We start from the raw sequence: 50,751 nt of genomic DNA on the forward strand, positions 1-50,751 counted from the left end.
GCGTCCGCCAGGTCGGCCACGCTCTCGGGCCGGCGCACCGCCGCCACCACGCGGTCGCCCGCCGCGAGCGCCGCCTCCGCCAGCGCGCGTCCGAAACCCCGGGACGCGCCGGTGATGATCCAGGTCTTTGTCGTCATGCCGGCGACGCTACGGCTTCGAGCGCGCTCGAACGCAAACCGGCTACTTGGGGTCGCGCGACCGGAAAGCCATGACGTAGAAAACCGTTGAGGCGACGAGGAAGCAGACGGTGGGGACCATCAGGATGAGACCCAACAGCGGATCGACGTCCAGAACCTGGGGAAGCAGCATCGTCGTCAGCGAGGCGGACAGGAAGATCTGCGCCCAGGAGAACGGCTTCCAATAAGCCCATTTACCTGCCGGAACCCAGCGCGGGAGCCCTCGGTTGATCAGTGTGAAGATGCCGAGCAAGAACGGAAAAGCACACGTCGTGAGAGCGATCAGCGCCATGTCGTGCGTGACCGTCTCTAAGGACTCAAGCATGTGACCCGCTCTCCACCACGCGTCGCTCCGTGACGTCGATGTAGTCGCGGAGGGACTGGCGGGAGCGGGCGAGCGTGTCGATGTGCTCGTCCAGGCCGTGCAGGCGGGCCCGCAGCGTGTCCAGGAGCTCGGGGCAGGGCTCCAGGTCAGGGGCCGCGCCGGTGGCGCAGGGGAGCAGGTACGCGATCTCCTGGGTCGACAGCCCGGCTTCGAGCAGCCTGCGGATCTGGGTCACGGTCAGGACGGCGTCTTCGCCGTACTCGCGGTAGCCGTTGGTGCCGCGCTCGGGTTCGAGCAGGCCCTGGGCCTCGTAGTAACGCAGCTGATGCGTGTGGACTCCGGTCTGCCGGCTCAACTCCCCGATCAGCACGCTCGTTCCCCCCTTGACCTTCATATCGGTATGAACGTTAAGGATTCTGCCATGAGCACCAACAACGCCAACCACACTCCCGTGACGGTCATCGGCCTCGGGCTGATGGGCCAGGCGCTGGCCGGAGCGTTCCTGCGCGCGGGGCACCCTACGACCGTGTGGAACCGTACGGCGGCCAGGGCCGACCAGCTGGTGGCCCAGGGCGCGAAGCTCGCCGGCTCGGTCGGCGAGGCCGTCGCGGCCGCGCCGCTCGTGGTCGTCTGCGTCACGGACTACGACGCCGTGCACGGGCTGCTCGACACGCTGGACGCCGTTCTCGACGGCCGGGTCCTGGTCAACCTGGGTTCGGGCACGTCACAGGGCGCCCGTGAGACCGCCGAGTGGGCGGCGCGGCAGGGCGGCGCCTACCTCGACGGCGCGATCATGGCCGTCCCCGCGGAGATCGGGGCGGACGCCGTCATCACCTACAGCGGGCCGCGGTCGGCCTTCGAGCAGTACGAACCCGCCCTGAGGAGCCTCGGTTCGGGAACGACGTACCTCGGCGACGACCACACCCTGTCGGCGCTGCACGAGATGGCCGTGCTGAGCCTGATGTGGAACATCCTGAACGGGTTCCTGCAGGGCGCCGCCCTGCTCGGCGCGGCGGGGGTGCGAGCCGGAGCGTACGCCCCGCTCGCCGGCAAGGGGATCGAGATCGTGAACGGCTGGCTGGCGGACTACGCGGAGCAGGTCGACACCGGCGCGTACCCGGCCCTGGACTCCACCATCGACACCCACCTGGCCGCGATGGACCACCTCATCCACGAAAGCGAGTCCCTCGGCGTCAGCGCCGAGCTGCCGAGGTTCATCAAGGCCCTGACCGACCGGGCCGTGGCCGACGGGCGCGGCGGCGACGGCTACGCGGCGATGGTCGAGCAGTTCCGCAAGCCGTCATGACCGCCACACCGTTCGACCCGCGCACGCTGCTCGCGGAAAGCCGGCTGGGCGTCCTCGCGACGATCAAGTCGGACGGCCGCCCGCAGCTCTCCCCGGTCATGCCCTTCTACGACCGGAGGGCCGAGATCGTCTACGTCTCGATGACCGAGGGGCGGGCCAAGACGGCGAACCTGCGCCGGGACCCGCGGGCCGCGCTGGAGGTCACCAGCCCTGACGGCTGGTCATGGGCCACCGCCGAGGGCACGGTGACGCTCACGGGGCCGGGCTCCGACCCCCACGGTCCCGAGGTCGAGGCGCTGGTGGACTACTACCGCCGCGCCGCGGGGGAGCATCCGGACTGGGAGGAGTACCGGTCGGTGATGGTGTCCGACCGCAGGGTGCTCATGACGATGAGGGTCGAGCACGTGTACGGCGAAAGAGTCCGCTGATCGCCGGGCGTTTCGCCTTTTCCATGACCTCCCACGTAATCGCCACGGTACAGGTGCCGGCGGCATTGTCTATCTCGCAAGCGGCCACCACACCAGGAGAGCGACATGACCGCCGTCAAGGCACCCGAGTCCGCCGTCCCCCGGACGGCGGACCCCGGCCAGGGGACTTTGCTGGTCCTCCTGTCCGGCCTCTTCATCACCACCCTCGACTTCTTCATCGTCAACGTGGCGATCCCCGCCATCCAGCGGGACCTGCACGCCACCCCTTCGCAGATCCAGTTCGTGGTGGCGGGGTTCGGCGTCGCGCTGGCCGCCGGGCTGATCACCGCCGGCCGGCTGGGGGACCTGTACGGGCGGCGCCGGATGTTCGCCGTCGGCCTGGCCGTCTTCACGGTGGCGTCGGCGCTCTGCGGGGCGGCGCCCACGGCCGGGATCCTGATCGGCGCCAGGATCGGCCAGGGCCTCGGCGCGGCGCTGCTGATGCCGCAGGTCCTGGCCATCATCAACACCACCTTCACCGGTGAGCACCGGGCCAAGGCGTTCAACGCCTACGGCGTCACGATGGGCTTCGGCGGCGTGTTCGGGCAGCTCATCGGCGGCGTGCTGATCAACGCGGACCTGGCCGGGCTGGGCTGGCGCACCATCTTCCTGATCAACGTGCCGGTTGGCGCGCTCGCCATCGCCCTGGTCCCGCGCCTGGTGCCCGAATCCCGCCTTCCGGGCGGCCCGAAGCTGGACCTGGCCGGTACGGCGCTCGTCTCGCTCGGCCTGGTCGCCATCGTCTACCCCCTCGTCCAGGGCCGCGAGCAGGGCTGGCCCGCGTGGACCTGGCTGTGCCTGGCGGCGGCGGTCGCCCTGCTGGCCTCGTTCGCGCTGCACCAGCGGCGGGCAGCCGCCCCGCTGGTGGACCCCGGGCTGTTCCGGCACCGCTCGTTCTCCGCGGGCACCGTGGTCAGCCTGCTGCACTCGATGACGATGGGCTCGTTCTTCCTGATCCTGGCGCTCTACCTCCAGCAGGGCCGCGAACTGGACGCGCTGGGATCCGGGCTCATCTTCCTTCCGCTGGGCCTCGGCTACTTCGCGTCCTCGACGCGGGCCGTCCGGCTCGCGGCCAGGCTCGGCCGCCAGGTCGTCGCGCTCGGGGCGCTGACCATGGCCCTCGGGTACGGCCTCCTCGCCCTGACCGCCACCGCCCTGGGCGAGCACGGTCCCATCGCCTGGATCATCCCCGGGCTCGTGGTCGCCGGCGCCGGAATGGGGCTGGTCATGGCCCCGCTGCCCGCACTCGTCCTGAACGGCGTGGACCCCAGGCACGCGGCCGCCGCCTCCGGCGTGCTGAGCACCGCGCAGCAGGCGGGCGGCGCGATCGGCGTGGCCGTGGTCGGCGTGGTCTTCTACGGCACTCTGGCCGGCTACCCGCATGCCTTCGCCATGGGTCTGCTCCTCCTCATCGCGCTGGACGTGGCGGTCGCCGCCCTGGTCCAGGCCCTGCCCCGGCTGCGTGCCCGCACCGAAGGGGCAGAATGAGCCGGTGACCAGTCCCATCGAGGCGCCCGCGCTCGTCCTGATCCCGTTGCGCCCGGAGCACGCCGACGAGATGGCCGTCGTGCTGTCGGACCCGGACCTGCACACGTTCACCGGCGGTGCCCCGCTCACCGCGCCGGAGCTGCACGCCCGCTACGAGCGGCTGGTCGCCGGGCCGCCCGGCTGGCGCAACTGGGTGATCCGGTCGCGGAAGGAAGAGCGGCTGGTCGGGTACGTGCAGGCCACGATCGACGGCCGGACCGCCGAGATCGCCTGGGTGATCGGCACACCATGGCAGGGCCGCGGCCTGGCCACCGCGTCCGCCCGGGCCCTGGTCGACCAGCTCGTACGGGATGGGATCGACACGATCGTGGCGCACATCCACCCCGATCACGCCGCCTCGGCCGCCGTCGCCACGGCGGCCGGCCTGCGTCCCACCGACCGGTGGAACGAGGGGGAGGTCCGCTGGGAACGTACCGTCTGATCCGTAAAGATCCCCTACCCTTGGGGGAACTTGATCTCAAAGGTCTGACGTCGGGGTGTTGAATCGTGGTCACGCACGAAGAGATGGTCGAGGCTTTCGGTGACGAGGGCCTGCTGCTGATGGACGTCGAGCAGTGCCGCGAGAAGGGGCTCTCGGAGGAGGACGTCCGGATCCTGTCCGAGGTCGGGCTGCCGGTGCGCGCGGACCAGGCGTTCACCACCTTCTTCGCGGACGAACCGCGGGTGGGCTCCCTCGTCGTGTTCAGGACGCCGGGCGGGGACCTCAACGTCCTCACGCTCGGCGGCACGTCGGGGGACACGGGCATGCGCTACTTCCTCGACATCCGCAGCGGCGTCGTCGGCCTGCTCTCGATGGACGAGACGCCGCAGGCGGAGAAGATCAACAGCTCTCTCGCGAACTTCGTCGAGTTCCTCTACCGGCTCAGGCTGCGCCAGCAGGCGTTGAACGGCGAGTCCCCGGAGGCCGGCAAGGACTACACGGAGAAGCTGTGGCTCTCCCTCAAGGAGCTGGACCCGGACGCCTTCGGCGAGGCCGAGGCCTGGTGGTCGATGGTGATGGACACCCTGATGAGCCGGAACCTCATCTCCGAGACCCGCGCGTTCCTCGAACAGCGCCGCGCCGAGGTCTCCGACACCGTGTCCAAGCTGATCGAGTTCGAGGAGGCCGTCGCGCCGCGCGGCACGCAGCGCGAGGGCTTCGACCGGGCGCTCAGCCGGTTGGAGCATGAGGGCTGGCAGATCGTCGACGCCGAGCGCTTCGCGTCCGACACCGCGACCAGCGGCCTGCTGAGCCCGTGCGCCGACCACTTCACCCCGGACGGGACGCTGGCCGACGACGTGCCGCTCGCGTGGCGGGGCGGGCTGCCCTCCAACATCCAGGCGGCGTTCGCCCGTGAGGGGCTCGTGGTCTCCGTTCCCGGGCAGGCGGGTCAGGAAGACGACTACGACGCGCTGCTGGAGATGGACGACGACGAGCTGGCCAAGCACAGCGACGCCCTGATGGACTCGCTCATCGCCTCGGTCCACGGCCTGAACAAGCCGGAGGAAGGGGTCGTGACCTGCCTGGCCGCCGACCGGTCGTCCGACCTGTGCCGGATCTCGGCGGCCTTCGACCGGCTGGCCGCGCACGGCTACCTCGCCGAGCCCGACCTCTGGCCGACCGCCTCCGGCGCCTGGCAGCAGGTCCACGAGGCGGCCTCCGCTGCCGGGCAGCCGCCCAGGGCCGTCTTCTGGACGACGCAGTCGCACACGGCGAGCTTCGACGCGTACGGCGATCTGGTGGACGAGCTCGTCCTGCAGTGGACCGGCGATCGCGACCTGATCGCGCAGGCGCTGGCCGGCACGGGGCTCGAGGTGGAGGTTCCCGAGCACGAGAGCACCGCGTTCCTCCTGCGCCCGGCCCCGGAGGGGCGTTTCGAAGTTTCTTGATGTGAGCCGTCGCGCGCTGCGGGGCTCTGTACCGTGCTGCCGGTGAAGATCCAGGAGATGGGAACGCGGCCGTGGCTGGCCGCCGGCGCGGCGATGATCACGGTGCTCGCGGGGGTGGCCGGCCCGGCTCGGGCCGGGGAGGACTACGGGCAGTACTCCCGGTTCGCCGACCGCAGCGCCGGACAGTACTGGTCCGACGGGCAGGCGGCCGGGCAGTGGACCTGGAAGCCCCTGTCTTCCACGACCTCGGAGATCAGCTGGGGCGACCCGAAGAAGTGGCCGCCGGACTACGCGGAGAAGTTCGTGCGCGACGGCGACTGGCTGACGCTGGACGGGTGGCGGGGGAACGGCACGTACTACACCGTCAGGGTGACCAAGGAGCAGATCGGCGACGCCAAGTGCGGCGACCTGCGTACGTTCGCCACGTCGGGCCCGCAGCACTACGTGAAGTGGGACATTCCCTCGCAGGGCTACTGCCTCAAGGCGTGGGGGACCATCACCGAGAAGTCGTCGGGGAAGGTCATCGACTTCGGTCACACCCAGATCTGGTCGCCGCCCGCACCCTGCTCGAACCAGTACCTGAGCGGGAAGACCTGCATCAAGCAGTGGGAATCCTGGTGGGACAACAAGGACGCCCCGGGCAAGCCGATCACCAGGAAGCTGGACCGCGACCAGTACATCGCCCGTGGCCTTGGCATGGCGTTCAAGATCCAGCAGTATTTCCCGAAGGACTGGAAGTCGGAGGCACGTTCCTACTGGACCTGGTGATCCATGATCGTATGGCTGAACGGGACGTTCGGCGCGGGTAAGACGAGCACCGCGAGGGAGCTCGTCCCGCTCGTCCCAGGTGCTCGCTGTTTCGATCCCGAGCAGGTCGGCTTCATGCTGCGGACCGTCTCCGACCTCCCGCGCGTCGGTGACTTCCAGCACTGGACGCCGTGGCGGGGCCTCGTCGTGGAGACCGCGGCGCGGCTGCTCGACTACGTGGGCGGGGCGCTCGTGATGCCGCAGACCGTCCTGGTCGAGGAGTACTGGCGGGAGATCAGCGCCGGCCTGCGGGAGGCCGGCATCCCCGTGCACCACTTCGTGCTCCACACCGACCAGGAGACCCTGACCCGCCGGATCGAGGCCGCCGACGACGTGTCGGCCCGGAAATGGCGGCTGGAGCACCTGCCGGCGTACGCGGACGCCTTCCCCTGGCTCAGCCGCGAAAGCCAGGTCGTCGACACGACCGAGCAGCCGCCCGCCGAGGTGGCCAGGAGCATCGCGAACCGGCTCGGCTGAGGGAGTTCATCCACAGGTGTGTGCCCAGGCCGGTGGACAGCCGGCCGGAGGCGGTCGCGGGCTGTGGTATGGCGGCGCCAAGCCCTGATTCTCCAGCATTCCGGCCCTTCCGGAGCGTTCGGGGCAGGTGCTTCCGCCGCCCCTGGTGAGGGCCTGTACGGGCCTGGTTATCCACAGGAGGAGCCGGTTATCCACAACCGGCGGCCCTCGCGTACGAACAGCAGGGCGAAGGCGGGAAGGGCCGCCAGAGCGCTCATCAGGATCACCGCCCCCGCCAGGTTGCCCGCCACCAGCAGCGGGGTGACCACGGCGGCCCCGACGGGCGGGGTCGCCTGCATCATCGTGCGGAAGACACTGAAGACCCGGCCGCGCTGGGACGGCGGGATGCGCTCCATGCGCAGCGACTGCGCCCAGACGGTCATGGGGGCGCTGAACATGCCGATGACCAGGAAGCCCGCGGCCACCGGGATCCAGCCGGGCGACCCCAGCGCCGCCAGGAACCCTGCCGCCGCCACCAGCTCCACCACGGCGATCGCGACCAGCCTGTCGATCCGCGGCCGCCAGGCCCCGGCCACGAACCCGCCCACGAGCTCACCGGCCGACAGGGCGGCCATGAGGAGCGAGAGGGCGGCGCCGTCGCCCGGAAGCTGCTCCTTGGCCAGCCACGGGGCGACCACCATGGTCATCGCGCCTTCGGCGATGTTGAAGGCCATGAAGGCGAGCGTGGTGCCGACGAGGACCCTGTCGCGGAAGACCGTCACGCGTTCGGCCTGGGGCGCCGGCTTCGCGTGCGGGCGCAGGGGGCGGCGGATCAGGGCCACGGCCACGGCGAAGCAGGCGTAGGTGGCGGCGTCCAGGGCCAGGAGGTTCGCCGGGCCGAGGGTGCTCAGGAGCGGGGCGGCCAGGGTGAAGCCGATGATGCCGGACAGGGAGTAGCTCACGGATTCGAGCGCGTTGGCGGCGTCGCGTTCTCGCGGGGCGACCAGGTCGGGGATGGCGGCCGGGACCGCCGCCATGGGGACCATCTTCAGCAGGCCGTAGAGGGCGGCGACGAGGAAGGGGAGCCAGGCCGGCACGGTCGCGACCGCCGCCGCGAAGGGGATGGACCCGACGGCGACACCGCGCAGCACGCTGTCGGCGATCAGCGCTGCCCGCTTGTCGAACCGATCGAGCAACGGCCCCGCGACCAGGCCGCCGACCACGACGGGAGCGGTGTAACAGACGGCCAGGAAGCCCAGCTTCGCCGTTCCGCCGGGCTGGGCCAGGACGAGCCAGGACAGGGCCACGAACGTCATGCTGTCGCCCACCACCGAGACGGACGCGCCGAGCCAGAGGCTGCGGAAGTCACGCCTGTTCTTGAGGAGGGACAAATAGGTCGACACGAAGGTTCCTCAGGGGGTGTGGGTGCGTGGCGCGCTCAGGTGCTGCATCGCGTACGAGCGCCAGGGCCGCCAGCGGTGCGCGTCCCCGGCCGCCAGCCCGAGGCGGTGCAGTCCCTCCTGCACGGCCGGGTCGGAGGGGAGGAAGACGTCGGGGTCGCCGAAGGCTCGCATGCGGATCCGTGCCACGGCCTCCACGTCCATGCCCGGCAGGGCCAGGAGCTCGCGTTCGGCCTGGTCGCGATCGGCTTCGGGACCGAGGTGGAGGGTCCCGGCGGTCAACGCGCGGGCCAGGGCGGTGACCGGGGCGGGCGCGTCGGAGCTCGCCAGGGCCTCCATGCGGGGGAAGGCATGAGTGACGCCGGCCGCTGGATGGGGGAGTCGGGTGCCGTAGGTGCGGACCAGGCGGGCGAGCCGGGATCGGCCGGTGGGGGTCTCCTCGTTCAGGATCGCGCGGATCGCCATCTCGGCCGCGTCCACCTGGCCGGGCACGCGCCTGCCGGGAGTCCGCGCCACCACGGCGGCGAGGCGCGGGTCGCGGGTCAGGTGGTCGGTGATGTCGCGAGGGTCGGCGTCCAGGTCCAGGAGGTGGCGGCAGCGCCGTACCGCTGCCGCCAGATCCTTCAGGACCTCCAGGTGGAGCTCGCAGGAGACGTACGTGCGCGCGGGGCGGAGCGTGACGAGGCCGAGGCCGTGCGGGAGGGTCAGCGAGCGGCGGTAGCAGCGGGCGGTGACGTCCTCCAGGCCGGGGATCGCGCGGGTGGCGAGGTAGGAGAACAGGGCCGGCAGGTCCAGGGGCGGGCGGTAGGTGAGGCGTAGCCGTATCGCGCCTGGTGGGAGGCGGGCGGAGGGAGTGCCCCGCAGGGCGGTGGGGGTCGTGCCGTAGACCTTGCGTACGGTGTCGTTGAACTGGCGGATCGAGGAGAAGCCGGCGGTGAACGCTATCTCGCTCGCGGGCAGGTCCGTGGTCTCCAGGAGCGTTCTGGCGGTGGCCGCGCGCTGGGCCCGGGCCAGGGCCTGCGGGCCCGCGCCCAGGTCGGCGGTGAGCTGGCGGTGCAGCTGGCGCTCGCTGTAGCCGAGCCGGGACGCCAGGCCGGCGACGCCTTCGCGGTCCACGAGGCCGTCGGCGATGAGCCGCATGGCGCGGCCCACCACGTCCGCCCGGACGTTCCACTCGGGGGAGCCGGGGACGGTGTCCGGGCGGCAGCGCTTGCAGGCGCGGAAGCCCGCCTCCAGGGCGGCCGCGGAGGAGGGGTAGAAGCGGACGTTCTCGCGCTTGGGAAGGGCGGCCGGACAGCTCGGGCGGCAGAAGACGCGGGTGGTCACGACGGCGACGAAGAACCGGCCGTCGAATCGGCCGTCGCGGCTTCTGAGCACGGAATACGCGTCTTCGTCGGTGAGCACGCGGACCACTCTTCCGGTTCCGCCGCCGCGCCCACTAGTGGAAATCGGACATCAAGCAGCTCAGCCCAGGTCGCGGTCGCGGAGGCGGATCAGGGCGGTGGAGACGAGCAGCGCGGTCAGCGTGAGGATCACCGCCGCCGGAGCCGCGGTGAACGGCTCGCCCGACACCGTGTTGGGCGTGTAGTGGAACGGCTCCACGCGGCTCCAGCCCCACAGCCCGATCAGCGGTCCGACCAGGTCGCCCACCACGGTGACCGCACCCCAGACCGTCCACGAGAACGCGACCGACACCCGCGGCAGCACCCCCACGGCGAAGGCGGCGAACGCTCCGACGAGCCAGGCGGCCGGTACGTGTTCCAGCGCTGCAGCCAGGACCCGGCCCACCGCCGGATCCCCCATGACCAGCGAATAGATCAGCCCCGTGACGAACCCCCCGAGGGCCAGCAGCGCCAGGGTGCCGAGCGCGGCCACGGCCAGGTGCGCCGCCGCCCAGCGCAGCCGGCTCACCGCGGTGGACAGCAGGGCCTCGGCATGGCCGGAGGACTCCTCGTGGTGCAGCCGGAGCGTGGCGAGCACCGGGTAGAGCGCGACCGTGTACGCCAGCAGGAGCACGATGATCCACAGGTACGCGTCCACCGGATCCCCCGACGGACCCCCGTACCGGTGCAGGAAGGCGTCGAGGACCCGTCCGGGCTGGTCCGCGAGGCGGGGCGCGACGCCGCTGAGGCCGGCGAAGAGCGCGGCGGCGGCCGTCACGCCCGCGGCCCACTTGGCCAGCAGGCCGCGCTGGAGCCGCCAGGCCAGGCTGAACGGCCCCTTCAGGTACGGCCCCGCGGCCGGCCCAGGACGTACGGGGAGCAGGCCGGCGTCCAGGTCGCGACGGGCGGACAGCGCGTACGCGAGCGCCAGCAGGACCCCCGTCGCCACCAGCGACACGAGCAGCGGCCACCACCGGTCGGCCGCGTAGGCCCGCACCAGGTGGCTCCAGCCGAGCGGCGAGCTCCACGTCAGCCAGGTCGCGCCCGAGGCGTCACCGAGGTAGCGCAGCACGTAGGAGACGCCGAGCGCGAGCAGTCCGAGCGTGGTGGCGGTGCGCGCGGTCTGCGCGAGCTGGGAGGCCACCGCGCCGATCGCGGCGAAGACCCATCCCGCCGCCGTGATCGCGGCCCCGTACGCGAGCGACCCGGCCGCCTCCATGCCGATCGCGACGAGGACGCCCGCGGTGAGCGCCCCGGCGACCAGCGCGGCGACGGCCGCGGTGACGAGGGCCGCGGTGAGCGGCGCGGCCCTGCCGATCACGCCGGACAGCATCAGCTCCTGCCGCCCGGACTCCTCCTCCGCCCTGGTGTGCCTGATCACGATGGTCAGGGCCATCCAGGCGGTGAGCAGGAAGAGCAGGCCGCCGCTGCGCCAGGCCGCCATCGCGCCGACCGAGGGTTCGGCGACGGGGCCGCCGAGGCCGAGGAGGATCGGGTTTTCGGAGATCACCCGCGCGTACACGCGCAGCGCCTCCTGGGTGGTGAAGTAGCCGTCGATGTAGGAGACCAGGCCCGCGCCGAGCATGACGACGACGAGGATCCAGACGGCCGAGCGGAGGCGTTCGCGGCGGGCGGCCAGCCCGAGCAGCACGGTCATCGCGCGGCCCCCTGGTAGTGGCGCAGGAACAGGTCCTCCAGGCTCGGCGGGCTGCAGGTCAGGCCGCGTACGCCGATCGCGGACAGCCGGGCGAGCAGCCCGTCGAGCGCGTCGGAGTCGGCCTGGCACGTGAGGCGGCCGTTCTCGACCAGCACGTCGTGCACGCCGGGCAGGTCGCCCAACGGGCCGGGGGAGCCCGCCAGATCGGCGGTGATCGAGGAGCGGGTGAGGTGGCGCAGGCCGGAAAGGGTGCCCGACTCCACGGCTCGGCCCGCGCGGATGATCGTGACCCGGTCGCACAGGGCCTCGACCTCGGACAGGAGGTGGCTGGACAGCAGGACCGTGCGCCCCGCCCGCTGCTCCTCGACCACGCTGGTACGGAAGGCGGCCTCCATCAGCGGGTCGAGCCCCGCGGTCGGCTCATCGAGGATCAGCAGCTCGGCCCGGGAGGAGAAGGCGGAGACCAGCGCCACCTTCTGGCGGTTCCCCTTGGAGTAGGCGCGGGTCCTCTTGCGCGGGTCCAGCTCGAACCTGTCCATCAGCTCGGCGCGGCGCCGCTGGTCGAGCCCGCCCCTGGCCCGGCCGAGCAGGTCGATCACCTCGCCTCCGGTGAGCGCGGGCCACAGGGTCACGTCGCCCGGTACGTACGCCAGGCGCCGGTGCAGCTCGGTGGCCTGCCGCCACGGGTCGCCGCCGAGCAGCCTGACCGTGCCGGAGGTGGCCCGGATGAGGCCGAGGAGGATGCGGATGGTCGTGGACTTTCCCGCGCCGTTCGGGCCGAGGAAGCCGTGCACCTCGCCGGCGCGTACGGACAGGTCGAGCCCGTCGAGCGCGCGGGTCGCGCCGTACGACTTCGTCAGTGCGGCGACCGAGATCAAGTCGTCCATGGGGATTTCCTTGTGAGAAGGCATGGCGGGACGGCGGCGTGGCCGCAGAGAGCCCGCCGCGTCCGCTCTGGGTTTCAGTCGGAGGCCTGGTCGAGCACCTTGGCGAGGCCGGCGATGGCGGTCCTGGCCGACTCGATGCGCCTGGTCTGCGCCTCGTCGGTCCAGCCGAGCCGCAGGCCCTCCGCGGCCAGCTCGTCGAACGCGGTGAACGCGGCGAGCTTCTGCCGGATGACCTTGGACCAGGCGTCGTCCTCGATCTGGTAGTAGACGTTCCGCTCCCCTGGCTTGCGGAACCTGCGGATGAGCTTGATGGACGTCAGGAGGTGCATGTTCGTCGTCAGCGAGGCGCGGCTCGCGCCGATGGCGTCGGCGATGTCGCTCGCGGTCTGCGCCGGCGGGTCGCACGCCATGAGCCAGCCCAGGACGCGGCCGGTGATCGGCGCGAGTCCCCATTCCTCGGAGACGAACGCGGCCACCCGCTCGACCCATTCGAGCACCTGCTCGCGGTCAGGGCCGTCCTGCGTACTCATGCGGTCATCCTAACGTTCAGCTTTCTAGCCAGTAATTTCAGACTAGACTGAAACAACTGGCAATGGCAAGCCGATGTTTACTGGTTGCATGATTCTGGTTCTGGGTGCCACCGGCAGGACCGGGTGCCTCGTCGTCGCCGGGCTGCGGGACCGGGGCGTGCCGTTACGGGCGGCCTCCCGGTCGGCGTCGGTGCGCTTCGAGTGGGACGACGCGCGTACCTGGGGTCCCGTCGTCGAGGGCGTTTCCGTGATCTACCTGGTGACGCCCGAGGACCCTGTGTTCCCGGCCGGGCTGGTGGCCTCGTTCCTCGCGGTCGCGCGGGCGGCCGGAGTGCGGCGGGTCGTGCTGCTGTCCGGGCTGAGCGCGGGGTACGGGAGCGTGCCGATGGCCTCACGTGAGACGGCCGTGCGCGAGGCCGGGCCGGCATGGACGATCCTGCGGCCCGGCGCCTTCCAGCAGAACTTCGCGACCCTGGCCGGGAAAGAGGAGCTGCGGCTGCCGCTGGGGCCGGAGCCGTACACCGCGCCGATCGACGTCGCCGACATCGCCGACGTCGCGGTGGCCGTGCTCACCGGCGCGGGGCACGAGGGCCGGATCTACCCGCTGGCGGGGCCGCGCGCCCTGTCGTACCCCGAGCTCGTCGCGATCGTCTCGCGGGAGACGGGGCGCACCGTGGTGTACGTCGACGAGCCGGTCGAACGATGGACGGAACGGACGAAGGCCGCGGGCGCCTCGGAGGCGGCCATGAACTGGTCCTTGGAGACCTTCGACGCCATCCGCCGCGGGGAGTACGCCCGGCTCCACGACGGGGTCCAGCGGATCCTCGGGCGCCCGCCCCGGGAGTTCACCGTCCTCAGGCCATCCGCCTGAGTTGCTGCGCCCGGGCGCTCACCGCGCGTGGGTCATCCGCCTGAGCTGTTGGGCCCGCGCGCCCGCGTCGCCCGGCAGGTCCCGCTCGGCGAGCCCGTCCGCGATCCGCTCGCGGAACTCGACCGGCCGGTGGTCGTCGTACTTGAACTTGGCCCGCACCTCCACCACCTCCAGCCGCAGCCCCCGGATCGCCGAGAGCATCTTCCGGTACGGCCCCGCGTCCGCGGCCACCTCGCCGTGCCCGCCGCCGGGCTCGTGGTGGGCCAGCTGGCGGCGCAGGATCTCGGCCTTGCCCTCCCTGTCGTCCACGATCCGGGCCTGGCAGGTGAGCTGCACCGAGGCGTAATAGCTGGTCGGCACGCCGGTCTCCGGGGTGTCGGAGCGCCAGCCCGACGGGATGTAGGCGTAGTCGTCGTGCACGGTCACCACCACGGCCGGGTTGGCCTCCAGCGCGGGCCAGATCGGGTTCGGCCTGGCCAGGTGGAGCACGACCGCACTCCCGTCGAACAGGAAATGCGTCGGCACCACGACCGGCGGGCCGCCGTCCACGCCGTTCGCGGCGAGTTGCCCGAAGTCACGCGTACGCAGCCAGGCCCGCCATTCGTCGCCGTCGTGGGCCGCGTCCCAAGGATGAATGAGCACCTCATACCTCTTTGTATTAGTACATAATGGATTTTGTGTCAGAAAAGTACCCGATTGTGGGTGGGACTGCCAGCGAGCTTGCGGCCGGGGTCGAGGCCGCCGTGTCGGAGGGGCGGCTTTCACCAGGCGCGATGCTTCCGCCGGTGCGCGAGCTGGCCTCCCGGGCCGGGGTCAGCCCCAACACGGCGGCGGCCGCGTACCGGCTGCTGCGCGAGCGCGGAGTCATCGAGACCGCCGGGCGGCGCGGCACGCGGGTCAGGCCGCGCCCGGCCAGCACGTTCCGGGAGGAGATCCGCATCGAGGTGCCTCCTGGCGCGCGCGACCTGTCCACGGGCAACCCCGACCCGGCCCTGCTGCCGCCCCTGGGGGACGCCCTCGCCGCCGCGGCCCGCGCGCACGAGGAGCGGCCCGCCATGTACGGGACGGGTGACGACGAGGAGCTGATCGCCCTGGCCGGCGAGCGGCTGCGCGCGGACGGCGTACCGGCCGGCCCGCTGGCGATCACCTCGGGCACCCTCGACGCGGTCGAACGGGTGCTGGCCGCTCAGCTGCGCCCCGGCGACGCGGTGGCCCTGGAGGATCCGAGCTGGACGGCCCTGCTCGACCTGGTCGGCGTCATGGGGCTGCGTCCCGTGCCGATGCGGGTGGACGACGAAGGCCCCCTGCCCGACGAGCTCGGCCGGGCCCTGCGGACCGGGGTCCGAGCCGTCGTGATCACGGCCCGCGCCCAGAACCCGTTCGGCGCCGCCGTCTCCGCCGAACGTGCTGGGGCCCTGCGGGAGGTGCTGGCGGCGTACCCGGGGGTGCTGCTCATCGAGGACGACCACGGGGCCGGCTTCGTGGACCTTCCCCTGCACCCGCTGGCGGGGGTCACGCAGCGCTGGGTGCTCACGCGTTCGACGGCCAAGGCCTTCGGCCCCGATCTACGCGTCGCCCTGACCAGCGGCGACCCGGTCACGCTCGGCCGGCTGCGCGGCCGCCAGCGCCTGGCCGCCGGCTGGGTCAGTCACCTGCTGCAACGCGCCGTCGCCTACCTCTGGCGTACGGACGCGGTGGACACGGTGGCGGTGGCGGCCTCGTACGCGCGGCGCAGGGACGGCCTGGTGACGGCGCTGACCGGACGCGGCATCCCGGCGCACGGGCGCACCGGGCTCAACGTGTGGGTCCCCGTCCCGGACGAGGCCACCGCGATCACCCGCCTGCTCGCCCGCGGCTGGGCCGTCGCGCCCGGCGCCCGCAACCGCATCGCCACGCCGCCCGCCATCCGCCTCACCGTCTCGACCCTGGCTGCCGACGAGGTGGACCGGCTCGCGGACGACGTCACCGCCGCCCTGCGCCCGTCCTCGAGCGGCCGGTACGGCTAGGCCCGGGACGGATACCGGGCTTCCGCGAGGTCCTCGGCGAGGTCGTCCAGCGTGAGGTCGGCGTTCAACGTGGTGACGACCGCCTGCGTCAGGGGGCGGAGGGCATGGACGTGCCGTATCGCGTCGAGGTCCACGGGCATTTCGTAGTAGTCCTCGGCGAAGCGCTGGAACGCCTCCGGCGACGGATCCATGAGCAGCGCGAACAGGTGGGCCGACCCGTCGGGGTCGCGCTCGCCGTCCGGATAGTCGATCTCGCCCACCCGCCATGCGTCGTCGCCGGCCTCCCGCCACAGGCAGGCGGTCACGACGGGCATGCCGTCCTCGTCGCGGAACGCCGGCTCCTCCACGCAGCGGCGGAAGACATCAGGCACCGAGTCGAGCACACCCGGCTGGCCCAACCGGCGCCGAAGGAGTGGCGGCGGCTCTCCCAGTCCGGGCTCAGGATGGCCTCCAGCACGGCCATGGACCGGCAGAAGTCGCGGAGCACGGGGATCTCGGGAAGAAGCCGGGCAACGTCATGAGCATTCATGCGCCCCATCCAACCGGCAAAGAGGCCCTTAAATAAGAGGTGGCCAAATCTATAATTTTGGGCGTACATAAACTAGGCTCACCATCGGATTGGCCGAAGTGGGCTGCGGTTTTGATAAGTACTTGACGGCAAGTTGAAGAGCCGCAAAATTTCATCTCCGTAGAGATTGATGAAGAGAACTTTCAGGGATATCTTCATGATCGACCGCCCTCCCCCACGGGCGGTGAGGTGTCGAAATGCTGCCATGTCGCAAATCGACACCATTGGAACTGGGTGCCCGACCGTATCCCCCCACAGCACCTGTTCAGAGAGGTGAGCATGCCCACAATCGGCAGGCCGACCTGGCCGAGAGCCCTCAAACCCGCGATCACCGTCCTGTTGGTCACCGTCGCGGCAGCGCTGATTCCCCAGGCCGCCTCAGCGCAGGACGCCGGCGTCCTGGCTGTGTCTCACAAGAGTCCGTTCAACTGCGGAAAGACCTTCTACGCCAACAACTGGACCGGGACCCCCGCCCACAACCCGTCCGGTTCTATCGACTGGCAGGACTACGGGGGCGACGACATCAACGGCGAGACCGTGCGTGCCACCGCCGCGGGGACCGCGACCTTCAGCGACGCGGGAAGCACCAGCTACGGCAAGTGGATAGAGATCCGGCACAGCGACGGCACCAGGACCCGCTACGCCCACCTGGCGACCATGGTGAGGTCGGCCGGCAGCACGTTGACCGTCAGCCAGGGCACCGTGATCGGGACCGTCGGCTCGACGGGCGGCTCGAACGCGCCGCACCTGCACTACGAACAGCGGACCTCCACCGGTGCGATGGACACCAGCCCGACCGTGGACGGCGTGACCGTGTCCCTGGGCCAGAAGAAGGCCATCACGAGCACCAACGGCTGCGGCAGCAGCAACCCCTACACCCCCGAGGAGGTCTGCGGCAGCGGTTACTCGGTCATCGACTCGGCCGCTCTCACGGGTGGCCGCACGTACCTGCTCTACAACTCGGGTAACGGCTACAACTGCGTCGTGACGCTGAAGTCGACGAACCTCGGCTCGGCGTCGGCGGTGTCGGCCTTCCTGGAGCCGCAGAACGAAAGCAGGACGACCGACTCGGGCAGCTACGACTACTACGCGGGTCCCGTCAGGCGCGACGCGGCCGGGCAGTGCGTCAAGTGGGGCGGCTCGGTCGGCAGCAGCTCCTACACCAGTGGCTTCGAACACTGCGATTAAGAGCATGACGTCAATGGCCACTCCCCGATCGCGGGGGGTGGCCATTGCGCTGTTCGGGGTGGCGCGATGTTCCGGCAGGTGAGCGGCTCCGGCCAAGCGAGCGGGGAGCGTCAGGCAAGACGACGCCCAACGGGTTCCAACTCCTGTCCAAGATGGCTACAAGTCCCCACGCCTATACCTGATGTCGATCAGCCGATGGCCCCGGGCCCGCGCTGATCATCCAGTGGATAGGGGAGCAACGTGGGGGAAGACCAGACCGGCGTGGATCGGCACGTCCTGGAGGACGTCGCCAAGGCGGCCTTGGGCCGGGCGGCGACCGGTGAGCAGGAGGACGCCTGGGAGATCCGCACCCGCAGGCCGTGGACGTATGTGACTCCGGCAGGCGCGGCGAACCGGGCGCAGGGTTGGAAGCTGCACGTCTCGGCGACGCCGCTGTCGGCGCCGGTGGTGCTGGCGCGCGCGGTGGAGGTGCTGGCGCGGCACCGCTGCTCGTTCAAGTTCGCCGCGACGCTGGCCGAGCTGTCCGGCCTGGTGGCCAGGGAGCAGGACCGCGGGTCGGTGGGCAAGTTCATCACCGTCTACCCGCCCGACGACCGGGCGGCGACCGTGATCGCCGAGGAGCTGCACGCCGCCACCCTGGGCCTGCCCGGGCCGCCCATCCTGTCCGATCGCGCGTACAAGCCGGGCAGCCTGGTCCACTACCGCTACGGGGTGTTCTCCGCGCCCTCCGCGCTGGACAACGACGGCTCCTACGCCTCGCGGCTGACCGCCCCCGACGGCACCCAGGTGACCGACAAGCGCAACGCCTGGTACTCGCCGCCCCCGTGGGCGCCCTGCCCCTTCGAGTCGGGCAAGGCTCCGGTACGGGTGGCCGCGCCGCAGGCGGTGCTGCTGGCCGACCGGTTCGTGGTGCGCCAGGCCGTACGGCACAACGCCAAGGGCGGGGTCTTCCTGGCCGAGGACCGCGACACCGGCGGGAACGTGATCGTCAAGCAGGCCCGGCCGCACGTCGGCGCCAGGATGAACGGACATGACGAGCGCGACGCGCTGCGCCACGAATGGCGGATGCTCGACCTGTTCGGGCCGCTCGGCGTCACGGCGCGCAAGGTGACGCTGTTCGACAAGGACGACAACCTGTTCCTGGTCCAGGAGCGCATCGAGGGGACCGTGCTCACCGTCTGGGCCGGCGAGCGCGGAGCCGAGGGCCCGGACCCGCGCCGGCGCGAAACGGTGCTGGGCCTCGTGGGGCGCCTGGTCGAGCTGGTGGCGACGGTCCACGAGCGCGGCCACATCGTGCGCGACCTGACCCCGAACAACATCATCGTCACCGAGGGCGGCGACTGCCGGCTGATCGACCTGGAGACCGCGGCGAGGCCCGGCACCCTGGTCGGGCGCACCCACACCCCCGGCTACGCGCCGCCGGAGCAGGAGAACTCCCCCGCCCTCGGGCCCTGCCCCGGCGTCGAGGTGGACCTGTACGCGCTGGGCGCGACGGTGTTCTACCTGGCCACCTCCTGCCAGCCGATGCTGGTCAAGGATCAGGACGAGCACGCCAGACCGTGGGACTCCCGGGTGCGCACGCTGGTCGACGTGGCCGTCGCCGGCGATCCCGTGGCCACCGAGCTGGCTCCCATGATCTTGGGGTTGATGGCGGAGGATCCCGCCCGGCGGTGGGACCTGGCCAGGGTCCGTACGTTCCTGGACGGCCTGACCACCGGCCCGGAGGCGGGGAACGGTTACCGGCTCGCCACGGCCGACCAGGACCGGCTGCTGCACGACGGGCTGGCGCACACCCTGCGCACCATGGGCGGGGACGCGCGGCTGTGGCCCAGCACCGGGTACGGCGCCACCGCCGACCCCTGCGGCGTGCAGTACGGCGCGGCCGGCGTGCTCCAGCTGATGGCCTCCGTGATGAGGACCTCCCCCCAGGAATCCCTCGCGACCGCCCTGCGCGACGGCGCGAACTGGATGATCCACCGCCTCGCGGGCGAACACCGCCCCTCGCCGGGGCTGTACTTCGGCCGGGCCGGCATGGCCTGGGCCCTGTACGAGGCGGGCGCGGCGCTCGACGACCACGACATCCGCTCGGCGGGCCTGGACCTCGCCCTCGACCTGCCCGTCAGCTGGCCGAACCCGGACATCTGCCACGGCCTGGCCGGGACCGGGACGGCGCTGCTACATCTGTGGAACGCCACCGGCGACACGAGATTCCGCGACCGGGCGAGCGACTGCGCCGACGAGCTCCTCAAGGTCGCGCAGCGCACCCCCGACACGGTGCTGTGGCCCATCCCCAAGGACTTCGACTCCGCGCTGGCGGGCGTCGTGCACTACGGCTTCGCCCACGGCGTCGCTGGGATCGGCGCGTACCTGCTGGCCGCCGGCGTCGCGCTCGGGCGCGAGGACTGCCTGGAGACCGCCGTCGCGGCGGGCCGTACCCTGCTGGACGCGGTCGACTACCACGGTGAGGCGGCCTGGTGGGGGGAGGGCCCGCACGGTGGGGCGAAGATGCCCCACTGGTGCAACGGATCCTCGGGGATCGGAACGTTCCTGGTGCGCCTGCACACGGTCACCGGCGACTGGGACGCGCTGGAGGTGGCCAGGGCCGCCGCCAGGGCGGTGCACGGCCACCGGCTGCGCTCCGGCACCGCGGCCTGCCACGGCCTGGCCGGAGACGGGCAGTTCCTGCTGGACCTGGCGGAGCTGGCCGACGATCCGATCTACCACGAGCAGGCCGAGGAACTGGCCGCCGTGCTGTGGACGCGCGCCACCGTGCGCGACGGGCTGCTCGTGGTGCCCGACGAGAACGCCCTTGAGGTGACGTTCGGCTGGAACACCGGGCTGGCCGGGGTGCTCGCCTTCCTGTGGCGGCTGCGCCACGGCGGTCCCCGCCCGTGGATGGTCTCCGACGAGGTGGCCGCGCGATGAGCACCGTCACCACCCTGCCCACGGAACTCAGGCGGATCAGCTTCCGGTTCTCCGGCAACGGGCGCCATGCCTCCTGCCTGGCCGCGTACGGCCGTGACAAGCTCATGCCGGAGCTGTGGGACCTCACCGGTCCCGCGCCGCGGCCCCGCCTGTTACCCACCCGCGAAGGCGAGACCTCCTGGACGCTCCCGCTCCCGACCGGGGACGGCGACGTGCTGCTGTGCCGCCACGGCAAGGGGTCGGCGCGGTTGCTGCTCGCCGTCCCCGGCCCGGACGGGGCGCCGGCCGAGGAGTACGAGCTGCTCACCCCTCGCAGCGGAGGGCTCAGGCTGGTCGCCGGTGTCGCGCCGGGCACCGCCGCTCTGCTGTTCGAGAGCGGCGCGGACGGACGCACCACGGTGTGGCGCGTGTCGGGGCGCGCCGAGGCTCCCGAGCAGGTCGCCAGGCTGACCGGTGCGGTCGGCGGGGGAGTCTGGCTCGACGAGGACGGCCGGCGGCTCGCGCTGGCCCGCCCCGAGCCAGGTGCCAGCGGCACCCTCGTCCTCGACCTCGCCACCGGTCTTCTGACGGCACTCGACGGGCTGGCGGACGGCGAGCACCTGCTCATGGCCGCGCCGCGCACGGGCGTGCTGCTCACCGCGGCACAACGCGATGGAGCGTTCCGGCTCGGCGTCCGGCACCGCGACGACCCGGCGCCGACGGCGTTCCCCGAGCGGCTGAACCGCGTCGAGGGCACCGTCGCACCGCTGACCCTGGACCCCGACGGGCGGCACCTGGCCCTGTCGGTCGTCCGCCGCAGCCGCTCCGACCTGCTGCTGCACGACCTCGTGGCGGACACCGCCGTCGAGGCCGAGCTGCCGGCCGGGACGTTGCAGCCGCTGGCGCGCTGGACCACCGGCGGGCTGCACCTGCTGCACAGCACGCCGGACCGCCCGCTCGGCGTGATCACCCTGACCGATCCGCTCCGGCCCCGGGCGCGGGCCGCCGCCGAGGAGCACGCGGGCGGCTGGGCACCGGCCCGTACGGTGGACCACCAGGGCCCGGCCGGGCCGATCGAGGCCATCGTGTACGGCGACCCGGTGACGAGCGAGCAGGTCGTCCTGGCGCTGCACGGCGGCCCGGAAGCCGCCTGGCCCTTCGGGTTCGACCCGCTGTTCCAGCGGATGGCCGCGGCGGGCATGGCGGTGGTCGCGCCCAACCAGCGGGGGAGCACCGGCTACGGCGCCGCGCACCGCGACGCCATCCACAGCGCGTGGGGCGGCCCCGACCTGGCGGACGTCCTGCAGCTCGGGCGCACGCTGGCCGACGCGCGCGGCCCGGGCCGGCAACGGCCCATGCTGTACGGCATCAGCTACGGCGCCTACCTGGCCCTGCTGGCCGCCGCCGCGGAGCCGGACCTGTGGACCAGGGCCGCGGTCATCGCGCCGTTCCTGTCCGGGCGGGAGCTGTACCAGGACGGGGCGCAGCGCGTACGCACGCTGCTCGATCGGCTCGGCGGCTGCGCGGAGGCGGACGACGAGCTCGGCCCGCGCGACCTGGCCCGGCTGGCGGACCGGATGCGCCTGCCGATCATGATCATCCACGGCCTGCAGGACTCGATCATCCCGGTCACTCACTCCCGGCGGTTGCACGGCCGGCTGCTGGCGGCCGGTCACCCGGTGCCACCGGTCTACCTGGAGATCCCCGTGGCCGACCACGACCCGCTGGCCTCCGGAGACGGACACCTGGTCACCGGCCTGCTCATCGACTTCCTGAGCGGCAGGCCCGTCACCGCCTAGCGGGTGCTCACAGACTCCGGCCCGTCGACGCGGGCCGGTACTCCACGCCGTCTCGAAACGAGCGGCAACCACCCAAGAAAGGAGAACGCGATGGAAATCGACATCAAGGCCCTGGACATGCTGCCGGCCGCCGAGGAGGCCGCGCTGTGGCCCTGTCTCATCACCTGCGAGGTCAAGACCTGCAAGGACAGTTGCTGGGTCACCATCTGACGAAAAATCCCCATTACTGAAGGAGAGAACACCATGGAAATCGACATCAAGGCTCTCGACATGCTGCCGGCCGCCGAGGAGACCTCGCTGTGGCCCTGCGTCATCACGTGCTTCATCTCGTGCAAGAACGACAGCTGCTGGATCACCGTCTGATGGAAATCGACATCAAGGCCCTGGACATGCTCCCGGCCGCAGAAGAGTCCTGGCTGTACCCCTGCACGCTGAGCTGCTTCGGCGTGACGTGCGAGGGCGATGAGACCTGTTTCATCACCCTCAGCCTGTCCTAGTGAAATCCCCGGGCCACCGCCGCCGGCGGTGGCCCGCCGGGTCCGTCGAGAGAGGAGCGTAAGGATGTCGGATCCCGTGGCAGGCACCGCCGGGGAGCGGGTGACGCACGAGCACGGCGACCGCCTGCTCGCCTCTCTCGCACGGCGCGCCTGGCGGCCGCTGGCGGTGGTCACCGCCGCGACCGCCGCCGCCTCGGCCGCGACACTGGCCATGCCCGCCCTGCTGGCCGCCGCGGTGGACAGGGTGCTCGCGGGCGAGGACGTGCTCGCCGCGGCGGCGCGGCTGGCCCTGGTCCTGGCCGTCATGACGCTCGCCGATCTGGTGTGCCACGTCGCGGGCGCCGCGGCCAACGCCTCGGCGACCTCCAGGCTGCGCCTGCGGTTCACCGGCCACATCCTGCGCCTCGGCGTCGGGGAGGCCCGCCGGTTCCCGACCGGGGAGCTGGCCAACCGGCTCGTGAGCAACACCGCCGGGGCCGGGCAGGTCCCGCTGGCCCTGCTGGACACCGCCGCCGGGCTCGTCACCGCGGCGGGCGGCATCACCGCGCTCTTCCTCATCGACTGGCGCACCGGGCTCGCTTTCGTGGCCGGCCTGCCCGTCGCGCTCGTGATCATCCTCATGTTCGTCTCCCGGATGTCCGGGTTGTACGACCGCTACCAGGAGACGCAGGGCCGGCTGGCGGCGCGGCTCACCGACACCCTGGCGGGCATCCGTACCGTGCGGGCCTCCGGCACCGCCGACCGCGAGATCGCCCGCGTGCTCACCCCGCTGCCCGAACTGTCCGAGACCGGGCACGCCCTGTGGCGGGCCCAGGCCCGTGGCGGGTGGCGGATCGGCCTGGTGCTGCCGCTCATGGAGGTGGCGGTCCTCGCCGTGGCGGGCCTCGGCGTCGTGGCCGGCCGCCTCGAACCCGGGCAGCTGCTGGCCGTGGCCGGGTACGCCACGCTGGGCCTGTCGTTCATCGAACACGTGGACGCGGTGATGAGCGTGGCGCAGGCCCGCTCGGCGGCGCGGCGGGTCTCGCAGGTGCTCGCTCTGCCCACCCAGACCCTCGGTACGCGCCCGGCCCCCGAAGGCCCCGGCACGTTGTCGTTCCGCGGCGTCACCGTCACGCGGGACGGCGCCCGGCTGCTCGACGGGCTCGACCTGGAGCTTCCCGCAGGATCCCTGACCGCCGTCGTCGGGCCGTCCGGCGCGGGAAAGACGACGCTGGCCATGGTGGCGGGCAGGCTGCTGGACCCCGACCGCGGGCAGGTGCTGCTCGACGGCCGGCCCCTGGCCGAGCTCGCCCCCGACGCGCTGCGCGACGTCGTCGCCTACGCCTTCGAACGCCCCGCGCTCCTCGGCGGTGACCTGGCCTCGGCCATCGCCTACGGGCGGCCCGGGGCCAGCCTTGCCGCCGTACAGGAGGCCGCCGCGTCCGCTCGCGTCGACGACGTCATCCGCCGGCTCCCCCAGGGGTACGACACCCCGGCCGCGGGCGCGCCGCTGTCCGGCGGCGAGCTCCAGCGCCTCGGCCTGGCCCGCGCGCTCGTACGGCGCGCCCGGGTGACCGTGCTCGACGACGCCACCTCCAGTCTCGACACCGCGACCGAGGCTCAGGTGACCCGCACCCTCGTGGACGGGATGCGCGGACGCACCCGCCTGGTCGTCGCGCACCGGGCGACGACCGCCGCCCACGCCGACCTGGTCGTCTGGCTCGAGAACGGCCGGATCAGCGCTCAGGGCACACACCGGGAGCTCTGGAACGACCCGTCCTACCGAGCCCTGTTCGCCGCCGATGAAAACAGTGGAAAGGAGGAGGCGTGTCCGGTGCTTCGCTGACCCCGCTCCTGGGGCCGCGCACGCTCAGCGCGCCGCGTCTGCTGCTGGCCCTGCTCCGGCCGCGCAAGCGCCCGCTGGCGGTCGCCCTGGCCCTGTCCGCCGTCGAATCGGCTCCGACGCTGCTGTCCGGGCTGCTCATCGCCGCCGCCATCGACCGCGGGTTCCTGGCGGGGCGGCCGGGGACCGGACTCGCCCTGCTCGGGCTGCTGGCCGCCGTCATGTCGCTCAAGGCGGTGGCCACCCGGTTGACGCTCCCCGTCCTGGCCAAGGTCGTCGAACCGCTGCGCGACGACCTCGTACGGGCCGTCGTCACCGCCACGGTGACCCGCGCGGCCGGCGGCGCCGAACCGCCCGACACCGCCGCCGTCAACCGGCTCACCGCGCAGGTGGAAACGGTGCGGAACCTGGTGTCCGCCCTGCTGCGCAGCAGCCGCCAGCTCGGCATGTCGTTGATCGCCGCGCTGGTGGGGCTGCTGGCCCTCTCTCCGCCGGCGGCCGCCATCGCCGTGGGACCGGTGGTGCTGGCCCTGGCCGTGTTCGCCTGGCTGCTGCGTACGCTGGCGAGCCGGCAACGCGCGCTGATCCTGGCCGACGAGCGGCTCACGGCCGAGGCCACCCCGATCCTGTCCGGACTGCGGGACGTCGCCGCCTGCGGAGCCCACGACCAGGCCCGCGCGACGGTGGACGCCGCGGTCTCCGCGCAGGTGGCGGCCACCATGTCGATGGCCTGGGCGGGCACCGGCCGGCGGCTGGTCGTCACGCTCGGCGTCCACGTCCCGCTGCTCGTCCTGCTGATCGCCGCCCGTCCGCTGGTCGACGGCGGCCACCTGAGCGCGGGAGAGGTCATCGGCGCGGTGACCTACCTGGCCACCGGGCTCGACCCGGCGTTGCGCATGCTCATCAGCACGGTCGGCGGGTGGGGAGTGGCCCTCGCCGTCACGCTGCGCAGGATCGCCGAGTCCGTCACCGTGCCGGCGGGCTCCCCGCGGACCGGGACCGGGCCCGGGCCCGGCCCGCTCGGGCACCGGCTCGACGCCGAACGGCTGACCTTCGGTTACGCGGCCGAGGCGACACCGGTCGTACGCGACCTCGACCTCACGATCCCCGAAGGGGAGCACCTGGCCGTGGTCGGCCCGAGCGGCGCGGGCAAGTCCACCCTGTCGATGTTGCTGACCGGGCTCCTGCCACCGACCGGCGGCCGGATCCTGCTCGGCGGACTCCCGCTCGACGAGACTCCGGAACACCGCCTGCGCACGATGATCGCCCTCGTGCCCCAGGAGGCGTACGTCTTCGCCGGAACCGTCCGCGAGAACCTGGCCTACCTCGGCGCGGACACCGATGCGCGGCTGCGGGCGGCGGCCGCCGCCGTGGGAGCCCTGCCGCTGGTCGAACGGCTCGGCGGGCTCGACGCCGTCATCGAGGAGCCCTCCTCGCTCTCCGCCGGGGAGAAGCAGCTCATCGCCCTGGCCCGCGTGCACGCCTCGCCCGCGCGGACCGTCGTGCTGGACGAGGCCACCTGCCACCTCGACCCGGCCGCCGAGCAGCGCGCCGAGGAGGCGTTCGCCGGACGCGACGGCACGCTCGTCGTCATCGCGCATCGCATCAGCTCCGCCATGAGAGCGCGGCGCGTCCTGCTGATGGACGGCGGCACCACGACCGCCGGAACGCATCAGGAACTGCTCACCCAATCCCCCCTGTACGCCGACCTGGTCGGCCACTGGCGCACGAACGAGAAAAGGACCATGCCATGAGCATCCCGAACGGGCCCAGCGACATCGTCTGGGACGTCACCTACGCCTGCCCGCTGCGATGCGTGCACTGCTACTCCGAGTCCGGCAGGCGGCCGGCCCGGCAGCTGGACCACGACGAGATGCTCAAGGTCGCCGACGCGATCGTCTCCTTCGGCCCGCGGGCGGTGGAGTTCGCCGGCGGCGAGCCGCTGCTGGTCAGAGGCATCACCGAAGTCGCCGGGCGGCTCCGCGAAGCGGGGGTGGGCGTCAACGTCTACACCGGCGGATGGACGCTCGACCGCCGCTCGGCCGAGGAGGTGACCCGGGTCTTCTCCCGGATCACCGTGAGCGTCGACGGGGCCGACGCCGAGGTGCACGATCGGATCCGCGGGCGGGCCGGTTCGTTCGAGCGGGCGATGAACGCGCTGACCCTGCTGAACGACCTCTCGGAGGAGCGGGTGGCGAACGGCCTCGACCCGGTCGAGTTCGGGGTCGACTACGCGGTCCTGCGGTCCAACCTCCACCAGCTGGAGGAGTTCTGCCGCACGGTCGCCCCTCGCTTCCCGTACCTGCGCTTCCTCACCTTCGCCGCCGCGGTGCCGTCCGGGCTCGCGAGCCGGCAGGGGTTCGCCGATCACGAGCTGCTGAGCTTCGACCAGCTGCGCACGCTGGTGAGCGGCGAGCACGTCGAACGCCTGCGCTCCCTCGCACCCCGCCAGGTGCAGGTGGCGACGTCGGACAACATGGTCCTGATGATGCATCCGAACGCCCTGCGCCGCTACGGTTTCCCGCTGCTGCAGGTGGAGCCGGACGGCGAGGTGCGCGCGATGCCGATCTACGAGGGCACCGTCGGCAGCCTCCTCACCGAGGACGCCGGCACGCTGTGGCAGCGCGCGGTGGAAAGGTGGAGCGACCCCGTGGTGGTGGAGGCCCTGTCGGCGGTTCGGTCGATGGACGACTGGGCCGAGGCGACCCGGCGCATCGACTACCACTTCGGCACCGACGAGGTCCGCCGCCGCATCGACCGCCGCCCGTCGCTGGTCCCGGCACCGGCAGGGAGGTGACAGGCGTCAGGCCACGGGGTGCGGTGCGGTGCGGGGCCGGGCGGCCAGCAGGTGGTCGATGAGCGCGAGCAGCACGTCGCGGGCCGCCGTCCGGTCGCGGGCGTCGCAGAGCACCAGCGGCACCTGCGGGTCGAGGTCGAGCGCCTTGCGGATCTCCTCGGGCGTCCGGTCCTTGACGCCGTGGAAGCAGTTGACGCCGACGACGAAGGGGATGCCGCGGCTCTCGAAGAAGTCGATCGACGCGAAGCTCACGTCCAGCCGCCGGGTGTCGACCAGGACGACCGCGCCCATCGCCCCGTGCACCAGGTCGTTCCACATGAACCAGAAGCGTTCCTGCCCGGGGGTGCCGAACAGGTAGAGCACCAGCTCGCGGTTGATGGTGATGCGCCCGAAGTCCAGCGCGACGGTGGTGGTGGACTTGCCGCTCACGCCGTCCAGATCGTCGACGCCGACGCTGGCGTGGGTGAGGTACTCCTCCGTACGCAGTGGGGCGACCTCGCTCACCGCGCCGACCATGGTCGTCTTCCCGACGCCGAACCCGCCGGCGATCAGGATCTTCACCGCCAGGGGAGCGTCGTCCCCTTGGTCAGAGCTTGCGTAAGCCATCCCTCACCGCCTCAAGAATTGTCACATCGGGAAGACCGCCGCCCGCCTGGGCGAAGGCCAGCGGTGGCCGGGCCCGCATCTGACCGTTCTCGATCAGGTCGCCAATGAGGATCTTGGTCACTGACACCGGGAGGTTCAGCGCCGAGGCGACTTCGGCCACCGCCAGCGGCCGCTCGCACAAGGCGAAGATGGTGCGGTGCTCCGGCTGCATTCGCCGCAGCCCGCGTCCGGTCTGCGAGGAGACGCCGGAGAGCGAGGTCACCAGCGTGATCAGCGTGAGGTCGTCCCGTTCTGGGGCGGTCCGTCCGCCGGTGATCGTGTAGGGGCGGACAAGGGACTCGTCGGCGTCATCGTCGTCGAACCCCTCGGTCCAGTGCTTCATCCGCGTCTCCCCGCGTCATCGGCCTGCGGGGTACGCGCGTCGGTGCCCAGCTTCTGGCCGACCTGCTGGACGAGGGTGTGCATCGCGACGCTCATCAGCTCGGCGTCCACCTCCTGGGAGGCGACCACGGCCAGATGGGTGCCGCGGCCGGCGGTCGTGATGAACAGCCACAGCTCGGCCATCTCGATGATGACCTGCTGCACCGGTCCGCCGCTGAAGAGCTGCCCCACGCCGCGAGCCAGGCTCTGCTGGCCGGTGGCGATCGCGGCGAGGCGTTCTGCGTCCGAGCGCTCGATGGTCCGGGACCGGCTGATCACCAGGCCGTCGTCGGACAGCACGATGGCGTGCCGGGTGCCCGCGACCTGATCGACCAGACCGTCCAGAAGCCAGTCCAGGTCTGCGTTGGTGGCGGTGGTTCGCTGCGTCATCATCGATCTTCCGTCGTGGGTGAGCCGGGCGCGGGGGGTCCGTCCGGCCGGGGCTGGAAGGCGTCATCACCGGTCCGGCGCCTGCGAGACTGCCTCTGGAACGCGCCGATTGTCGCACTGGATCGGCCGGGCTGCTCGCGTGGGGCCCAGGCCTCCTGCTCGGTCTGTTCGTCCCCGTTCGCCGGGACCTTGAGCTCGGTGACCAGGCTGGCCTGGCGCACCCGCTGGGGCAGCGGCCGGCGGGCGGACGGTGGGAGCGCGTCGTCCGGGATTCCGGTGGGCGCTGTCACGTACGCCATCGCGCGTCCCCTGGAGCGGGTCGGCAACTGCCCGTCCGCCGGTTCCTCCTGCGGGCGAGGCTCCGGACGGGCCGCCTCCGGGGCCGGGGCGGTCTCCTCGGGCACCGCCCGCGGACGGTCCACCACCAGCGCTTCCGGGAGCAGCACGATGACCCGGGTGCCGCCGAAGGCCGACGACCGCAGCTCCACCTGGAGGCCCAGGCTCGCGGCGAGCCGGGCGACCACGTACAGGCCGAGCCGGACGTCGTCGGCGTGGGTCATCACGTCGAGCTGCGGCGGCGACTTCATCAGGGCGTTGGCGGCGGCGTACTGCTCGGCCTCCATGCCCAGGCCGCGGTCCTCGATCTCCACGGCGACGCCCCGGCTGACCGGTGCGGCCCGCACCTCGACGGGGGTCATCGGCTTGGAGAAGGTGGTGGCGTTCTCCATGAGCTCCGCCAGGACGTGGACGAGCGGTCCCACCGCGCGCTCGCTCACCCAGGACTCGCCCTCGACGTCGATCGAGATCCGCCGGTAGTCCTGGACCTCGCCCTGCGCGGCGCGCAGCACGTCGAGCAGGTGCACCGGCTTGCGCCAGCGGCGCTGCGGCTGCCCGCCGCCGAGGATCACCAGGTTCTCCTCGTAGCGGCGCAGCCGGGCGGTGAGGTGGTCCAGGTCGAACAGGCCCTCCAGCACCTCGGGGTCCTCGTGCTTGCGTTCCAGCTCGTCGAGCTTCTTCAGCTGCAGGCCGATGAGGATCTGGGTACGGCGGGCGATGCGCTGGAGCATGCGCTGGAAGCCGCGGTGCTGTTCGGCCTGCCGCACGGCGGTGAAGACCGCGCTGCGGCTGGCCAGGTTGAGGGCATGCCCCAGCTCGCCGAGCTCGTCGGGGGTGGGCTTGAGCATGTGGATTTCCGCGTCCACGTCGACGTCCTCGCCGCGCTCCAGCCGGGCGACCACCTTGGGCAGCCGCTCCTGGAGCTCCTGGGCGTCCTCGCGGAGGTGGAGGATGCGCCGGCGAAGAATGGAGGTGAGACGCCAGCTGGTGAAGATCACCAGGCCCAGGGCGAGCAGGCCCACGCTGGTGACGCTGATGAAGATGACGAAGAGCATGCCGGCGTGGTCGTAGCCGACCTTGCTGACGTCGGCGAGCCGGAGCCGCAGGAGCTGCGTCACCTGCTCGGTGACCGTGTCCACCGAGGAGCGCCACTCGGTGCTGTCCCCGCGCAGGGTCACCTGGTTGCCGCCCGAGGGGGTCAGCCGCTCCTCCAGCGCGGTCATGGCCGTCCACGCCTTGCCGGTGATCAGCGTCTCGTACCGCTTCTCGTCGCCGATGAGGCTCGGGATCACCTGGGAGCGCATGAGGTGCTTCCTGGTGCCGGCAGCGTCGGTGACGAGGCCGTACTCGTCCCTCGTCAGGTGCCCCGACTTCCAGCCGCGGGCCAGGACGGCGTCCTCGTGGCCGATCAGGTTGACGACCCAGAACAGGTCGACCAGGGTCTGCGCGCTGCTGTTCACCTCGCCCTCGTCGGTGTGGCTGAGGACGGTCAGCACGCGCAGGTCCGACTCGATGACCCCGCTGTAGTAGTCGAACGCCTTCTGCGGGCTGGCCCAACCGGCGTCCACCGCCCGGCGCTGCTCGTCGAGGAGGTTGAGGCTGCGGTCGGTACGGGAGATGGCGTCGCCGAGCCCCTCCGGCCCCTTGGCGGTGTCCAGGGCCGTCAGGGGACGGAAGGCGCTCATGGCCTGGTCGGTCACCGCGCGCTGCTTGGCGAGCTTGCCCGCCGCGGCGCCACCGGGGTCGGCCTGCGTCTCCGCGGTGAGCAGCCGTTCCTTGTCGAGGCTGAAGAACAGGTCGGACGCGGGAGCGCCGACGGTCTTGGTGGCCAGATCCATCTGGGCCTTCTCGGCCCGCCACTGGGAGGACAGCTGGAACATGCCCGAGGCCAGCAGCGGGGTGAAGGTCAGGCTCGGCACGAACACGATGATGAGCAGCACCGTACGCAGGGGCAGCCGGCGGGCACCGGCCAGCCGTCGCGGCTGGGACGACGCGCTCCCGTCGCCCACGGTCTCCGTCCGCCGTCGCCCGGCCCTGCCCCATCCAGCCACGTGGAGGACACTCTCCTCACCAATCGGTGACAATCACCCAACTAGGCGATTGGTGCCTGATAGTAGCCATACGGCAGTTGAGTCGAAAGCCCCGCTTTCCCGGGCTTTGCCGCCCCCGGCGTGGGCCGGGGGCGGCGGCGGGTTCACCTGTAGCCGGCGGCGACGATGTTGGCCTGCACCGCGTTCTCGGTGGCGTCCGTCGGATAGCCGGAGGTCATCACGCCCTCGTAGAAGGTGCCGGCGGAGCCGTGGCTGTTGTCGCCGCCGATGCCGAGGATGATGGCCCCTTCCTTCTTCATCGGGTTGTAGCCCGCGACGTTGGGACGTGCCCCGTTGTAGTAGGTGGACAGGTTGCCCGACTGCGCGTTGCCGGCCCGGATCGACCAGTGGTTCGGCTCGCCTTTCACGATGGCGGTCAGGTAGCGGTGGTTGACGGTCGGGTCGTTGGCGTTGTAGCCCGGGTTCACCCCGGAGAACAGGCCGTTCTCCAGGTCGGCCATGACCCAGGGGCCGTTGCCCGTGCCGTAGCCCCAGACCTTGATGTTGCCGAAGTAGATGGCCTCCATGGTGCCGTTGCCGTTGTCGCGGCTGTTGGTCTCGGCGTTGCCGTAGTCGAAGCAGCAGCCGCCGTTGTAGTGCGTGCCGTCGAAGATGGCGTACATGCCTTCCGGCTGGTCTCCCCTGGCCACGCCGTTGGTGTTGTTGTTGCGGTAGCCGGTGCCGGGGGCCACGTAGACGCCGTACGCCTTGTGGCCGTTGACCGTGGTCGGCGCCGCGGTCGCGTTCGCGAGGTTGTCGTATCCGCCCGGGGCCGGGCCGGGGAAGCCGCCGGGAGGCGCCTGGGTGAGGTGGTTACCGCGGCCGGACTGGTCGTAGATGACGGTGATGAGGCAGGTCGTGCCGGCGCAGAACGAATCCTGCGTGGCGGCGTTGGCGTATCCGCCCGCGCTCAGGACGCCGATGTTCTGAGTGGCGTTGTCCGAAGAGCGCCGTACCTGGTAGAGCGAGCCGTTGTAGGAGGCGTACAGGGCGCGGGTCGTGCTGTGCGCCGCCACGCACGGTGTGCCGCCCGCGGCGTAGATGTCGCACGGCTGGTTCGACGACGGCGGCGGCGTGACGGTGGGGGTGGGAGTGGGGGTGGAGACGCCGCCGGTGCAGGTGACGCCGTTCAGGGCGAAGCTCGACGGCACCGGGTTGGAGCCGCTGTACGCCCCGTTGAACCCGAAGCCGGTGCTGCCGCCGCTGGGGATGCCGGCGTTGTAGCTGACGTTGGACACCGTGACCTGGGAGCCGGACTGGGTGTAGGTGCCGTTCCACAGCTGGGTGATGGTCTGACCGGCGGGGAACGCCCAGGTCAGCTTCCAGCCGTTGATCGGGTCACCCAGATTGTTAACGCTAACATTTGCGCCGAAGCCGCCGGGCCACTGGTTGGTCACCGTGTAGGTGACCTGGCAACCGGCTGCGACGGCCGACGCGACGTGCGTTCCGGCCAAACCAACACCGGCCGTCAACAGCGCGGCGACGGCCGCGGCCGACAGTTTCCACCGTCGGCGGAAAGAGCTGACATGTCGCACTGGTGTTTTCCCATTCTCCGAGAGGTGGTCGAGCCGACGGTCCTCGGCGGGGAGCGATTAGTCAATGAGCCCGGTCCCCCTCGATTCCGGATCCCCGCTGACCTGGGGCTCGGTAACTCGGGGAACCGGTCGGAGGGGAAACTTTCATCCGTTTCTTCGGCAACGATCGGTAGATCGCTCGGGGCTGCTGTGGCGGATGCGCTCAAACACAAAAATCGTGATTACATATGACGCTTGGGCTTTGACGTGCTATTTGCGATTAACGAGGTAACTGAGAATATCTGTATGGGTATGTCCGGTTCCATCTGAGTGTCCGCTGAAACGGCGGATGCCAGGTTCCGGACCGATCTATCCATGAACGGAAACGAGACACGTGAACACCAACAGTCGGCGGACGCAAGGGCGGCTCGCAGCACTAGCTATCACCGGCGCGGTCGCCGGTGTCATGCTCCTTCCACTGGGCCAGGGGGTGGCCTCCGCGAGCGCGGCCGGCGGCCCGCCGGCACCGCGTAAGGTGACCCGCGTGGTGCAGCAGGCCGCGCCGAGGGTCGTCAGCCACGAGAAGCCCGTCTTCATTCCTCGGTTCATCCGGCAGGGGCGCGAGCGCGTCTTCGTCGACGTGGAGAACCGCAACCGCAACCTCAACAGGCACGAGCGCCGGCGCGAGCACCGCCACCACGAGCACCAGGACAATCACAAGAACGATGGCACCTGGACCGACAACTCCGCCACCGAGACCCCGGAGTGGTCGGAAGACACCTCGGCGGAGTGAGGGGTCCTTCCGCTGAGACCGCGGCCGGCGCCAGGTGAGAATCGTTCGCGCCTGCTCGGTGACGGTGGACGATATCGGCGTCGAGGAACAATGGAGCGGTTTATTCCATTGTTCCCGACGCCGAACTCGGCGTTAGGCTTCGGTCGTATGGATGTGATCTCTCCTCCCAAGCTGAACGCAGGCGACGTCGTACGAGTGGTGGCCCCGGCCATGTCCCGCGCGATGGTCATGGAGCACGACCACACCGACCTCATCAGGTCCCGGTTCGCCGAGTTCGGCCTGACGCTCTCCTACGGCGCCCATGTCGATGAGCGGGACGCGTTCGACTCGTCCAGCGTCGCCTCGCGGGTCGCCGATCTGCACGAGGCCTTCGCGGACCCGTCGGTGGCGGCGATCCTGACGGTCATCGGCGGCTACAACTGCAACGAACTCCTGCCGTACCTGGACTGGGAGCTGATCCGCGCCAACCCGAAGATCTTGTGCGGCTACTCCGACATCACCGCCCTGCAGAACGCCATCCTCGCCCGCACCGGGCTGGTCACCTACTCCGGTCCGCACTGGTCGACGTTCGGGATGCGGGATCACTTCGAGGAGACGCTGCGCTGGTTCACCTCGGTCATGTTCGACACCGCTCCGGTCGCGCTGACCCCGGCGGTGCGGTGGACCGACGATCTCTGGTTCCTCGACCAGGACAAGCGCGAACCGATCCCCAACGAGGGATGGTGGCCGCTGCGGCCCGGCACCGCCGAGGGACGCATCGTCGGCGGCAATCTGTGCACACTGAACCTGCTGGCGGGCACCCCGTACATGCCATCCCTCGACGGCGCGATCCTGATCGTCGAGGACGACTTCGAGTCGCACCCGGCGAAGTTCGCCCGTGACCTGACCTCACTGCTGCAGCTTCCCGACGCCCCGAAGATCCGAGGACTGGCTGTCGGACGGTTCCAGCAGGCCAGCCGCATGTCCCGGCCGCTGCTGGAACAGATCATCGCCACCCAACCGGTGCTGAGCCGCGTCCCCGTCCTGGCCAACATCGACGTCGGCCACACCAACCCCCTGGCCACCTTCCCGGTCGGCGGCCAGGCCCGGCTCGCCGTCACCGACACCGAGTCGGACCTGACGCTGCTCCGCCACTGACGCCCGGATCAATGTGCGGGGCGGAGGGCGAAGACGGCCAGCGCGGCGGCGATCAGGAAACCGAGGCCGCCGACGGCGACGTCGGCGTGCAGGCCCGCCACGAGACCGCCGCCCGCGACCAGCGTGCCGACCAGCGCCACCCCGATCGCGCTGCCGGTCTGACGGGCGGCGTTGAACACCGCGGAGGCCGCCCCGCCGAGCTCGGGCGGCGCCGCCTCCATGATCGCCGCGGTGGCGGCCGGCATCGTGAAACCGGTCCCGAAGCCGGTGAGCATCAGCGGTACGACCAGCGCCCAGTAGCTCGTGCCGGCGTCGGCCGGCAGCCAGCTCAGCAGCCCGATGCCGCCGATGACCAGCCCGTACGCCATCGGCGGGCGCGGCCCGGTGCGCGCGGCGACCCAGCCGCTCAGCGGCGAGGCGATCGGCGGCATCAGGGCCATCGGCAGCATCGCCAGCCCGGTCGCCATCGCGTCGAGGTGGCGTACCTGCTGGAAGTACAGCGGCACGACGAACAGCAGGCCGTAGAAGCCGAGGTTGAGCAGCACGCCGATGGCGGCCGAGGCGGAGAAGCGGCGGCTCGCGAACAGCTCCAGCGGCAGCATCGGCGCGCTCGCCCGGCGTTCGAGCAGCAGGAACGCCGGCAGCGCGAGCACGAACAGAGCAAGCCCGCCCAGCACCACCGGCGAGGTCCAGCCGCTCGCGCCGGCCTCGATCAACGCCGCGGTCAGCCCGGCCAGGCACAACGCCCCGGCCACCTGCGCCGGCACGTCCAGCCCCCTGCGCCCCATGCCCCGCCCTGCCCGGCCGGGGACGTGCCGTACGGTGAGCAGGACGCCGAGCAGGCCGAACGGGATGTTCACGAAGAACACCGCCCGCCAGCCGATCGCGGACACCAGCACGCCGCCGAGCACCGGCCCCGTGCAGGCGGCGATCCCCGCGACCATGCCCCACACGCCGAACGCCCGCGCCCGCGCCTCCCGCTCCGGGTACGCGTCACGCAGCAGCGCCAGCGAGGCCGGCACCATGGCCGCGGCACCGGCGCCCTGCACCAGCCGGGCCCCGATCAGCGCACCGGCCGACGTCGCCAGCCCGCACCAGGCCGAGGCCACGGTGAACACCGCCAGCCCGGCCAGGAAAACCGGCTTCCCGCCGAGCCGGTCGTTGAGCCCGCCACAGAACAGCAGCAGCCCGGCGAACGCCAGCGTGTAGCCGTCGACGACCCACTGCAGCTCGGTCAGCCCGGCGGGCAACCTGGCGCCGATCACCGGGATCGCCACGGTGACCACGGTGACGTCCAGGATGACCAGGAAATATCCGAGACAGAGCGCGATCAGCGGTGACCAGCCCGCGGTCCGCGAGAGGGACGCGGTCGGCTCTCTCGTTGTAGGGGTCATGCCTTCAGTCTGGAACGGAACTACTACGGTGAACGCCGAACTGTCGTCGTCCTAGACTGGCCCCATGTGGAAGACCGCCACGGAGGCCGACATCGCGCACGTCGCGGCGGCCATCGGCGATCCGACCCGGACCAAGGTGCTGCGCGCCCTCGCCGACGGCGGCGTGCTGCCCGCCAGCGCGCTGGCCGCCGAGGCCGGGGTGAGCATGTCCACGATCAGCGGCCACCTGACCAAGCTGCGCGAGGCCAAGCTGCTCACCGTCGAGCACGACGGCCGGCACCGCTATTACCGCCTGGCCAGCACCGACGTGGCGCGGGCGCTGGAGGAGCTGGCCAGGATCGCCCGGCCGCTGCCGGTCACGTCGCTGCGGGAGGACGTCCGCAACCAGGCGCTGCTGCGCGCCCGGCTCTGCTACGACCACCTCGCCGGGCGGCTCGGGGTGGTGCTGCTGGCCGCGCTGGTGGACGGCGGCGTGCTCGCCACCGCCGCGAACGGCTACCGGATCACCCCGGCGGGCCTCGGCAGGCTGGGGGAGTTCGGGATCGACGTCGAGGAGTTCTCCCGGCGGCGACCGGCGATCCGCTACTGCGTCGACTGGGGCGAGGGCCGCCACCATCTTGCGGGCGCGCTCGGCGCGGCCATCGCGACCCGGTTGTTCGCGCTGGACTGGCTGCGCCGCGGCCGGGCCCGCCGGGTCGTCCAGCTCACCGACGCGGGCCGCACCGGCCTGCACGAGACCTTCGGCGTCCCTCTCGACTGGGACACCCCGCAAGCCGCACCTCGCTGATCCGGGCCGGTCGGGGTGCCGAGGATCGGGTGCGTACGACGGCGCCGGTCAGGGGTCTAGAGTCATCCACCGTGACCGAAACCCCCTCCTATCTGACCACGACGGCGGAGGCCTACGACGCCGTCGCCGTCCTGTACGCCGAGCTTTTCCATGATGCGCTCGACCGCCAACCCCTGGACCGCGCGGCGCTCGCCCCGTTCGCGGAGCTCGTGCGAACCGGCGGTGCCGGGACCTCGGTCGCCGAGGTCGGATGCGGCCCCGGGCACATGACGGCGCACCTCCGGGACTTGGGGCTGGACGCCTTCGGCATCGACCTGTCCCCAGTGATGATCAACCTTGCCCGTGAGGCCCACCCTGACCTGCGTTTCGAGGTTGGTTCGATGGACGCCCTCGACCTGGCTGACGGGGAGCTGGGCGGCATCCTGTCCTGGTATTCCGTCATCCACACTCCGCCGCAGGAGCTGCCGCCGTACTTCGCCGAGTTCCACCGGGTGCTGGCCCCGGGCGGCCACCTCCTGCTCGGCTTCTTCGAGTCCGACGGCGGGCCGCTGGTGTCGTTCGATCACAAGGTCACGCTCGCCTACCGCTGGCCGATCGACGACCTCGCCGAATTGGCGCGCGCGGCAGGGTTCGTCGAAGTGGGACGAATGCTGCGTGAGCCCCAAGAAGGCGAGCGGTTCCGCCAAGGCCGTCTGCTGATGCGTAGGCAGTAGTTCCGACAGACGGATGAAGGCCACTTCCTGACCTCAGGAAGTGGCCTTCGACGTGCAAGCGCTAGACGCGCCTCCGGCTCAGCTGCAGCGCGCGACCCGGCTCACGGAGTACGGCTTGTAGGCGGCGGCGTAGAACTTCTTCTTGCCCTTGGTGTGGGCGTTGACGGTCATGCAGCGGTACTTGGCGGCCTTGTCACCGACCGAGCCCTTCCTGACGAACATGATCTTGACACTGACCTTGTGGCTGCAGTGGTTGTTGAAGTAGATGGTCGCGGTCGTGTTGCCCTCACCCCAGGAGTAGTTGGCCCACTTGCCCCTGGGCTTGGAGCAACTGACGCTGTCGCGCTCGATCCCGGCTCGGGCCGACGCCGCACCAGCCTTGGTCGCGGTGGAGGCCGCGCTTGCCGGTGCCGAGGACAGCAGCAGAGCGGCCGTGGCGGCGGAGCCGAGGAGAACGGATACGAGCTTCTTGCGAGTCATGCTTCAACCCCATGAAGGTAAGTAGATCTTGACAAAAGCACCATACCGGTCGTCCGAATCGTGCGTAAAGCCGCCCCCTCACCATCCGTAGAACATCCGGTTACGCAGCGCCGTCCGAAGTCCAAGCCGACTCTTGATGCCCTGGGCATCGACGGTGCGAGCGTCACCCGGCTGGTCAAGGAGTTCGAGGCCGAAGGGCTGGTCGGTCGCCGCCTGGACCCGGCGGACAACCGCTACACCCTGTCCGCGCTGACCTCCGCCGGCGAGCGCGTCGCGGCCGATCTGGAGCGATCGCACCAGGCGTACCAGGAACGGCTTCTCGACGGCGTCACCCCGCAACAGCAGGAGATCGTGCTGGGCGTTCTACACCGCATCCGCGCGAACATGATCGAGCAGGAGAGCCGATGACCGAAGACGTGCGGGCCGCTGCCCGGCGCATGTACGCGGCGTTCAACGCCCACGACCACGCCGCCACGGCGGAGATCTTCACCGCGGACTTCTACAGCCACCCTCTGGACACGACCGGCCCCGAGAGCGTCACCCGGTCGTGGCAACGGTTCCACGAGACCTTCCCGGATGCCCGGGTCGTCGTCGAGGACATGGTCGTCGAAGGGGACACGGCCGCCGTCCGTACGAGCGTGCACGGCATTCCCGGGCGGCAACCACCGACCATGCTGGAGATCTTCCGCGTGCGCGACGGACGGATCGCCGAGCTGTGGGGGCTGTCGTCGCTGCGACGCGACTCCTGACACAGCGGTTCGGCGCACGGCTGTGGCGCCGAAACCGCTTGACGTCTCTTCCCTGGTCCGATCCACTGAGCCCGGCTCAGGCGGGGAGCACCTTGAAGCGGCGGTTGACCAGGCTCGGGTTCTTGGCGCGTACGGCGCGCAGCCGCTCAGCGCCGATGACGGCCGACGCCACTCCCGGCGCCTCGCCCGCCGACGCCACCACCGTGCCCATCGGGTCCACGACCGCGCTCTGCCCGGTGCAGACGGGGCCGGTCTGGCCGCTGGCCAGGACGTACGCGGTGTTCTCGATCGCGCGGGCGCGGACCAACGTGATCCAGTGGTCCTCCTTGGCGGGCCCGGCGACCCACGCGGCGGGTACGACGAAGGCCTCGGCTCCGGCGTCGACCAGGAACCGGGCCATCTCCGGGAAACGGAGGTCGTAGCAGGTCAGGACGCCGAAAGTGAGGTCGTCCAAGGTGAAGACGAGCGGTTCCGGCGCGTGCGCCTGCACCCGGTCGGACTCGCGGTAGCCGAAGGCGTCGTAGAGGTGCACCTTGCGGTAGACGCCGAGCTGGTCGCCGCCCGCGTCCACGGCGAGCACGGTGTTGCTGGGCTTGCCGCGCTCCCCGGCCGGCGCCTCGGTCATGCCGGCGACGACGGCGATGCCGTGCTTCTTCGCCAGCGCGCCGAGGGCGGTCGCGAAGGGCCCTTCGAGGGGCTCCGAGTCGGGGACGATGTCGGCCGTCACGTCCGGGTTGGAGTACATGGCGTTCTCCGGCAGGACGACGAGCCGCGCCCCTTGGGCCGCCGCCTGTTCGATCAGCCCCGTGGCGGCGTCGAGGTTGGCGGACTTGTCGGTGGTGGCGCTGAACTGTCCGACGGTGACGAGCATGCAGGGTCTCCTAGTGGGTGAGTTCGTGGGTCTGGTCGAGCGCGGCCTTGAAACCGGCCATGATGGCGCCGTGCTCCATGGTCAGGACGAGCTGGTCGGCGCCGTTCTCCAGGGCGAACGCCTTCTCCTCCGGCGACCACGCGGGCAGCACCCAGGGTTTGCCCGCGGCGCGGGCCGCGTCCGCCACGATCTTGAGGTCGGCGAAGTCCCCCTCCGAGCGGGAGTAGGCGCCCCGGCCGCGGCGGATGGACAGGTCGCTGGGGCCGATGAAGACGCCGTCGACCGTGTCGAGCGCGAGGATGTCGTCGATCTGCTCGATGGCGCCCGCGTCCTCGATCATCGGGTAGACGCGGGTCTCGCGATCTTGGCGTACGATCCACTCGTCGTCGAACCCGCCGTACCGCGCCGTTCGTCCGCCCGCGAAGCTTCTGTCGCCCAGAGGGGGGAACTTCCCGAAGGCGCAGACGGCGGCCGCGTGCGCGGCGCCCTCGATGTGGGGCACGACGACGGCGGTGGCGCCGAAGTCGAGGGCCTGCTGGATCGGCCCCCGCTCGGGCCCGAGCACCTTGGCCAGCACCTCCAGGCCGAGACCACGGAGGAACGGGATGAAGCGTTCGAGGTCGGCCAGGTCGAAAGAGCCGTGTTCGATATCGAGCACCACCGCGCCGTAGCCCAGGTCGGCCACGATCTCGGCCGCGGCGAAACTCGGACCGGACAGCCAGGCGGCGTATCTCCGCTGCAACGGATACTCCTTCTCATGGTTAGTATACGCTGTGTATACACACGAACGTGGGGGTGGCATGAACTGGGAACCGGACATCGCGCCGGCGGCTACCGCGGGCGAGCGTGCCTACCGATGGACGCGCGAGGCGATTCTCGGCGGCCGGTTTCCCGAGGGGTCCTTCCTGGAGGAGAAGCTGGTCTGCGACGAGGCCGGCGTGTCGCGCACTCCCGTCCGTGAGGCGTTCCACCGCCTGGCGGCCGAGAAGTACATCGACCTCCTGCCCAGGCGCGGCGCGCAGGTGCGCAGCGTGACGGCTGCCGAGTTGTTCGAGACGTACGAGATGCGGCTTGTGCTCGAGATCCACGGCTTCCGGATCCTGTGCGACAAGAAGACCGACATCCCGCAGGAGCTGTCGGCGCACCTGGACCTGATGGAGGATCCGGACATGGTGGCGCGGTGCAGGGCGGGCGACCGCGACGCGATCGCCGAGCACGCCAAGATGGACTTCTTCTTCCACTTCGCGTTCGTCAGGGCCACGGGCAACACCGTGCTGACCGACCTGTTCAGCAGCCTCCAGCCACGGCACCAGCGGATCGGGGTCAGCGCCGTGGCGGCGCGCCCCGACCGGCTGGCGGTCATCAACCCCGAGCACCGCACCCTGCTCGCGGCCCTGACCATGCACGACTTCGACACCGCCGAACGCACCCTGCGCAACCACCTGCGGCCCGACGAGCGGGTGGTCTCCCACCTGAGGTGATCACCTGGCGATCGCCCGCCACAGCTCGCGGCGCTCGGCCTGCTCAGCGGGGTCGGGCACCGGCGCCGCCGCGACCAGCCTCCTGGTGTAATCCGTCCGGGGATCGTTCAGCACCTCGCGGGCCGGGCCGTGTTCGACCATCCGCCCCTGCTGCAGCACGGCGACGTCGTGCGAGAGCAGCTCGACCACACCCAGGTCGTGGCTGATGAACAGACAGGAGAAACCGAGCCTGTCCTGCAGCTCCTGGAACAACCGCAGCACCGTGGCCTGCACGGAGACGTCCAGCGCCGAGGTGGGCTCATCGGCGATGAGCAGCTCGGGCTCCAGCGCCAGCGCGCGGGCGATCCCGACGCGCTGCCGCTGGCCGCCCGACAGCTCGTGCGGGAACCTGCCGGCCCAGTTCCTGGGCAGCTCCACCTGGTCGAGCAGCTCCAGCACCCGCTCGTGGACGGCGGTGCGGCCCGCGTACCGGTTGATGATCATCGGGGCCGCGATGGAGTCGCCGATCGACCGGCGCGGGTCGAGCGAGGACCCCGGGTCCTGGAAGACCATCGAGTACTTCCTGCGGAACCCGCGCAGCTCCCTGGCGCCGAGCCCGGTCACGTCACGTCCGCAGATCTCGATCGTGCCGGACGTGGCGCGGACCAGCCCGACGATGGCCCGGCCGATCGTGGACTTGCCCGAGCCCGACTCGCCCACCAGGCCGAGGACCTTCCCCTTCCCGATCTCGAAGCTGATGTCGTGCACCGCTTTGAACCCTTTGCGGCCCAGCCGCCCCGGGTACTCGACCTGGAGGCCGGCGACCCGCAGCGTGGCGCCCTCCGGCGTGTCGCCGCCGGACGGCGCCGGCTCGGCCTGGCCGCGCCGGGGCACCGCGGACAGCAGCTTGGTGGTGTACTCGTGCCGGGGTTCGGCGAACAGCCGGGCGACCGGGGCCTCCTCCACGACCTCGCCCTGCTTCATCACCACCACCCGGTCGGCCAGGTCGGCGACCACGCCCATGTCATGGGTGATGACCACGACCGCCGAGCCGAGGTCCTTCTGCAGGCGGCGCAGCAGCTCCAGGATCTCCGCCTGCACCGTGACGTCGAGGGCCGTGGTCGGCTCGTCGGCGATGATGACCTCGGGTGACCAGGCGATCGCCATCGCGATCATCGCGCGCTGCCGCTGGCCGCCGGAGAGCTGGTGCGGGTAGCTGTCGATCCGCGACTCCGGCTCCGGGATGCCGACCTTCCTCAGCAGCTCCAACGTACGTGAGCGGGCCTCGGCGGCCGGTACGCGCTCGTGGCACTGGATCGCCTCGATGATCTGCTCGCCGATGGTGTAGACCGGGTTCAGCGCGGTCATCGGCTCCTGGAAGATCATCGCGATCCGCTTGCCCCGGATGTCGCGCAGGGCCTCCTCGCCGAGGTCGAGCAGCTCGGTGTCGCCGTACCGGATGCTGCCGCGACGGCGCGCGTTCTTGGCCAGCAGCCCGAGCACCGACATCGAGCTGACGGACTTGCCCGAGCCGGACTCCCCGACGAGCGCCACCACCTCGCCCTTGGCGACCGTGAAGCTGACGTTCTTGACGGCGGGCACCCACGTGCCCGCGATCTGGAAGTCCACCGAGAGCCCCTCGACTGAGAGGATCGGCTCGGCGGGACTCGTGCCGGTTGTCATGCGTCCCTCGAGGTGTTCCGGTCGTATTCCTGTATGTAGGCGGAGCAGAAACCGATCACCCGCTCGATCCAGATCTCGCCCGTCTTCGCGTTGCCGAGACTCACGTCGCCGGTGCAGCCGGTCGCGCTCACCTCGGAGAAGTCCCACAGGACGGTCCCGCGCACGTCGTGCCCCGGGATCGCCGCCTCCGTGTAGCTCGTCGGGGTCCAGCCGCTGCCCGACGCCAGGCCGCCCGAGACGGCCAGCTCGCTCTGGACCTGGTCGGGGAACATCGCGAGCATCGCGGAGTGCTCGGGCTCCGCGCCGTGGCCGTACGCCGTGGCCGGGTCGTCGTAGACGTCCCGCATGAGCGCGTAGCCGAGCTGCCACGGGTACAGGTGGCCGACGAGAACGCCCAGGTCATGACGTGCCTGGAGGCCGGCGTCGATGACGGGCCCGACGTTGCCGCCGTTGTTGTTGATGATGATCACGCGACGGAAGCCGGACTGCACCAGAGCCTCGATGATCTCGTACGTGACGGCGCGCAGCGTCGCCGGGCTCAGCGAGAGGTTGCCGTTGAAACCGCGGAAGACCCCGGAGTGCCCGTAGTGGAGGGCGGGCGCGACATAGCACCCGTTCTCCTTCGCCAGCTTGTCGGCCACCCATTCCGCCACGATGGAGTCCTCGTGGATCGGCAGGTGCGGGCCGTGCTGCTCGACCGCGCCGATCGGCAGCAGGATGATCGGGTCCCGTTCCGCCAGCTCCTTGACCTGGGTCCAGGACAGCTCGCCGAGCCTGTGGGTGGAAGGGAGGGTCATGAATGCGGTCCTTTCAGTTGGTGCCACGGCGCCGCGGGTCGAGCAGGTCGCGGATGCCGTCCCCGAACACGTTGAGCGCGAGGACGACGAGGATGATGAGCACGGACGGATAGAGCAGCAGCGTCGGCTGGACCTCCAGGAAGTCGCGGCCCGAGCCGACCATGGTCCCGAGCGAGGGCAGCGGCGGCTGCGCGCCGAGGCCGAGGAAGCTCAGCCCGGCCTCCATCTGGATGGCGAAGCTCACCGACAGGCTCAGCTGGACGATGATGGGCGCCGCCACGTTCGGCAGGATCGTCCCGACGAGGATTCCCGCGGGCCGCGCGCCCATGATCTTCGAGGCTTCGACGTACTCCAGGTTCCGGATGGCCAGAACCTGGGTGTAGACGATCCTGGTGAACCTCGGGATGTACAGGACGCCGATCACCAGGACGACGTTCACCAGGGCCGGGCCCATGATCGCCACCACCGCGATGGCCAGCACGATCGGGGGGAAGCTCAGCAGGACGTCGATCCCGCGCATGATGATCGTCGAAGCCCAGCGGCCGACGTACCCGGCCACGAGCCCGAGCGCGACCCCGATGACCGCCGCCACCAGCACCGCCGACAGCGCCACCCCGAGCGACACCTGGAGCCCGACCAGCAGGCGCGACAGGACGTCGCGCCCGAAGTCGTCGATGCCGAGCACGGAGGCCGAGGTCAACGGCTTGCCGACGATGTCTCGGTAGTCGTACGGCGCGATCAGCCTGGCGAACAGCGTGACGATCGCGATCAGCAGCAGGAAAGCGCCCGCGACGGACGTCCGGCGGTTGGACAGCATGCGCCGGAGGAAGGTCCTCCTGCCGGCGCTCTCGATCGCAGGCGCGCCTGACAGCACGGTGGCCATGATCAGTTATCCTCCGCCCGGGGGTCGAGTGCCCTGGCGACCAGGTCTCCGACCAGGTTGACCAGGATGACGATGGTGGCCGCGGCGAGGACGACGGCCTGGATGACGGGATAGTCGCGCTGTCCCACGGCGTTCATGAGCAGGGAGCTCATCCCCGGCCACCCGAAGATGGTCTCGACCAGGACCGTGCTCCCGATCAGCGTCGTCAGCTCGACCGTCGTCGCGGAGACGACGGCGAGCAGCGCCGTACGCAGCGCGTGCCGGTTGATGACGTGCTTCTCGACCAGGCCCTTCGCCCGAGCCGTGCGGACGTAGTCGGCGTTGAGCGTCTCCAGCATCGACGCCCTGGTCATCCTCGTCACCACCGCGCACGAGGCCGCCGTCAACGTGGCCACGGGCAGGATGAGGATCTGCAGGTGGGCGAGCGGATCGTCGAACGGCGAGGCGAACCGGCGCGGCGGCAGGATCGGGATGAAGAACGCGAACACCAGCAGCAGCAAGGTGCCGATCACGAACACGGGCAGCGAGATCCCGAAGATCGACCCGGCGACCAGCGCGTGGTCGGCCGGTTTGTCGGCGCGCGTGGCGGCGATCCGGCCCAGCGCGATGCCGACCACCAGCGAGATCGCCAGCGCGATGAGGACGAGCTCCAGCGAGTTGCCGATCCGGGACGGAAGGTCCTGCATCACCGGGCGGCCGCTGATCAGCGAGGTGCCGAGGTCGCCCTGGACCAACCGGGTCCAGAACCCGACGAACTGGCTGAAGAACGGCTCTTCGAGGTGCATCGCGGCCCGGGTGGCGGCGACCTGCTCGTCGGTGGCCGCGTCGCCGAGCACCGCCCGGGCCGGATCGCCGGGGATGAGCCGTACGAGGAAGAACACGATGGTTCCGACGAGGAGCAACTGCAGGATCGCCTGGGCGAACCGCTTGGCCAGGAAACGCCTCACGCCGTCTTCTCCATCCAGGTCCGGCGCAGGGCCGTGGCGGTCCAGGCGCCCTTCGGGGGGTGCTCGTAGCCCTTGACGTGGTTGTAGTGGGCCTCGCCCTGCTCGCGGCGGATCGTGTACGTCATCGGGACCAGCTCCAGGGCCCGTTTCTCGACGTCCAGGTAGATCTCGTTGCGCAGGCTCTGGTCGGAGCTCCTGCGTGCCTGGGTCAGCAGCTCGTCGATCTTGTCGTCGGCGAAGTCGAGGTACTTGGCGAAGGCGCCGGTGCTGCCGATGAAGTCGCCGAGCGAGGCGGGATCACCGAACTTCGGCGCCGTCCCCCAGGAATGGACGGGGAAGACCTTGGTCGACACGCTGGAGCGGAAGGTCAGCCACTCCTGCTGGGTGAGGTTCACGTTCAGTCCCGCTGCGCGCAGGCCGGGCAGCATCGCCTGCGCGGGCCTGGCGATGACCGAGTACGAGCTGGTGGTCACCACCGGCAGCGTCAGGCCCTCCTGCCCGGCCTGTTTGAGCAGGAATCGGGCCTGTTCCGGGTCGTAGGGCATGGAGCCGGCGAGCTGGGGCGCGTACGGGGCGAAGGTCTCCGACATCAGGGCGCCGTCCATCGGCTTGCCGTGCCCCAGCAGCGCGGTGTCGAGGACGGACTGCCTGTTGATCGACATCGCGATGGCCTTGCGGACGCGTACGTCGTCGAAGGGGCGCCGGCTGGTCACGAAGCCCACGAAGCCGAACCCGAAGGTCTTGTCCGAGACGAACCGCAGCCGCGGGTTCTCGGAGATGACGCCGACGTGGGTGGCGGGGACGTAGTCGATCATGTCCACGGTCGCCGTGCGCAGTGCCGTCACGCGGGCGTAGTCGTCGCCCATCGGCTGGAAGACGATCCCGTTGAGGTACGGCAGGCCGTCCTCGAAGTAGTTCTCGAACCGGACGTATGTGGTGCTCACCCCCGGGATGCGCTCCACGAACCGGAACGGTCCGGTGCCCATGACCTGCGTCTTGGTGTTCGCTCCCGACTCGATCCACTTCCTGGAGATGATGTTGGTGGTGGGCGCGGCCAGGGCGAACGGGAAGGCCACGTCGGGCTGCTTGAACCGGAATACCACGGTGGTGGCGTCGGGCGCCTCGACGGAGGCCACCTGGTCGAGCAGCGGCGCGGACGCCGCCGCGGTCGCCTTGTCCATCATGCGGCGGAAGGAGAAGACCACGTCGTCGGCGGTCATCATGGACCCGTCGTGGAAGCCGACCCCGGGGCGCAGCTTGACCTTGTAGGTCAGCTCGTCGGCCCAGCCGAACTCGCTCGCGAGATCACCGACGATCTCTCCGGCCCCGTTGTACTGGACCAGCCCGTTGTAGGCGAGCTGGCGCAGGTAGTCGGAGGCGCTGCCGCTGGTGAGGTGGGGGTCGAGGTTGGCCGGGTCGGTGGAGAGACCGAAATACAGCACCCCGCCGCGGTTCGGTCCACCGCCACGCTCGCCCGGGCGGATTTCCTGCATCGATAGGGGCAAGGTCTCTGGGCTGCCGCAGGCCGTCAGGGCAGCTGCCCCCAGCGTGGCTACGCTTCCGGCGAGAAATCCTCGCCTGCTGATCACTGCCATGACATCTCCGCCTCGTCAGGGCCTGGCGCTGAGTCGTTGGGTTGGGGATCCATCAGGTATTGCGTATGTATACATGGCGTTCACACCAGGGTCAACGGGTTGCAGCCTGGCGGAATTTGAGATACCGGCCAGGACAAAACGTCCGCCCGATGACCCGTCGTAGGCTGAACCCCGCACGTAACGGACAGGAGGCTGAGGTGGCCGAGACGACGGTGGCCGAGGTGATGGCCGAGCTGGCCGAACTCGAGGACCCGAAGGCACGCGCGGTGAACGAGAGACACGGTGACGATCACGGTGTGAACCTCGGCAAGCTGCGCGCGCTCGCGAAGCGGCTGAAGACGCAGCAGGAGCTCGCGGGCCGGCTCTGGAAGACGGATGACACCGCGGCGAGACTGCTGGCGATCCTGATCTGCCGGCCGAAGGCGTTCGAGCGGGACGAGTTGGACGTCATGGTTCGCGAGGCCCGCGCACCCAAGGTGCACGACTGGCTCGTGAACTACGTGGTGAAGAAGAACCCGCACGCCGAAGAGCTGCGCGTGGCCTGGTCCGCCGATCCGGATCCAGCGGTCGCGAGTGCCGGCTGGGCGCTGACCACCGAACGGGTGGCGAAGAAGCCCGAGGTCCTTGACCTCTCAGGGCTGCTCGACGTCATCGAGGCGGAGATGAAAGAGGCCCCGGATCGCCTGCAGTGGGCGATGAACCACTGCCTGGCCCAGATCGGGATCGAGCACGCCGAGCACCGCGCCCGTGCGATCGACATCGGTGAGCGCCTGGAGGTGCTCAAGGACTACCCGACCTCCCCGGGCTGCACGTCTCCGTTCGCGCCCACCTGGATCGCCGAGATGGTGCGCCGGCAGGACGATCAGTAGTGGCCTGATGCGTTTCTGCTCTGTACGGCCCGCAGCACGAGCATGAAGCCCAGCAGCGCGCCAGGCGCGCCGGGCGGTCCGGCACGGGCGCGGTCTGCGGCATCTGCCCCGTCAGCAGGCCCAGTAGTTCCTCGGCGCTGGGCCGTGCCTCCGGGTTCTTGGCCAGGCAGCGCGCGAGCAGCGGCCGCAACCCCTCCGGCACCTCGGACAGATCCGGCTCGGTGGTCAGGATGGCGTGCATCAGGGCGGGCATCGTGTCCCCTTTGAACGCCTGCTCCCCGGTAGCCGCGAACACCATCGTGCTGGCCCAGCTGAACAGGTCCACCGCCGGCCCGACCACCCCGCCCGCGAACTGCTCGGGCGCCATGAACGCGGGTGTCCCCATCACACTGCTGGTGGCGGTCTGATCCAGCGCCCGGGCGATCCCGAAGTCGATCACGACCGGCCCCTCGGGTCCATGATCACGTTGCTCGGCTTGAAGTCCCGGTGCACGATCCCGGCCCGGTGGACGGCGGCCAGCGCGGTCAAGGTGGTCACCGCCAGCCGTTCCAGCCCGCTGCCGAACCGTACCCCCTCGCCTCTCTTTCGCCCCGGCGGCGTCCTCCCCTGAATACACCGACCCCTGCCCGCCCCGGCCGAGTACGCCGCTCAGCCGGAAGGCGCTGATCTGGCCCGGATCCGCAGACGAGAGAGGCAGCACGAAATGACCTTAGTGCGCCCTCCATCCCCACCACCGCCGTGCAGCTACGTCAGACCCCCATGCCCTCTTGCGGCATGACGGGACACTACGTATCGTGCCGATGTATCAAGTCGATATATCGGGCTGACGGTTCGCCGTAACCCGGCTGATGCGGGAGCTGCGATGAGGCGGATCGACTACGACACGGAGCAGTACCAGGACTACGCGCGTGGCCGTGCGCTCTCCGAGCAGCAGCTGCGGACATGGATCAGCGCCTTCGAAGCGGTGCTGCCCGAGCGGCGTCCGCTGACGGGGCTGGACGTCGGCTCGGGGACCGGCAGGTACACCCCCGCGCTGGCGCGAACATTCGGGCCGGTGACCGGCGTCGAGCCGTCGGTCCGCATGCGCGAAGTGGCGCAGGCGCAGTCCCGGCATCCCGGGGTGCGCTATCTGGCAGGCTCCGCCGAGGACATACCAGTGCCGTCCGGCAGCGCCGACTACGCTCTCATGTTCCTGTCCTGGCACCACGTCCAGGACAAGCCGCAGGCGGTCCGAGAGCTGGCCAGGGTGCTCAAGCCCGCTGGGCGGCTGCTATTGCGCGCGAATTTCAGCGACCACCATCCCAGGCCGTGGTGGCTGGAGCACTTCCCCCGCGGCTTCGAGGCGGACGCCTCGCTGTTTCAGCCGCTGCACGAGGTCATCGCGATGTTCACGTCGGCCGGCTGGCGCGTTGCCGGCTTCGGCACGGTCACCGAGCCGTCCGTCGGCACTCGCGCTGACATGCTCGAACGGCTGCGCCTGCGCACCCTCTCGTTCTTCGCCCAGCTCAGTCCCGACGAGCTGGAGTCCGGCTTCCGCCGCCTGGAGCAGGCCGTCGCCGCCGATCCCGACGCACCGGCGCCCGTATTCTCCGAGCCGCTCCTCACGCTCGAACGCTTCCAGTAGTCCCGACGGCGCCTGCACGACACCGGCCGGGGCGGGCACCGGCTGTGGGCGTCAGCACTCCACGAAGATGCTCTTCCAGCCGACGCCCGTCCCCTGCTTCGCGTTGCCCATGGCGGGCAGCGTGAAGTGCACCGGCCCTCTGGTGTTGATCTGGTTGTGCATCCGGCCGGCCTGGCCGGAGCCGTACCACTTGTACGACCCGCGGTAGCGGAGGTTGGTCACGCCGCACTTGTCGATGACCTGAGTCTGGCCGGTGAAGCCCGGCCCCTCGTAGGCCACGTACGTCGAGCCGGCGTCCTCGGCCGTCGAGGCGTTGGCGGCGCCGCCCATGATTGCGACCAGGGAGGCAGAGACGGCGCAGACAAGGGCGATTCTCTTGATGCTCTTCACGTCGATTCTCCAGGTGCCTCTTGGGTTATGGGCGAAAGCATTTTTCCTGACAAGAGGAACATATGGATCAACCCTTGATCGTCACTTGCGCCTCACTTACACCACACGTGACAACGGCAACGATCACGAGTGGACGTCCCCGATCGGCAGGGTCCGGTTCGCTCGCGGCAACCGGTGAAACCCGGTCGAGGGCACCGTGAAACCGGCACCGCCGAAAGTGAAGCCATGAGCATCACAGAACTCGGACGTACCGAGGGCCGCCCCGTCCTCGGCGGGGGCGCCGATCTGGCCGTACGCGCGCAAGGGCTGGTGAAGACGTTCGGCGAGCACCGCGCCGTCGACGGGATCGACCTGGAGGTACGCCCCGGTGAGATCTTCGGAGTCCTCGGCCCGAACGGCGCCGGCAAGACCACCACGATACGGATGCTGGCCACCCTGCTGACGATCGACGCGGGCCGCGCCGAGATCTTCGGGGTCGACGTGGCCGGCAACCCGCACATGATCCGCCAGTTGGTCGGCGTCACCGGACAATACGCGTCGGTCGACGAGAACCTGACGGCCCGCGAGAACCTCTGGCTCTTCGGCCGCCTGCAGGGCATCGCCGCGCCGCGCGCCCGGCGCATCGCCACCGAACTGCTGGGCCAGTTCGGCCTGGAAGAGGCCGCCGACAAGGCGATCGCGCACTTCTCAGGAGGCATGCGCCGGCGCCTCGACCTGGCGGCCAGCCTGATCACCAGGCCACCGCTGATCTTCCTCGACGAGCCGACCACCGGTCTCGATCCGCGCACCCGCGGCCAGATGTGGGACACCATCCGCGGTCTGGTCGCCGACGGCTGCACGGTGCTGCTGACCACGCAATATCTGGACGAGGCCGATCAGCTCGCCGATCGTGTCGCCGTCATCGACCACGGCCGCAAAGTCGCCGAGGGCACGCCCGACGAGCTGAAGACCGAGGTCGGCA

General features: G+C 70.8%; 53 protein-coding genes. 28 read left to right on the forward strand and 25 right to left on the reverse strand.

The genetic code is table 11. From position 1 onward, the window contains the following. Positions 1–180: 180 nt before the first annotated feature. Positions 181–501 (reverse strand): hypothetical protein, encoded by a 321-nt coding sequence (locus tag ACWEPL_RS48295; protein WP_452440242.1) that lies wholly within the window; start codon positions 499–501, stop codon positions 181–183. After that, positions 494–895 carry a MerR family transcriptional regulator gene (locus ACWEPL_RS48300; protein ID WP_452440244.1) on the reverse strand — a complete coding sequence of 134 codons (402 nt, stop codon included), beginning with the start codon at positions 893–895 and terminating at the stop codon, positions 494–496. The genes ACWEPL_RS48295 and ACWEPL_RS48300 overlap by 8 nt, the downstream gene beginning before the upstream one ends. Positions 896–922: 27 nt before the next feature. On the opposite strand from ACWEPL_RS48300, the gene ACWEPL_RS48305 reads away from it, so the two are divergent. The 7 genes from ACWEPL_RS48305 (at position 923) to ACWEPL_RS48335 (ending at position 6,975) form a co-directional block, all read left to right on the forward strand. Beyond that, positions 923–1,807 (forward strand): NAD(P)-dependent oxidoreductase, encoded by an 885-nt coding sequence (locus ACWEPL_RS48305; RefSeq protein ID WP_452440245.1) that lies wholly within the window; start codon positions 923–925, stop codon positions 1,805–1,807. Further along, entirely contained in the window at positions 1,804–2,235 is a 432-nt protein-coding gene (locus ACWEPL_RS48310) for a PPOX class F420-dependent oxidoreductase (protein ID WP_363978637.1), read from the forward strand. Before ACWEPL_RS48305 ends, ACWEPL_RS48310 begins: the two co-directional genes overlap by 4 nt. Positions 2,236–2,340: 105 nt before the next feature. Continuing rightward, positions 2,341–3,762 (forward strand): MFS transporter, encoded by a 1,422-nt coding sequence (locus ACWEPL_RS48315; RefSeq protein WP_452440246.1) that lies wholly within the window; start codon positions 2,341–2,343, stop codon positions 3,760–3,762. 4 nt (positions 3,763–3,766) lie between these two features. Next, positions 3,767–4,243 (forward strand): GNAT family N-acetyltransferase, encoded by a 477-nt coding sequence (locus tag ACWEPL_RS48320; protein ID WP_452440247.1) that lies wholly within the window; start codon positions 3,767–3,769, stop codon positions 4,241–4,243. A gap of 65 nt (positions 4,244–4,308) precedes the next feature. Beyond that, positions 4,309–5,691, forward strand: a complete 1,383-nt coding sequence (locus ACWEPL_RS48325) for an SUKH-4 family immunity protein (protein WP_452440248.1) — start codon at positions 4,309–4,311, stop codon at positions 5,689–5,691. 42 nt (positions 5,692–5,733) lie between these two features. Continuing rightward, positions 5,734–6,459: a hypothetical protein gene (locus ACWEPL_RS48330; RefSeq protein WP_452440249.1), complete on the forward strand. Its 726-nt coding sequence runs from the start codon at positions 5,734–5,736 to the stop codon at positions 6,457–6,459. A gap of 3 nt (positions 6,460–6,462) precedes the next feature. Then, positions 6,463–6,975 carry a DEAD/DEAH box helicase family protein gene (locus ACWEPL_RS48335; RefSeq protein WP_363978622.1) on the forward strand — a complete coding sequence of 171 codons (513 nt, stop codon included), beginning with the start codon at positions 6,463–6,465 and terminating at the stop codon, positions 6,973–6,975. A 167-nt stretch (positions 6,976–7,142) separates the two neighbouring features. Here ACWEPL_RS48335 and ACWEPL_RS48340 read toward each other — a convergent pair whose 3' ends face one another. The 5 genes from ACWEPL_RS48340 to ACWEPL_RS48360 all read right to left on the reverse strand — a co-directional run bounded on the left by ACWEPL_RS48340 (position 7,143) and on the right by ACWEPL_RS48360 (position 12,810). Beyond that, a complete protein-coding gene (locus ACWEPL_RS48340; protein WP_452440251.1) occupies positions 7,143–8,357 on the reverse strand; it encodes an MFS transporter in 1,215 nt (404 codons plus the stop codon). 9 nt (positions 8,358–8,366) lie between these two features. After that, entirely contained in the window at positions 8,367–9,758 is a 1,392-nt protein-coding gene (locus ACWEPL_RS48345; RefSeq protein ID WP_452440252.1) for a DNA-3-methyladenine glycosylase 2 family protein, read from the reverse strand. A gap of 60 nt (positions 9,759–9,818) precedes the next feature. Further along, positions 9,819–11,393, reverse strand: a complete 1,575-nt coding sequence (locus ACWEPL_RS48350; RefSeq protein WP_452440254.1) for an ABC transporter permease — start codon at positions 11,391–11,393, stop codon at positions 9,819–9,821. Next, positions 11,390–12,280 carry an ATP-binding cassette domain-containing protein gene (locus ACWEPL_RS48355; RefSeq protein WP_452440255.1) on the reverse strand — a complete coding sequence of 297 codons (891 nt, stop codon included), beginning with the start codon at positions 12,278–12,280 and terminating at the stop codon, positions 11,390–11,392. The genes ACWEPL_RS48350 and ACWEPL_RS48355 overlap by 4 nt, the downstream gene beginning before the upstream one ends. 74 nt (positions 12,281–12,354) lie before the next feature. Next, positions 12,355–12,810, reverse strand: a complete 456-nt coding sequence (locus ACWEPL_RS48360; RefSeq protein ID WP_363978607.1) for a GbsR/MarR family transcriptional regulator — start codon at positions 12,808–12,810, stop codon at positions 12,355–12,357. A gap of 88 nt (positions 12,811–12,898) precedes the next feature. On the opposite strand from ACWEPL_RS48360, the gene ACWEPL_RS48365 reads away from it, so the two are divergent. Next, positions 12,899–13,681 carry an NAD(P)H-binding protein gene (locus ACWEPL_RS48365; RefSeq protein ID WP_452440256.1) on the forward strand — a complete coding sequence of 261 codons (783 nt, stop codon included), beginning with the start codon at positions 12,899–12,901 and terminating at the stop codon, positions 13,679–13,681. A gap of 18 nt (positions 13,682–13,699) precedes the next feature. Here the strand turns inward: ACWEPL_RS48365 and ACWEPL_RS48370 are convergent, their stop codons facing one another. Next, on the reverse strand, positions 13,700–14,323 hold the full coding sequence (locus ACWEPL_RS48370) for an FMN-binding negative transcriptional regulator (protein WP_452440257.1): 624 nt from the start codon (positions 14,321–14,323) through the stop codon (positions 13,700–13,702). A 26-nt stretch (positions 14,324–14,349) separates the two neighbouring features. On the opposite strand from ACWEPL_RS48370, the gene ACWEPL_RS48375 reads away from it, so the two are divergent. Further along, positions 14,350–15,687 (forward strand): aminotransferase class I/II-fold pyridoxal phosphate-dependent enzyme, encoded by a 1,338-nt coding sequence (locus ACWEPL_RS48375; protein WP_452440258.1) that lies wholly within the window; start codon positions 14,350–14,352, stop codon positions 15,685–15,687. On the opposite strand, the gene ACWEPL_RS48380 is transcribed toward ACWEPL_RS48375, so the two are convergent. Next, the gene (locus ACWEPL_RS48380) at positions 15,684–16,058 is read right to left on the reverse strand and encodes a hypothetical protein (protein WP_452440259.1); all 375 of its coding nucleotides are present in this window, start codon (positions 16,056–16,058) and stop codon (positions 15,684–15,686) included. The genes ACWEPL_RS48375 and ACWEPL_RS48380 overlap by 4 nt on opposite strands. A gap of 476 nt (positions 16,059–16,534) precedes the next feature. Between ACWEPL_RS48380 and ACWEPL_RS48385 the strand changes: the two genes are divergently transcribed. The 9 genes from ACWEPL_RS48385 (at position 16,535) to ACWEPL_RS48425 (ending at position 27,262) form a co-directional block, all read left to right on the forward strand. Further along, complete coding sequence (locus tag ACWEPL_RS48385) at positions 16,535–17,443, forward strand: M23 family metallopeptidase (protein WP_363978592.1); 909 nt, start codon at positions 16,535–16,537, stop codon at positions 17,441–17,443. Between the two features lie 240 nt (positions 17,444–17,683). Further along, positions 17,684–20,368: a class IV lanthionine synthetase LanL gene (gene lanL, locus ACWEPL_RS48390; protein WP_452440260.1), complete on the forward strand. Its 2,685-nt coding sequence runs from the start codon at positions 17,684–17,686 to the stop codon at positions 20,366–20,368. After that, positions 20,365–22,146, forward strand: a complete 1,782-nt coding sequence (locus tag ACWEPL_RS48395) for a S9 family peptidase (protein ID WP_452440261.1) — start codon at positions 20,365–20,367, stop codon at positions 22,144–22,146. The genes lanL and ACWEPL_RS48395 overlap by 4 nt, the downstream gene beginning before the upstream one ends. A gap of 90 nt (positions 22,147–22,236) precedes the next feature. Further along, complete coding sequence (locus ACWEPL_RS48400) at positions 22,237–22,356, forward strand: ALQxL family class IV lanthipeptide (protein ID WP_350742721.1); 120 nt, start codon at positions 22,237–22,239, stop codon at positions 22,354–22,356. A 33-nt stretch (positions 22,357–22,389) separates the two neighbouring features. Then, complete coding sequence (locus ACWEPL_RS48405; RefSeq protein WP_350742719.1) at positions 22,390–22,509, forward strand: ALQxL family class IV lanthipeptide; 120 nt, start codon at positions 22,390–22,392, stop codon at positions 22,507–22,509. Beyond that, entirely contained in the window at positions 22,509–22,643 is a 135-nt protein-coding gene (locus ACWEPL_RS48410; RefSeq protein ID WP_363978582.1) for an ALQxL family class IV lanthipeptide, read from the forward strand. The genes ACWEPL_RS48405 and ACWEPL_RS48410 overlap by 1 nt, the downstream gene beginning before the upstream one ends. Before the next feature lie 64 nt (positions 22,644–22,707). Further along, positions 22,708–24,468: an ABC transporter ATP-binding protein gene (locus tag ACWEPL_RS48415; RefSeq protein WP_452440262.1), complete on the forward strand. Its 1,761-nt coding sequence runs from the start codon at positions 22,708–22,710 to the stop codon at positions 24,466–24,468. Continuing rightward, positions 24,450–26,219 carry an ABC transporter ATP-binding protein gene (locus tag ACWEPL_RS48420; protein ID WP_452440263.1) on the forward strand — a complete coding sequence of 590 codons (1,770 nt, stop codon included), beginning with the start codon at positions 24,450–24,452 and terminating at the stop codon, positions 26,217–26,219. Before ACWEPL_RS48415 ends, ACWEPL_RS48420 begins: the two co-directional genes overlap by 19 nt. After that, the gene (locus tag ACWEPL_RS48425) at positions 26,216–27,262 is read left to right on the forward strand and encodes a radical SAM protein (protein ID WP_452440265.1); all 1,047 of its coding nucleotides are present in this window, start codon (positions 26,216–26,218) and stop codon (positions 27,260–27,262) included. Before ACWEPL_RS48420 ends, ACWEPL_RS48425 begins: the two co-directional genes overlap by 4 nt. Before the next feature lie 6 nt (positions 27,263–27,268). On the opposite strand, the gene ACWEPL_RS48430 is transcribed toward ACWEPL_RS48425, so the two are convergent. The 5 genes from ACWEPL_RS48430 to ACWEPL_RS48450 all read right to left on the reverse strand — a co-directional run bounded on the left by ACWEPL_RS48430 (position 27,269) and on the right by ACWEPL_RS48450 (position 32,558). Continuing rightward, positions 27,269–27,868 carry a GTP-binding protein gene (locus ACWEPL_RS48430; RefSeq protein WP_350742709.1) on the reverse strand — a complete coding sequence of 200 codons (600 nt, stop codon included), beginning with the start codon at positions 27,866–27,868 and terminating at the stop codon, positions 27,269–27,271. Further along, entirely contained in the window at positions 27,849–28,250 is a 402-nt protein-coding gene (locus ACWEPL_RS48435) for a DUF742 domain-containing protein (protein ID WP_363978570.1), read from the reverse strand. The genes ACWEPL_RS48430 and ACWEPL_RS48435 overlap by 20 nt, the downstream gene beginning before the upstream one ends. Beyond that, positions 28,247–28,681 carry a roadblock/LC7 domain-containing protein gene (locus ACWEPL_RS48440; protein WP_397375473.1) on the reverse strand — a complete coding sequence of 145 codons (435 nt, stop codon included), beginning with the start codon at positions 28,679–28,681 and terminating at the stop codon, positions 28,247–28,249. Before ACWEPL_RS48440 ends, ACWEPL_RS48435 begins: the two co-directional genes overlap by 4 nt. After that, complete coding sequence (locus tag ACWEPL_RS48445; protein WP_452440267.1) at positions 28,678–31,065, reverse strand: nitrate- and nitrite sensing domain-containing protein; 2,388 nt, start codon at positions 31,063–31,065, stop codon at positions 28,678–28,680. The genes ACWEPL_RS48440 and ACWEPL_RS48445 overlap by 4 nt, the downstream gene beginning before the upstream one ends. A gap of 143 nt (positions 31,066–31,208) precedes the next feature. Continuing rightward, complete coding sequence (locus ACWEPL_RS48450) at positions 31,209–32,558, reverse strand: arabinofuranosidase catalytic domain-containing protein (RefSeq protein ID WP_452440268.1); 1,350 nt, start codon at positions 32,556–32,558, stop codon at positions 31,209–31,211. Between the two features lie 526 nt (positions 32,559–33,084). Between ACWEPL_RS48450 and ACWEPL_RS48455 the strand changes: the two genes are divergently transcribed. Both ACWEPL_RS48455 and ACWEPL_RS48460 read left to right on the forward strand, forming a co-directional pair. Further along, positions 33,085–33,411 carry a hypothetical protein gene (locus ACWEPL_RS48455; protein ID WP_452440269.1) on the forward strand — a complete coding sequence of 109 codons (327 nt, stop codon included), beginning with the start codon at positions 33,085–33,087 and terminating at the stop codon, positions 33,409–33,411. Positions 33,412–33,558: 147 nt separating this feature from the next. Beyond that, positions 33,559–34,548: a S66 family peptidase gene (locus ACWEPL_RS48460; RefSeq protein WP_452440270.1), complete on the forward strand. Its 990-nt coding sequence runs from the start codon at positions 33,559–33,561 to the stop codon at positions 34,546–34,548. Positions 34,549–34,556: 8 nt separating this feature from the next. Here ACWEPL_RS48460 and ACWEPL_RS48465 read toward each other — a convergent pair whose 3' ends face one another. Then, on the reverse strand, positions 34,557–35,942 hold the full coding sequence (locus ACWEPL_RS48465) for an MFS transporter (RefSeq protein WP_452440272.1): 1,386 nt from the start codon (positions 35,940–35,942) through the stop codon (positions 34,557–34,559). Between the two features lie 64 nt (positions 35,943–36,006). On the opposite strand from ACWEPL_RS48465, the gene ACWEPL_RS48470 reads away from it, so the two are divergent. Next, positions 36,007–36,729, forward strand: coding sequence for an ArsR/SmtB family transcription factor (locus ACWEPL_RS48470; protein WP_452440273.1), 723 nt, complete (start codon positions 36,007–36,009; stop codon positions 36,727–36,729). Positions 36,730–36,800: 71 nt separating this feature from the next. After that, complete coding sequence (locus ACWEPL_RS48475) at positions 36,801–37,442, forward strand: class I SAM-dependent methyltransferase (RefSeq protein WP_452440274.1); 642 nt, start codon at positions 36,801–36,803, stop codon at positions 37,440–37,442. Between the two features lie 78 nt (positions 37,443–37,520). Here the strand turns inward: ACWEPL_RS48475 and ACWEPL_RS48480 are convergent, their stop codons facing one another. Then, positions 37,521–37,922 (reverse strand): hypothetical protein, encoded by a 402-nt coding sequence (locus tag ACWEPL_RS48480; protein ID WP_350742213.1) that lies wholly within the window; start codon positions 37,920–37,922, stop codon positions 37,521–37,523. Between the two features lie 60 nt (positions 37,923–37,982). On the opposite strand from ACWEPL_RS48480, the gene ACWEPL_RS48485 reads away from it, so the two are divergent. Then, positions 37,983–38,330, forward strand: coding sequence for a MarR family winged helix-turn-helix transcriptional regulator (locus ACWEPL_RS48485; RefSeq protein WP_452440275.1), 348 nt, complete (start codon positions 37,983–37,985; stop codon positions 38,328–38,330). Then, positions 38,327–38,671, forward strand: coding sequence for an ester cyclase (locus ACWEPL_RS48490; RefSeq protein ID WP_192789116.1), 345 nt, complete (start codon positions 38,327–38,329; stop codon positions 38,669–38,671). Before ACWEPL_RS48485 ends, ACWEPL_RS48490 begins: the two co-directional genes overlap by 4 nt. A gap of 76 nt (positions 38,672–38,747) precedes the next feature. Here ACWEPL_RS48490 and ACWEPL_RS48495 read toward each other — a convergent pair whose 3' ends face one another. Continuing rightward, positions 38,748–39,542, reverse strand: coding sequence for a carbon-nitrogen hydrolase family protein (locus ACWEPL_RS48495; protein ID WP_452440277.1), 795 nt, complete (start codon positions 39,540–39,542; stop codon positions 38,748–38,750). Between the two features lie 10 nt (positions 39,543–39,552). Beyond that, complete coding sequence (locus ACWEPL_RS48500) at positions 39,553–40,284, reverse strand: HpcH/HpaI aldolase family protein (protein ID WP_363978542.1); 732 nt, start codon at positions 40,282–40,284, stop codon at positions 39,553–39,555. A 58-nt stretch (positions 40,285–40,342) separates the two neighbouring features. On the opposite strand from ACWEPL_RS48500, the gene ACWEPL_RS48505 reads away from it, so the two are divergent. After that, positions 40,343–41,023, forward strand: coding sequence for a GntR family transcriptional regulator (locus tag ACWEPL_RS48505; RefSeq protein WP_185069639.1), 681 nt, complete (start codon positions 40,343–40,345; stop codon positions 41,021–41,023). Here ACWEPL_RS48505 and ACWEPL_RS48510 read toward each other — a convergent pair whose 3' ends face one another. Genes ACWEPL_RS48510 through ACWEPL_RS48530 form a run of 5 tightly spaced genes read right to left on the reverse strand, consistent with a single transcriptional unit; the run spans position 41,024 to position 46,754 of the window. Then, positions 41,024–42,685 carry an ABC transporter ATP-binding protein gene (locus ACWEPL_RS48510; RefSeq protein ID WP_363978539.1) on the reverse strand — a complete coding sequence of 554 codons (1,662 nt, stop codon included), beginning with the start codon at positions 42,683–42,685 and terminating at the stop codon, positions 41,024–41,026. Continuing rightward, a complete protein-coding gene (locus ACWEPL_RS48515; protein ID WP_363978536.1) occupies positions 42,682–43,482 on the reverse strand; it encodes a creatininase family protein in 801 nt (266 codons plus the stop codon). The genes ACWEPL_RS48510 and ACWEPL_RS48515 overlap by 4 nt, the downstream gene beginning before the upstream one ends. 13 nt (positions 43,483–43,495) lie before the next feature. Then, complete coding sequence (locus ACWEPL_RS48520) at positions 43,496–44,365, reverse strand: ABC transporter permease (protein ID WP_350742199.1); 870 nt, start codon at positions 44,363–44,365, stop codon at positions 43,496–43,498. Positions 44,366–44,367: 2 nt separating this feature from the next. Next, positions 44,368–45,312 (reverse strand): ABC transporter permease, encoded by a 945-nt coding sequence (locus tag ACWEPL_RS48525; RefSeq protein WP_363978533.1) that lies wholly within the window; start codon positions 45,310–45,312, stop codon positions 44,368–44,370. Beyond that, positions 45,309–46,754 (reverse strand): ABC transporter substrate-binding protein, encoded by a 1,446-nt coding sequence (locus ACWEPL_RS48530; RefSeq protein WP_363978530.1) that lies wholly within the window; start codon positions 46,752–46,754, stop codon positions 45,309–45,311. Before ACWEPL_RS48530 ends, ACWEPL_RS48525 begins: the two co-directional genes overlap by 4 nt. A gap of 377 nt (positions 46,755–47,131) precedes the next feature. On the opposite strand from ACWEPL_RS48530, the gene ACWEPL_RS48535 reads away from it, so the two are divergent. Next, on the forward strand, positions 47,132–47,776 hold the full coding sequence (locus ACWEPL_RS48535) for a DNA alkylation repair protein (RefSeq protein ID WP_452440278.1): 645 nt from the start codon (positions 47,132–47,134) through the stop codon (positions 47,774–47,776). Here ACWEPL_RS48535 and ACWEPL_RS48540 read toward each other — a convergent pair. Continuing rightward, entirely contained in the window at positions 47,688–48,161 is a 474-nt protein-coding gene (locus tag ACWEPL_RS48540; protein WP_452440282.1) for a protein kinase domain-containing protein, read from the reverse strand. The genes ACWEPL_RS48535 and ACWEPL_RS48540 overlap by 89 nt on opposite strands. 477 nt (positions 48,162–48,638) lie before the next feature. Here ACWEPL_RS48540 and ACWEPL_RS48545 point away from each other — a divergent pair, with 477 nt between their 5' ends. Then, entirely contained in the window at positions 48,639–49,400 is a 762-nt protein-coding gene (locus ACWEPL_RS48545) for a class I SAM-dependent methyltransferase (RefSeq protein WP_452440279.1), read from the forward strand. 51 nt (positions 49,401–49,451) lie between these two features. Here ACWEPL_RS48545 and ACWEPL_RS48550 read toward each other — a convergent pair whose 3' ends face one another. Beyond that, on the reverse strand, positions 49,452–49,790 hold the full coding sequence (locus tag ACWEPL_RS48550; protein WP_350742186.1) for a MiAMP1 family antimicrobial peptide: 339 nt from the start codon (positions 49,788–49,790) through the stop codon (positions 49,452–49,454). A 225-nt stretch (positions 49,791–50,015) separates the two neighbouring features. Here ACWEPL_RS48550 and ACWEPL_RS48555 point away from each other — a divergent pair. Continuing rightward, positions 50,016–50,751, forward strand: a 736-nt coding sequence (locus ACWEPL_RS48555; protein WP_452440281.1) for an ABC transporter ATP-binding protein, incomplete at its 3' end; no start/stop codon positions are given.

The sequence above is a fragment of the Nonomuraea sp. NPDC004186 genome, assembly GCF_053603495.1.

What these genes read in the sequence shown, in the direction of transcription:
- ACWEPL_RS48295 (WP_452440242.1), bottom strand. Translation starts at nt 501, where the DNA reads ATGCTTGAGTCCTTAGAGACGGTCACGCACGACATGGCGCTGATCGCT.
- ACWEPL_RS48300 (WP_452440244.1), bottom strand. Translation starts at nt 895, where the DNA reads ATGAAGGTCAAGGGGGGAACGAGCGTGCTGATCGGGGAGTTGAGCCGG.
- ACWEPL_RS48305 (WP_452440245.1), top strand. Translation starts at nt 923, where the DNA reads ATGAGCACCAACAACGCCAACCACACTCCCGTGACGGTCATCGGCCTC.
- ACWEPL_RS48310 (WP_363978637.1), top strand. Translation starts at nt 1,804, where the DNA reads ATGACCGCCACACCGTTCGACCCGCGCACGCTGCTCGCGGAAAGCCGG.
- ACWEPL_RS48315 (WP_452440246.1), top strand. Translation starts at nt 2,341, where the DNA reads ATGACCGCCGTCAAGGCACCCGAGTCCGCCGTCCCCCGGACGGCGGAC.
- ACWEPL_RS48335 (WP_363978622.1), top strand. Translation starts at nt 6,463, where the DNA reads ATGATCGTATGGCTGAACGGGACGTTCGGCGCGGGTAAGACGAGCACC.
- ACWEPL_RS48350 (WP_452440254.1), bottom strand. Translation starts at nt 11,393, where the DNA reads ATGACCGTGCTGCTCGGGCTGGCCGCCCGCCGCGAACGCCTCCGCTCG.
- ACWEPL_RS48355 (WP_452440255.1), bottom strand. Translation starts at nt 12,280, where the DNA reads ATGGACGACTTGATCTCGGTCGCCGCACTGACGAAGTCGTACGGCGCG.
- ACWEPL_RS48360 (WP_363978607.1), bottom strand. Translation starts at nt 12,810, where the DNA reads ATGAGTACGCAGGACGGCCCTGACCGCGAGCAGGTGCTCGAATGGGTC.
- ACWEPL_RS48365 (WP_452440256.1), top strand. Translation starts at nt 12,899, where the DNA reads ATGATTCTGGTTCTGGGTGCCACCGGCAGGACCGGGTGCCTCGTCGTC.
- ACWEPL_RS48375 (WP_452440258.1), top strand. Translation starts at nt 14,350, where the DNA reads ATGGATTTTGTGTCAGAAAAGTACCCGATTGTGGGTGGGACTGCCAGC.
- ACWEPL_RS48385 (WP_363978592.1), top strand. Translation starts at nt 16,535, where the DNA reads ATGCCCACAATCGGCAGGCCGACCTGGCCGAGAGCCCTCAAACCCGCG.
- ACWEPL_RS48395 (WP_452440261.1), top strand. Translation starts at nt 20,365, where the DNA reads ATGAGCACCGTCACCACCCTGCCCACGGAACTCAGGCGGATCAGCTTC.
- ACWEPL_RS48400 (WP_350742721.1), top strand. Translation starts at nt 22,237, where the DNA reads ATGGAAATCGACATCAAGGCCCTGGACATGCTGCCGGCCGCCGAGGAG.
- ACWEPL_RS48405 (WP_350742719.1), top strand. Translation starts at nt 22,390, where the DNA reads ATGGAAATCGACATCAAGGCTCTCGACATGCTGCCGGCCGCCGAGGAG.
- ACWEPL_RS48410 (WP_363978582.1), top strand. Translation starts at nt 22,509, where the DNA reads ATGGAAATCGACATCAAGGCCCTGGACATGCTCCCGGCCGCAGAAGAG.
- ACWEPL_RS48415 (WP_452440262.1), top strand. Translation starts at nt 22,708, where the DNA reads ATGTCGGATCCCGTGGCAGGCACCGCCGGGGAGCGGGTGACGCACGAG.
- ACWEPL_RS48425 (WP_452440265.1), top strand. Translation starts at nt 26,216, where the DNA reads ATGAGCATCCCGAACGGGCCCAGCGACATCGTCTGGGACGTCACCTAC.
- ACWEPL_RS48430 (WP_350742709.1), bottom strand. Translation starts at nt 27,868, where the DNA reads ATGGCTTACGCAAGCTCTGACCAAGGGGACGACGCTCCCCTGGCGGTG.
- ACWEPL_RS48435 (WP_363978570.1), bottom strand. Translation starts at nt 28,250, where the DNA reads ATGAAGCACTGGACCGAGGGGTTCGACGACGATGACGCCGACGAGTCC.
- ACWEPL_RS48440 (WP_397375473.1), bottom strand. Translation starts at nt 28,681, where the DNA reads ATGATGACGCAGCGAACCACCGCCACCAACGCAGACCTGGACTGGCTT.
- ACWEPL_RS48455 (WP_452440269.1), top strand. Translation starts at nt 33,085, where the DNA reads ATGCTCCTTCCACTGGGCCAGGGGGTGGCCTCCGCGAGCGCGGCCGGC.
- ACWEPL_RS48460 (WP_452440270.1), top strand. Translation starts at nt 33,559, where the DNA reads ATGGATGTGATCTCTCCTCCCAAGCTGAACGCAGGCGACGTCGTACGA.
- ACWEPL_RS48465 (WP_452440272.1), bottom strand. Translation starts at nt 35,942, where the DNA reads ATGACCCCTACAACGAGAGAGCCGACCGCGTCCCTCTCGCGGACCGCG.
- ACWEPL_RS48470 (WP_452440273.1), top strand. Translation starts at nt 36,007, where the DNA reads ATGTGGAAGACCGCCACGGAGGCCGACATCGCGCACGTCGCGGCGGCC.
- ACWEPL_RS48480 (WP_350742213.1), bottom strand. Translation starts at nt 37,922, where the DNA reads ATGACTCGCAAGAAGCTCGTATCCGTTCTCCTCGGCTCCGCCGCCACG.
- ACWEPL_RS48490 (WP_192789116.1), top strand. Translation starts at nt 38,327, where the DNA reads ATGACCGAAGACGTGCGGGCCGCTGCCCGGCGCATGTACGCGGCGTTC.
- ACWEPL_RS48495 (WP_452440277.1), bottom strand. Translation starts at nt 39,542, where the DNA reads ATGCTCGTCACCGTCGGACAGTTCAGCGCCACCACCGACAAGTCCGCC.
- ACWEPL_RS48505 (WP_185069639.1), top strand. Translation starts at nt 40,343, where the DNA reads ATGAACTGGGAACCGGACATCGCGCCGGCGGCTACCGCGGGCGAGCGT.
- ACWEPL_RS48510 (WP_363978539.1), bottom strand. Translation starts at nt 42,685, where the DNA reads ATGACAACCGGCACGAGTCCCGCCGAGCCGATCCTCTCAGTCGAGGGG.
- ACWEPL_RS48515 (WP_363978536.1), bottom strand. Translation starts at nt 43,482, where the DNA reads ATGACCCTCCCTTCCACCCACAGGCTCGGCGAGCTGTCCTGGACCCAG.
- ACWEPL_RS48520 (WP_350742199.1), bottom strand. Translation starts at nt 44,365, where the DNA reads ATGGCCACCGTGCTGTCAGGCGCGCCTGCGATCGAGAGCGCCGGCAGG.
- ACWEPL_RS48535 (WP_452440278.1), top strand. Translation starts at nt 47,132, where the DNA reads ATGGCCGAGCTGGCCGAACTCGAGGACCCGAAGGCACGCGCGGTGAAC.
- ACWEPL_RS48540 (WP_452440282.1), bottom strand. Translation starts at nt 48,161, where the DNA reads ATGGGGACACCCGCGTTCATGGCGCCCGAGCAGTTCGCGGGCGGGGTG.
- ACWEPL_RS48545 (WP_452440279.1), top strand. Translation starts at nt 48,639, where the DNA reads ATGAGGCGGATCGACTACGACACGGAGCAGTACCAGGACTACGCGCGT.